Origin of the sequence: Actinomycetospora atypica (assembly GCF_042653685.1) — a bacterium.
GTDB classification, from domain to species: domain Bacteria; phylum Actinomycetota; class Actinomycetes; order Mycobacteriales; family Pseudonocardiaceae; genus Actinomycetospora; species Actinomycetospora atypica.
In genome coordinates, this window is the sequence record NZ_JBHSIV010000002.1 from 167,377 (window position 1) to 221,948 (window position 54,572).

A 54,572-nucleotide genomic window follows, 5' to 3' on the forward strand; every position below is an offset into this window, starting at 1 on the left:
GCCGGTCGGGGCTGATGTCAGCGATGGCACGTCGCTGACGTCCAGTGGCAGCGAAGTGCCATCGCTGACACCCGGTGGGTCCGCCACGACCGAGCGCGACCCGTCGGGCAGCACCACCGTCTGCGTCACCGCCTCCCGCGGCACCGCGGCCGGCCGGTAGACCCCGAAGGCGGACTCGGCGGAAGGCGGGGTCGTCGTGTGAAAGCCCGCGTAGCCGCCGAGCGCCAGCTCCATCGTCGCGTTGGAGAAGGCCCGCCCGACGAGGCGCGGGTCGGGGTCCTTCACCGTGATCCGCAGGTGGGCGGTGGCCTCGGCGTTCGACGCGGCGTCGGGGTGGTCGAAGCGCAGCAGCCGCACGTCGACCTCGGCGAACCGGTCGCGCCCGCCCAGGACCTCGAAGAGCAGCTGCTCGGCGAACGCCGCCTTGGCCTGGATGTCGAGCCCCGTGAGCACGAGCGTCATCGTGTTGCGGTAGCCGCCGGCGTCGTTGAGCGCGACCTTGAGCGTCGGCGGGGGAGGGGTGCCGCGGACCCCGGTGATCTCCACGCGGTGCTCGCCGTCCTGCGTCAGGGACAGCGTGTCGAAGTGCGTGGTGCAGTCGGGCCCCGCGTAGGCGGGCGCGGCGATCTCGTAGAGCAGCTGCGCGGTGACGGTGCCGACCGAGACGAGCCCGCCGGTGCCCGGGTGCTTCGTGATCACCGACGAGCCGCCGGCCGCGACCTCGGCGATCGGGAACCCCGGGTAGCGCCGGTCGGTGACCTCGTCGAGGAACGAGTAGTTGCCGCCCGTGGCCTGCGGTCCGCACTCGATCACGTGGCCCGCGACCACCGCGCCCGCGAGCGCGTCCCAGTCGTCGCGGGCCCACCCGTGCCACCACGCGGCCGGCCCGACCACCAGCGACGCGTCGGTCACCCGCCCCGTCACCACCACGTCGGCGCCCGCGGCCAGCGCCTCCGCGATGCCCCAGGCGCCGAGGTAGGCGTTGGCCGAAACCAGCTTGCCGGCCACGGCCGGGACGATCGCGTCGAGCGAGCCGCGCAGGTCGTCGCCCTCGACGTAGGCGATCCTCGCGCCCGTCCCGAGCTCCTCCAGCGCGGCTGCGAGCCCCGCCGGGTTCAGCCCGCCCGCGTTGGAGACGACCTTGACCCCGCGCGCGACGCAGTCGGCCAGGACGTCGCGCATCTGGGCCAGGAACGTCTTCGCGTAGCCCGCCTCGGGGTCCTTGGCCTGGGCCTTCGCGAGGATGAGCATCGTCAGCTCGGCCAGGTAGTCGCCGCACAGGACGTCGACCGGCCCGCCGTCGAGCATCTCGCGCGCCGCCCCGAGCCGGTCGCCGTAGAAGCCGGAGATGTTGCCGATCCGGATCGCTGTCACCGCGGCTTCCGCCCCGTCCCCGCCTCGCCGGCGAACGCCTGCCCGATCTCGGCCCACTCCGTCGCCGCGTTCCCGACGATGCCCAGGGCAAGGTCGTCGCGGTGGCGCCGCTGGGTGATGAGCAGCGCGAAGTCCTCGGCGCTGCCGGTGATGCGGTCGGCGGCGTCGTCGGGACCCCACGTCCACGTCGAGCCGTCGGGCGCGGTGAGCTCGACCCGGATCGGGACCTCGGGCATCGGCCGGCCGTGCGCGTAGTAGCTGAAGGGCCGCGCGCCGACCCCGATGTGCGCGACGTGGCGCAGCCGTCCCGACGGCTCGTGGACCACGCCGACGGTGTCGAGCACGTCCTGGCCGTGGGCCCAGGTCTCCATGATCCGCGCGGTCAACGAGGACGCCGCGCTCATCGCCGGGCCGAACCAGGGCACGCGGGTCGACGGGTCGAGCTCGCGGAGCGCCGCGATCAGGCGGCCCCGGGCCTCGTCGTACCAGGCGAGCATCTCCGCGCCGGACAGGTCGCGGAACTTCTCGACGAACGTGTCGGGGCTGACGCCGCCCTCCGCGTCCATCGCCGCCTTCTCCGCGAGGAACGCGTCGGGGTCGGTCGCGGAGCGCAGGGCGACGTCGTCGAAGTAGGCGAGGTGGGAGACCTGGTCGGCGATCGTCCAGCCCTCGGCGGGGGTCGGGAGCCGCCACTGCTCCTCGGTGAGCCCCGCGAGGACGTCCCGGAGCACCGCCGACTCGGCCGCCAGGTCGTCGCACAGCGCCGTCATCGACACCGGCATCGGTCTACCTCCCCGTCCAGATCGGAGAACGCCGGTCGCGGAACGCCGCCGGTCCCTCCTGCGCGTCGGCCGACCGGTACACCGGGGCCCAGATCTCCTCGGCCTTCTCGTAGGCCTCCGCCAGCGAGTGGCTCGCCGACAGGTACGCCGTCTTCTTACCGGCCGCCACCGACAGCGGGGCGTTCCCCGCGATCGTCCGGGCCAGCTCCTGCGTGCGCGCGTGCAGGTCGGCGGCGGGCACCACGTGGTTGACCAGGCCCACCTCCCGGGCCCGCGCCGCGTCGAGCGGGTCGCCGGTCAGCAGGATCTCCAGCGCCACCCGGGGCGGGACCAGCCACGACAGCGGCGCCGCCCACGGCGACCCCCGCCCCACCTTCACCTCCGACACGGCGAACCGCGCGTGCTCGGCGGCGACCACGAGGTCGCACTGCTGGGCGAGCAGGAACCCGCCGGCGTACGCGACGCCGTTGACCGCGGCGATCGTCGGCTTCCGCACGTCGATGTTGCGGCCGAACTGGGGCAGGAAGTCGGGCGGCGGGACCTCCAGCGCGGTCTCGGCCATCTCCTTGAGGTCGCCGCCCGCGCAGAACGCCTTCTCGCCCGCGCCGGTGAGGACCAGCACCGCCGCGGACTCGTCGGAGACGAAGCGCCGCGTGCCCTCCCACAGCCCGTCGCGGACGTCCTTGCTGAGCGCGTTCCGGGCCTCGGGACGGTCGATCGTCAGCCAGGCGACGCCGTCGTCGACCTCGTAGGTCACCACTGCGTCGGCCTCCGGCGCGCCAGCTCCGCTGCGCTTCGTGTCGCCCACACTCACGGGAACATCCTCCGCAGCTCCGGCCGGTTGAGCTTCCCGCTGCCGGTGCGCGGCAGGGTCTCGACGACCTCGATCCGTCGCGGCCGGTGCATGCCCTGCAGGTCGGGGTGCACGGCGCACCACTGGTCGATCTCCACCGCGCTCACCCCGGGCCGGTTCGTGACGACCACCGCGGTCACCTGCTCCACCCACCGCTCGTGGGCGGTGCCGATCACGGCGACCTCGGCGAGGTCGGGGTGCCCCGCGAGGTGCTCCTCGACCATCTGCGGGAACACGTTCTCCCCGCCCGAGACGATCATGTCGTCGATCCGATCGACGTAGTAGAGGTAGCCGTCGGCGTCGCGGGACATGAGGTCGCCGGTGCGGAACCAGCCGTCGACGAACTTGTCGGGCGCCTCCACGCCCCAGTACCCGGGCGTCACCGCGTCGCCCAGCACCCACAGCTCGCCGACCGCGGGGTCGCCGGGCTCCAGGTCCGGCGAACCGTCGACCGGCACCAGCCGTGTCCGCACCACCTGCGAGAGCGGCTTGCCCATCGAGTCGGGCCGCCGATCCTCGCCCGGCGCGTAGGTGACGACGAGGCCGCTCTGCTCGGTCTGCCCGTAGATCTCGGTGCCCCGGATGCTGGTGCCCTTCTCCAGCCGCTCGATCGCCGCGGTGGGGGTGCGGGAGCCGCCGAACATGCAGATGCGGAACGAGTCGAGCGTGACCGGCGCCTGCACCGTCCGGTTGCCGACGTCGATCATCATCGTGGAGATCAGGCCGCCGTAGGTGGGGCGCAGCTCCTGCACCAGCTCGAGCCAGCGGACCACGTCCCAGCGCGGCATGAAGGTGATCTGCCCGCCGCGCAGCAGGATCGGCAGGCCCGCGAGCTGCAGCCCGCCGACGTGGAACATCGGCATGCAGTTGAGGACGTGGTCGTCGCCGGTGATCTCGTAGAGGTCGATGACGCCCTCGACCTGCGCGACGGTGTTGCGGTGGGTCTGCCGCACGCCCTTGGGCACGCCGGTGGACCCGGAGGTGTACATGAGCAGCGCGTCGTCGCGGTCGAGGCGCGGCACCACGCCGTCGATCGGCTCGGCCCGCTCCAGCGCCGCCGCGAACGAGCCCTCGGCGCCCGTCGTGAGGACCGCCGGACCGTTGCCCTCCAGCAGGGTCTCCACACGCTCGACGTCGCCGGGCGGCAGGACGACGAGGCGGGCGCCGGAGTCGAGCAGGGCGTGGCGCAGCGGGGCGTCGGGGAACATGTAGTTCAGCGGCACCCCGACCGCGCCGGCCTGCCAGGCCCCGAACAGCGCGACGAGGTACTCGAGGCAGTTCGGGGCGAACACCGCGACCCGGTCGCCCTCGCCGACCCCGGTGGCCCGCAGGAATCCCGCGAAGCGGGCGGCCCGGTCGGCGAACTCCGCATAGCCGACCTCGTCGTCGTCGAGCCGGAGCGCGACCCGCTCGGAGTGATCGCGCGCCGCACGGCGCAGCAGGGTGGCGATGTTCATCGTCGGGATCCCTTCCGGAACGTCTCGAATCCCTCGGTGGCGGCCCTCGACCGCCGTGCCACCTCGGCGGGCGCGCTCACGAGGCGGCCTCCTCGGGCTCCTCGACGACGGCGAGGACCTGCCGCGTCTCCACCTGGTCGCCCGGGGCCACGCGCATCTCCCCGACGATGCCGTCGACGGGCGCCGCGACGGTGTGCTCCATCTTCATCGCCTCGAGCACGACGAGCGCCGCGCCCGCCGCGACCGTATCGCCGGTCGACGCGAGCACCCGGACGACCGTCCCGGGCATGGGCGCGAGCAGCGAGCCGGCGTGCGCGACGGCGTTCGGGTCGGCGAAGCGGGGGACGTCGCGGAACGCGCTGGAGCCGTCGGGGCCGTCGACGAACGTGTGCCCGTCCGCGCGGTGCACGCGGTACGTGCGCCGGACCCCGTCGACCTCCAGCGCCACCTGCTCCGGGGAGGCCGACACCGCGTCCACGGCGAGCGGCTCCCCGTCGACGGCCACGTCGAGCCGCGACCGGCGGGACGCGTAGGTCACCTCGACCGTGCGGTCGCCGACGCCGTAGGAGATGGCCTGCGGCGGCCCGCCGACGTTGCGCCAGCCCGACGGCAGCCCGCGCAGCACCGGGGCCCCGGCCCGGTGCTCGGCCTGACGGGCCAGCGCGGCCGCCGCGGCCCGCACCCGCTCGCGGTGGTCGGGCTCCGGCGTGACGAGCTCGGGGTGGCGCGGCAGGTAGCCGGTGTCGGTCCCGCCGGCGAGGAACTCCTCGTCGCGCAGGATGCCGACGAGCAGGTCGCGGTTGGTGGTGACGCCGTGGATACCGGCCTGCGCGAGGGCGCGGGCGAGCGTGCGGGCGGCCTCGGCGCGGGTGGCGCCGTGGGCGATGACCTTGGCGAGCATCGGGTCGTAGTGCGGGCTGACCACGGAGCCGTCGACCACCCCGGCGTCGACGCGCACTCCGCGCAGCCCGGGGATCGCGAACCGGTGCAGCGTCCCCGTCGCGGGCAGGTACCCGGCGGGCACGTCCTCGGCGTAGAGCCGGACCTCGATCGCGTGCCCGTCGATCCGGGCCCCGGTCACCTCCGCCGGGAGCCGGTCGCCCTCCGCGATCCGCAGCTGCAGGGCCACCAGGTCGAGCCCGGTGATCAGCTCGGTGACCGGGTGCTCGACCTGCAGGCGGGTGTTGACCTCGAGGAAGAAGAACGCCCCGGCCTGGTCCAGGACGAACTCCACGGTTCCGGCGCCGGTGTAGCCGATGGCCTTGCCGGCCGCGACGGCGGCCGCCCCGAGCTCGGCGCGCAGCGCCTCGTCGACCGCGGGGGAGGGGGCCTCCTCCACGATCTTCTGGTAGCGGCGCTGGATGGAGCACTCGCGCTCGAAGAGGTGGACGACCTCACCGCCGGCGTCCCCGACGATCTGCACCTCGACGTGGCGCGGGTCCTCCACGAACCGCTCGAGGAACACCGTGCCGTCGCCGAACGCGGAGGCGGCTTCCCGACGAGCGCCGTCGACGGCCTCGTGCAGGTCCGCGGCGGTCCGCACGATGCGCATCCCCCGCCCGCCACCGCCGAAGGCGGCCTTGACCAGCACGGGGAAGCCGATCCTCTCCGCCACGGCTTCGAGGTCGGTCGAGTCGGTGACCGTCGCGCCGGGCAGTACCGGGACCCCGGCGGACTCCATCAGCGCCTTCGCCTCGAGCTTCGACCCCATCGACGCGATCGCCTCGGGGGTCGGCCCGACGAAGGTCAGCCCGGCCGCCGCGCAGTCGCGGGCGAAGCCGGCGTTCTCGGAGAGGAACCCGTACCCGGGGTGCACCGCGTCGGCGCCCGTCGCGCGGGCGGCGGCGATGACGAGGTCGCCCCGCAGGTAGGTCTCGGTGGGGGTCGCCCCGGGCAGGCGCACGGCCTCGTCGGCGAGCGCGACGAACGGGGCGTCGGTGTCGGGGTCGGAGTACACCGCGACGGTGCCGATCCCGAGAGCGTGCGCGGTGCGCATGACCCGGGCGGCGATCTCACCGCGGTTGGCGACCAGCAGCTTCTCGATCATGCTCACATCCGGAAGACGCCGAAGCCACGACGGCCGGCGACGGTGTTGGAGTGGACGGCCGAGAGCGACATGCCGAGCACGGTGCGGGTGTCCCGGGGGTCGACGATGCCGTCGTCGTAGAGCTTCCCCGAGATGTAGAAGCTGTGGGACTCGGCCTCGATCTGCGCCTCGATGGCCCGCGTGCGGGCGGCGTCGGCCTCGTCGTCGAACGGCTTGCCCTGCGACTCCGCGGACGCCCGCCCGACGATCGACATGACGCCGGCGAGCTGGGCCGCGCCCATCACGGCGAGCTTGGCGCCGGGCCAGGCGAACATGAGGCGCGGGTCGTACGCGCGGCCCGACATGCCGTAGTTCCCCGCGCCGAACGACGACGCCATGTTGACCGTCAGGTGCGGGACCGCGCTGTTGGTCACCGCGTTGATCATCTTGGCGCCGTCCTTGATGATCCCGCCCTGCTCGTAGTCGGTGCCCACCATGTAGCCGGTGGTGTTCTGCAGGAAGATCAGCGGGGTGTCGGTCTGGTTGGCGAGCAGGATGAACTCGGTGGCCTTCTTGGCCTCCTCGCTGAACAGCACGCCGCGGTGGTTGGCGAGGACCCCCACCGGATAGCCGTGGATGCTCGCCCAGCCGGTGACCAGCGAGGTGCCGTAGAGCGGCTTGTACTCGTCGAACTCCGAGCCGTCGACGGTGCGGGCGAGGACCTCGCGGGGGTCGAACGGCACCTTCGTGTCGGGCGGGACGATGCCGAGGATCTCCTCGGGGTCGTAGAGCGGCTCCGGAGCGTGCGCGGACGGCGGCGGGCCCAGCTTGCGCCAGTGGAACCGGGAGACGATCTCGCGTCCGAGCCGGATGGCGTCCCGCTCGTCGGTGGCGAAGTAGTCGGACAGGCCCGAGACGCGCGAGTGCATCTCGGCCCCGCCCAGCGACTCGTCGTCGGCGGTCTCCCCGGTGGCCATCTTCACGAGCGGCGGACCGCCCAGGAACACCTTCGCGCCCCGGTCGACGAGCACCGCGTAGTCGCACATGCCCGGGACGTACGCCCCGCCGGCGGTGGAGTTGCCGAAGACCAGCGCGACCGTCGGGATGGCCATCGACGACAGCTCGGTGAGCTCGTGGAAGATGCGCCCGGCCGGGACGAACAGGTCGACCTGCGTCGGCAGGTCGGCGCCGCCCGACTCGACGAGGTTGATCACCGGCAGCCGGTTGAGGCGCGCGATCTCGAGGGCCCGCAGCGTCTTGCGGAGCGAGTAGGGGTTCATCGCCCCTCCGCGCACGGTCGGGTCGTGGCCGATGACCACGCACTCCACGCCGGAGACCACCCCGATCCCGGTCAGGATCGAGGCGCCGACGGTGAAGTCGGTGCCCCACGCCGCGAGGGGGGAGAGCTCGAGGAAGGGGGAGTCGGGGTCGAGGAGCAGCGCGAGCCGCTCGCGCACGGGGAGCTTGCCCCGGTCGCGGTGGCGCTGCATGTAGCGCTCGCCGCCCCCGGCGACGACGAGGTCGAGCTGCTCGTCGAGCGCGGCGACGACCTCGAGCTGGTTCTTGCGGTTGCTGATGTAGGTCTCGGACGAGGTGTCGAGCAGGGAGTTGAGGACGGCCATCGGGGTCAGCGGCCTCCGTAGTGCATCGCGTGGGTGTCGCGGACGACGTTCTTCTGGATCTTGCCGGTGGACGTGCGCGGGAACTCGTCGACGACGATCACGGCCTTCGGCACCTTGTAGCCGTCGAGGCGCTTCTTGAGCGCGGCGATCAGCCCGTCGGGGTCGACCTCGGTGCCGGGCTTCGGCACGACGACCGCGGTGATCGCCTCGCTCCACCGCGCGTGCGGCAGGCCCACCACGACGACCTCCGACACGTCGGGCTCCGCGTCGTACACCGCGCGCTCCACCTCGAGCGACGCGACGTTCTCGCCCCCGGTCTTGATCACGTCCTTGGTGCGGTCGGCGAACCACAGGACGCCGTCCTCGCCGAAGCGCCCGACGTCGCCGGAGTGGAACCAGCCGTGCGCGAACGCGGTGGCGGTCGCGGCCTCGTCGTGCAGGTACTCCTGCATCGTCGAGGGCCCGCGGTAGACGATCTCGCCCTGCTCACCAGGCCCGAGGAGCTCCCCGTCGGGGCCCATGATCCCCACCTGCACGCCCGTGAGCGGCGTCCCGACCGCCCCGACGTGGCTGAGCTGGTGCTCGGGCCGGAAGAGCGTGGTGATCGGCGACATCTCGGTCTGGCCGAACAGCAGCGCGAAGTCGCAGCGGTACCCCTCGAGGCAGGCCTTGATCTGGGCCTCGGGCATCGGCGCCATCGCGTAGACGGCGCGCCGCAGCGACGACAGGTCGCGGTCGCCGAAGCCCGGGTGCTCCAGCGCCGTCCGGTACATCACGGGCAGGCCGAACACCTGCGTGATCCGCTCGCGCTCGATGGTCGTCAGGAACCGCTCGGGGTCGAAGCCGCGGTGGACGTGGATCGTCGCGCCGACGATCACGGCGGGCGTGCAGAACGCGTTGAGCTGCGCGGTGTGGAACATCGGCATCATCGCGACGAACCGGTCGGAGGCGTTCCAGCCCGAGTCGAGCGCCGCCGACATCGACTCGAGGTGGATCGCGAGGTGGGTCCCGACGACGCCCTTGGGGAACGACGTGGTGCCCGACGTGTAGAGGTAGCTCAGCGCCGCGCGGTCGTCGATCCCCACCTCGGGGGTCGACTCGTCGTCGGTAGCCAGGTCGGTGAGGGTCATCGACGCGACGTCGGTGACCTCCGAGGTCAGCACCTCCGGGTCGTCGTGCGCGAGCCCGACGGCGAGGACGACGTCGGTGACGGCCGGCACCTGCGCGACCGCCTCGGCGATCGTCACCGCGAGCTGGGTCTCGACGACGATGCCGCGCGCCTGCGAGTGCCGGAGCACGTAGGCGACCTCGTCGGGGCGCCAGCCGAGGTTGATCGGCACGCAGACGACGCCGGTCTTCGCGCAGGCGTAATAGACGGCGAGGAACTCGGCGCTGTTGCCGGCCGCGAGGGCGAGCGCGTCGCCGACCGCGTAGCCGCGGGCGAGCAGGCCGTGCGCGAGGCGGTTCACCCACGCGTCGAACCGGGCGTAGGTCAGGCTCCGGTCGCCGTCGACGATCGCGAGCTGGTCGGGGCGGGCGGCGGCGCTGCGGGTGAGGGCGTCACCGACGTTGATCCGCTGGGCGAGATTGCGCTGGACGTCCATCTCAGTACGACCTCGGCAGCCCGAGCGAGTGCTGGGCGACGTAGTTGAGGATCATCTCCCGGTTGACGGGCGCGATCCGCAGCAGCCGGGCGAGACCCCAGTAGGGGAGCAGGCCGAACTCCTGGGCCACGCCGTTGCCGCCGTGGGTCTGCATCGCGGCGTCGCACGCGGCGATCGCGGCCTCGGCGGCGGCGTACTTGGCCATGTTCGAGGCCTCGCCCGCCGGGAGCCCCTGGTCGTGCAGCCAGGCGGCCTTCTGGGTCATCAGCGCGGCCAGCTCGGTCTCGATCTTGGCCTTCGCCAGCGGGTGCGCCACGCCCTGGTGGGTGCCGATCGGCCTGTCCCACACCTCGCGGTCGTTCGCGTAGCGGGCGGCGCGGCCGAGGGCGTAGCGGGCGATCCCCACGCAGAGGGCCGCGCCGGTGATCCGCTCGGGGTTGAGCCCGTGGAACACCTGGCGGAAGCCCTGGTTCTCGTCGCCGACCAGCGCGGACGCGGGGAGCCGGACGTCGTCGAAGCGCAGCGTGAACTGCTTCTCGGGCAGCAGGACGTCGACCGGCAGCGGGATCTTCTGCAGGCCCGGGGCGTCGGTGGGGACGATGAACAGGGAGAGCTGCGCGTGGCCGCGGTCGTCACGCCCGGTGCGCGCGACCAGCAGCAGCGCCTCGGCGTCGTCGACCCCGGAGATGTAGTACTTCTCGCCGCTGACCACCCACTCCTCGCCCTCGCGGCGGGCGGTGGTGGCGAGCTTGTGGGTGTTGGAGCCGGCGTCGGGCTCGGTGATCGCGAAGACCACCTTCTCCCGGCCGCTCGCGAGGCCCGGCAGCCAGTCCTTGCGCTGCTCCTCGGTGCCGTACTCGGCGATGACGGCCGCGGAGATGGCGTGGGTGACCAGCAGCAGGAGCATCGGGGCGCCCGCCGCCGCGGTCTCCTCGCAGACCAGCGACAGTTCGACGAGGCCGCCGCCCCCGCCGCCGTAGGCCTCCGGCACCGAGACGCCGACGTAGCCCGCGTCGCCGAGCGCGTGCCACAGCTCGGTGCACTCGGCGCCCCGGCGGGCGTGGTCGACGTAGTAGTCGCCCCCGTACGGGGCGGCGACCCGTCCGACGGCGTCCCGCAGGTCGCGATGCTCGTCGGTCTCCGCGAAGTCCACGTCGACTCCCTCTTGTGACTGGTCGTTCACTCGGGTCGTACCGTAGCGTCCGCCGTGGCGGGAGAGGAAGAGTTCGAGGAGGGCGGGACCGTGGAATCTGCGGAGGCGCAGCTCCGGACCGACGAGGGCCAGGCGACGACCCCGATCGGCGTGGTCGCGGACCCCGCGCGCCCCCGGGGTCGTCGGGACCCGGCCCGCAAGGACCGCATCCTCACCGCCGCCGCCGACCTCGTCGCGCGCCACGGCTACCACGCGGTCGGCATGGCCGACATCGGCGCGGCCGCGGGCATCGTCGGGTCGGGGATCTACCGGCATTTCGACTCGAAGGCCGCCCTGCTCTCGGCCCTGCTCGAGCAGCTCATGGACGAGATGGAGCGCTCGGCCGCCGCCGTCGTGGCCGACGCTCCCGACGACCGCACGGCCCTCGACCGCCTCGTCGCGAACCACGTGCGCTTCGCCATCGAGGACCGGCGGTTGCTGCAGGTGTACTACCGCGAGGCGCACAATCTTCCCGACGACGACCTGCGCCGGCTGCGTCGAGGGCAGCGCCACTACATCGAGGAGTGGGTCATCGTGCTGGCGCCGCTGCGCCGCGACCTCTCCGACGCGGAGCTGCGCGTGGTGGTGCACGCGGCGCTCGGGACCACCCAGGCCGTGCTCTTCCACCACAGCGGACTGCCCGCCGACCGGCTCGCCGAGATGCTCGAGGCGATGGGCCGCCAGTGCCTCGGAGTGAATCCCGAGTAACTCGACCCTTGCGCTCGGCCGGTGCTCCTGGGAATGCTGCACGTCACACTCGCGACGCGCAGGGAGGCACGCGTGGACCTCACGGCCACGACCTTCGACGTCACCACCCTGCGGGGCCGACGAGCCGTGCACCGGTGGGAACGCACCTCGGTGGGTGACGTCTTCGAGCGCCTCACCACGAGCTACCCCGACCAGACGGCGATCGTCGGGCGCCCCGGCGCCTACGCCGAGGAGCGCTTCCGGTCGCTGACCTACGACCAGGCCGACCGCCTCGCCAACCAGGTGGCCCACGGCCTGATCGAGCGCGGCCTCGAGCCCGCCGACCGGGTGCTGATGTTCTGCGAGAACTCGGTCGAGGCCTACGTCGCGAAGATCGGGATCGCGAAGGCCGGCCTCGTCGCGATGCCGCTGAACCCGAACCTCGCGCCCGACGTCGTCGAGCACCTCATCGGCCACGCCGAGCCGCGCTTCGCGATCGTCGACGCCGAGACCTGGCCGAAGGCCGCCGAGGCGTTCGGGCGCGCCGGGCTCGCGGTCGACGTGACGATCCCGATCGGCGGCGGTGCGGTCGAGGGCAGCGTCGAGTTCGGCGCCTTCGTCGCGGGCCGGCACGACGACGAACCGCAGGTGGAGATCCACGGCGACGACATCTGGGAGATGCTCTTCACCTCGGGCACCACCGCGATGCCCAAGGGCGTGATGATCTCGCACTCCGCGAGCCAGCTCGCGGCGCTCAATTTCGCGCTCTCGCTCACCCGCGGGCCGGGGCTGGAGAACGACCTGCGGGTCGGCACCTTCCTCCCGATGATCTACCACGTCGGCGAGCTGATCTTCGCGCTGTCGGCGTTCGCCGCCGGCGGCACGCTGGTGCTGGGACGACGGCCGATCCCGGCCGACGTCGCGGCCGCCGTCGCCGAGGAGCGGATCACCGCACTCTGGGCCGGATCGCCGCAGTTCGTCACCGCGCTGTCCCGCGAGTTCGACGCGCTCGACGTCTCCTGCCTCGACGTCCTCGTCTACGGCTGGGGCGCGCTGTCGCCCGAGGTGTACGACCGCCTGCTCGGCCAGGCGGGGGAGGCCCTCGTCGTGCTCGGCATCTTCGGGCAGACCGAGGCCATCGCCTGCCACCGCTTCTGGCCCCGCCGCTGGCCCGAGACCTACGCGGCCACCGCGCCCGCCGTGAACTACGTGGGCCTGCCCAGCCCGCTGCTCGCCTCCGACGTGTTCGACGACGACGGGGTCTCGCTGCGGAACCGGCCCGGCGTCCCCGGCGAGGCCGTCTACCGGACCCCGACCGTCACCGCCGGCTACTACAAGGACGAGCCCGCCACCCGCCACGCCTTCCGCACCGGCTGGTTCCACTCCGGCGACAGCGCCGCGTTCGACGACGACGGCCTGCGCGTGATGGTCGACCGCATCAAGGACATCGTGAAGTCCGGCGGCGAGAACGTCTCGAGCCTGCGGGTGGAGTCGGCCCTCTACGAGCACCCGGGCGTCACGAAGGCCGCCGTGATCGGGCTGCCGCACGAGCGCTGGGGCGAGGCCGTGGCGGCGGTCGTCGTGCCGTCCGGGCCCGACGTCACCGCCGAGGACCTCATCGCCCACTGCCGCTCCCGGCTCGCCGGCTACGAGACGCCCAAGGCGGTCGTGTTCGCCGACGCGCTGCCCGAGACCGTCGGCGGCAAGATCCTGAAGTACAAGCTGCGGGCGGCCCACGGACACCTGTTCGACGACGCGAGGGTCTAGCCGTGCGGATCGGGGTCAACGTCGGGCACTTCGCCGGGTCGCCGCCCGCCGACCTCGCGGCCCGCCTGCAGGCGATCGACGCGGCCGGGTTCTCCTCGGTGTGGTTCGCCGAGGCCTACGGCTCCGACGTGTTCACCCCGCTCGCCTTCGCCGCGGCGCTGACCTCGCGGGTGCGCCTCGGCACCGCGGTCGCCCAGGTCCCGGCGCGCACGCCCACGGCGACGGCGATGGCGGCGACCACGCTCGACCACCTCAGCGGCGGGCGGGCGGTGCTGGGCATCGGCGCGTCGGGCCCGCAGGTCTCCGAGGGCTGGCACGGCGTCCCGTACGCGAAGCCGCTCGCCCGCACGCGGGAGTACGTCTCGGTGGTGCGGCAGGCGCTGGCCCGCGCGGCCCCCGTCTCGAACGACGGCCCGTACTTCCCGCTGCCCTCGCCCGGCTCCGAGCTGGGGAAGCCGCTGCGCTCGTCGCTGCACCCCTACCGGTCCGACCTGCCGGTGTGGCTCGGCGCCGAGGGCCCGCGCAACGTCGCGCTGTCGGCCGAGATCGCCGACGGCTGGCTCGCCATGTTCTTCGCCCCGGCCTTCGACTCCTTCTACCGCGAGGCGCTCGACGAGGGCTTCGCGAAGCGCCCCGGCGGGCGGCCCGACGGGTTCGAGGTGGTGGCGACCGTGCCGGTGGTGGTCGACGACGACGTCGAGCGCGCCGCCGACCGCATCCGCCCCGAGCTCGCGCTCTACATGGGCGGGATGGGCGCCCGCGGCGCGAACTTCCACCACGACGTCTTCGTCCGCATGGGCTTCGAGTCGGTGGCGGCGCGGGTGCAGGAGCTCTACCTGTCCCGCCGCAAGGACGAGGCCGCGGCGGCGATCCCCACCGAGCTCGTCGAGCAGATCGCCCTCGTCGGGCCCGCCTCGAAGATCCGGCGCGACCTCGACGCCTGGGACGCCACGGTGGTCGACGAGATCGCGGTGCAGGGCCTGCCCGACGACCTCGACGCGGTGGCGGCGCTGCTGTGACCTCCCGGTGTCAGCGATGGCACGTCGCTGACATCGGACTTCAGGGAGCCGCCACGCTCGACCGGCTCAGACGGGCAGATGCGGCCGCGTCGGGGCGTCCGGCCCGTCGGACGCCACGTGGACGACCGTGATCAGGCCCTCGACCCCCCGGCGGAACGTGTCGCCGACGTCGGCGACCTCGTCGATCGCCCCCGAGCTCATGGCGCCGTCGCGCAGCATGAGGAAGTGCTGCGCGGCCCGGCCGGGGCGCGCTCCCGGCCCCTCGTCGCGGTAGACCTGGGTGAACAGGTCCCGGAGCACCGAGACGAACCACGCCCGGTGCGCGACGACCTCGCGGTGGACCGGATCGGCCGGGTCGGGGAACTCGGCGGCCGCGCGCAGGAAGGCGCAGCCGCGGAACTCGGGCCGGGAGAGGTCCTCGGCGATCGACGTCGCGACGGCCCGGAGCGCATCGGCCGCCGACTCCGCGCCGTCGATGCTCTCCCGGACGCGCTCGCGCACCTGGGCGTCGGCTGCGCGCAGGTAGGCGACGACGAGGTCCTCCTTCGACGGGAAGTGCCGGTAGAAGGTCGCCCTCGTCACCCGGGCCTCGGAGACGAGCCGGTCGACCCCCACCGAGCGGATGCCCTCGCCGTAGAAGAGCCCGCCGGCCCGCGCGAGCAGCCGTTCGCGGGCCTCCGAGGGGCCGCGGGTCGAGGTGGTCATGCCGGTCACGCTAGCAGAAAGAACGATCGGTCTTGACGAAGGAGCAGGAGCGGGAGCAGGCTCCGGAGCAGTAGGGAGAACGGTCTTTCTACTTCTCGTGAGGAGCTCGACCATGTCCACCGCCACGTCCCTCGACCACGCCCGGCCGGCCTCGCGGGAGCAGGTCCCGCTGCTGCTCGCCCGGATCGTCTTCGCTCTCGTGTGGGCGGCCGTCCTGCTGGCGGTCGGGCCAGGTCTCGGCCTCGCCATGGTCGTCGTCCTGGTGCTCTATCCCGTCGGCGACCTGGTGCTCGTCGGCGCGGACGCCCTGCGGTCCGGTACGGCGTCCCGGGGCGCGCGGATCGGGCTCGGGTTCAACCTGGCGGTGAGCGCGGTCGCGGCCGTCCTCCTCGCCGTGGCGGCCGCCGACGGCGTGCCCGCGGTGCTGCGGGTCTGGGGCGCGTGGGCCGTCGTCGCGGGCGCCGGGCAGCTCGTCGTCGCGCTCGCCCGGCGTCGCACCCGTCGGGGTCAGTGGCCGCTCATCGTCAGCGGCGGGTTGTCCTGCGTGGTGGGGTTCGCGTTCGTCGCCATGGCGGCGGGTCCCGCGCCCCAGCTCGCGCCCCTCGCCGGCTACGCCGCGGCGGGCGCGGTCTTCGCCCTGATCGGCTTCCTGCGTCTTCGCCGCTGAGAGTGTCGGACCCTCGGTGCATGATTCGAACATGTGTTCGAGTCTTGGAGGGTGCGATGTGCCGGATGTGCGAGGGGTGGACGAGGGCCGAGGCGCTGCGGGAGATGGAGGCCCTCGTCGAGCGCTACGGCTGGGCGATCCAGCACGTGTGGCCCGACGCGGTCCACTCGCGCTGGGCCTACACCGTCGGCCTCACCCGGTACGGGCTGCCGGAGCTCGTGGTCACGGGCATGGAGCAGGAGGCCGCACACGAGCTCCTGAACGACACGGCTCACGGCGGCGCTTGCCACGACGATCGCACGGTGCCGGGGCAGCGGTACTCCCTGGACGACGGCCGGCGCATCGAGGTGGTGGAGCTGTCGCATCCCGACGTGCACCTCGGAACGGCCGTCGCGCTCCATCCCGGCCGGGTGGTGCGAGCCCATCAGCTCGTCTGGGCCGACGACTGCGGTCGGTGGCCCTGGAGTCGCCGCTTCTGTGGTCCGCAGGGAGCTCAGCCGGTGCTCGGGCCCCGGGCGGTGAGGGGCGCGTAGAGGAAGCCGTCGCGCTCGACGGCCTCGCCCACCGCGACGTCCACTGGGTGGGCAAACCCCGGTCCGTCGGTGACGAACGTGTGGAACTCGCCGTTCTCCCCGCACGGGTCGACCCCCTCCGGCAGGTCGCGGATCAGCTGCTCGTCCCACTCCTTCCCGACGATGCCCGGCGGCGCCTGGCTCGGGTCGACACAGACGATCACCGCCCGCAGCCCGGCGTCGAGCATCTCCTGGGCGAGCCCGTCGGTGGGGCGCTGCCAGAGGGGGAAGCGGGCGTTCAGTCCGGTCCCGACGAGTGCCTGCTCGCGGTAGGCGCGGATGTCGGCGAGGAAGAGGTCGCCGTAGACGATCTCGTCGGCGTGCTCGGCCGCGAGCTCGGCGAGGGCGGCGCCGGTGCGCTGCTCGTAGACCTCGTTCGGGCACGGCCACGGGAGGTCGACCGTCCTGAGCGGCAGCCCGAGCGCCTCGGCCTGGCGGCGGAGAAGGTCGGCGGGCACGCGGCTCATCGCGACCTCGCCGTCCGAGACGGTGGTCAGCAGGCCCGCCACCTCGAGGTTCGTGCGGACCGCGTGCAGCGCGAACGCGCCGTCCTTGCCGCACGACCAGCTCATCCAGGCCCTCGTCATCGGTGCCCACGATAGGTCGCGTCTGAGTCGGCAGAGGTCCGGAGAACCGAGTCGCCAGGACCCGGTTCTGTGGCCGGGTCGGGGGCTGTCCGCGAATAGTGTGCTCTCGAAGATCTGCGGGGTGCGTGACCGAGTCGTTACCGAGCGTGCAACCCTTCCGTGACCAGAGGTCGGGGGAACCTCATCCGCTCGAGGGGGAGCAACCACGTGATCCGCTTGTCGAGAACCGCCCCGCTACTCATCGCCACCGTCGCGAGCGCTCTGCTCGTCGCCGGCCCGGCCTACGCCCAGGACCCGCCGGTCCCCGGTACGAGCGAGTGCACCACCAAGGTCGCGAGCGACCCGGCTGTCACCGCAAGTGCGGGTAAGACGGCCGACGAGATCAAGGCTGCGGAAACCGAGGCAACAGATCGCCTCTGCACAGGTACGGAGGCCCCCTCCGAGAACGAGGCGGGCACCCCGCCGAAGGTTGAGGGAGCCGACCCCGACCCGGCAGACCAGGGCGCCAACCAGAGACGGATCAACATCCCGGGCAACGGCAACGGCAACGGCAACGGCAACGGCAACGGCAACGGCAACGGTTCCTCGTCGATCCCCGGCAACGTCCCCTCGTCCGGCAACGGCGACTCGAACAGCAGCGCACCCAAGAGGCGCGCGGGTCGTCCCGCCGGCGACCGCGACTGCGCCGACTTCGGCACGCAGCAGCAGGCCCAGCGCTACTTCGAGTCGATCGGCGGGTCGGCCACCAACAACGCCGACCGCCTCGACGCCAACCACAATGGCGTCGCCTGCGAGAACCTCGACGACGACGGCGACAACCAGAACGCCTCCGTGACCACCACCGGCGACGACGAGTCGAAGGCGGACACGTCCGGCGAGCAGGTCACCGAAGTTCCCGAGGGCTCGGCCCAGACCGGGGGTAACTCGTGAACCGCGCTCGTACCGCCGCCGCCCTCCTCGTCGCGGGCCTGCTCGCACTGCTCGTCACCGCCTGCGGCTCGGGCGACACCGACGGTGCCCCGCTCGCCGCGAGCCAGCAGAGCGCCGACGGCGTCGTCCCCGGCTACTCGATGACGATCCCGAAGCTCAACGTGTCCTCGCAGCTCGTCGGGCTCGGCCTCAACGCCGACAAGTCGATCCAGGTCCCGCCGCTGGCCGACCCGATGCAGGCCGGCGTCTACACGAAGGGTCCGATGCCGGGCCAGGTCGGCCCGGCCGTCGTTCTCGCGCACGTCAACTCCGACGGCAAGCCGGGGTTCGGCGCGGGCTTCCACGACCTCGCGGCCGGCGACGAGATCAACGTTGCTACGCCGCAGGGCCAGGTCACCTACGCGGTGACCCGCACGGAGACCATCCCGAAGGCGGAGTTCCCCACGGCGTCGGTCTACTCCGACACCACGGACCCGGAGCTGCGCCTCATCACGTGCGGCGGCACGCTCGACCGCGGCGCCCACAACTACCTGGGCCAGACGATCGTCTACGCGAAGAAGGCCTGACCGGGAGCCGGAGAACCGGGTCGCGACGACCCGGTTCCCCGGCGGGCAGGTCACCCGGCCACCGACCGCTTGGCCCCCCGGGTGTCGTCGTCCGCGAGCACCTCCCAGGCGCCCGCTGCGAGCCCGTCCAGCGCCGCCGCCACGACGACGGCCGGGTCGTTCTTCGGGACGTCCGAGAACGCCATCATGTCGGTGTCGGTCGCCGCCAGGGCGAACGTCAGCACCTCGACGCCGCGCTCCACCAGCTCGGCCCGGACGCTCTCCCCGAGCATCCACGCCGCCGCCTTGGAGGCCCCGTAGCCGCCGGCCCCGACGAACGGCACCCACGACAGCGCCGAGACGACCTGCACGAACGCCCCGCTCCCGCGCTCGACCATGGCCGGGGCGAACGCGCGCACCACGGACAGCGAGCCGAAGAAGTTCGTCTCCATCTCGGCGCGGATGTCGTCGAGGTCGCCGTCGACGAGCGTCGTCATGCGGGCGATCCCGGCGTTGTTGACCACCAGGTCGACGTCGGGGGCGGCCTTCGCGGCAGCGGCCACCGACGCGGGGTCGGTGACGTCCAGCGTCAGCGGGGTCACCCCGGGCGCCTCCTCGAGCGTCTCCGGGCGGCGGGCCGCCGCGTACACGCGGGCGCCCCGCGCGACGAGCTGGCGCGTGAACTCCGCGCCCAGGCCCCGGTTCGCCCCGGTGACGAGAGCGGTGGCTCCGGCGATCTGCATGGTGGGTCCTTCCGTCGATCGGTTACCGTCGACGCTAGGACCTGACGTCCACGTCAGGTTCAAGCTCGGGTCGCGGAGGTCACAGGTGCGGATCGGCGAGGTCGCGAAGGACTCGGGGGTCAGCGTCCGGGCGCTGCGCTACTACGAGGAGCAGGGCCTGCTCACGTCGGTGCGCACCACCGGGGGGCAGCGGGTCTACTCCGCCGACGCCGTGGGGCGGGTCGACTGGATCCGGATGCTGCTGGGGGCGGGCCTGTCGACCGCCACGATCCGCGACTTCCTGCCCTGCTTCGAGTCCCACGTCGTCACCGACGACGTCCGCACGCGCCTGGCCGTCGAGCGCGACCGCCTCGATGCCCACGTCCAGGCGCTCGTCGCCACGCGCGACCGGCTCGACTCGCTCATCGTGGCGAGCGAGCGGCCCGACGAGCAGTGCGGCGAGCAGCGCGGCGAACCGCGCGCGGACGTCGCCTGAGCGCTAGGACTCGACGACGGACCGACCCCGCGGCAGACAGCACTTCTTGTACTTCACCTGCGACCCGCACCAGCACGGCTCGTTGCGCCCCGGCGGCCACTCGAGCGCCGGGCCGGGCTCGCCCGCCACGGTCTCGTCGCCCGCCAGGGTCGCCTCCAGCAGCTGCGGGGTCGCGACCTCCACGAGCAGCTGGTCGTCCTGCTGGAGCTCCCGCTCGATCGCCGCGCGGTGCTCGTCCCAGGTCATCTCCACGAGGTCCGGCGCCTTCTCCACGAGCGTCGCGAACGCGGCCTGCGGCCAGAACACCATGTCGGGCTCGGCGTCGTGGGCGGCGAGGAGCTCCTCGGCCCGGAGGTCGGCCTCGTCGGGCTGGAGCCCGAGGCCACGCCGGACCCGCACGCGCCGACTCGCGAGGCTGTCGACGATCTCCCAGGCGTCCTCGGCCTCGTCGGTGTCGGGGTCCGCGCGCTCGGCGATGTCGACGGCGGTCTCCAGGGCGGCCGTGAGCCACTCCTGCGCCAGCGTCTCGCGGCCGTTCTCGAGCAGCGGCTCGATGACGTAGCCGTCCGCGAGCGGGTCGCGCGTCAGCTGCTGCCGCAGCTTGCGCAGGGTGGTGATGCCCTCCTCGTCGTGCCCGAAGCGGAGCAGCAGGTCGGCGTACTCGCCCCGGACCAGGTACTCCTCGCGCCCGCCCCTCGCCGCGTCGACGGCCCGCCGCGACAGGTCCAGCGCCCGGGCCTCGTCCCGGAGCCGGGCGGCGGCACTCGCCGCGAGGCTCAGCGCGTAGGGGACGTCCTCGGGATCGGCGATCCGGTCCTCGTCGACGGCGGCGATCAGCTCGTCGAGGACCGGTCGCGGGTTGCGGACGCGGACGACGTCGGCGCCGTACGCGTCGAGGTCGTCGGTGGTCATGAGCGGTGCCACAGTGTTGAACCGTAGGCGCCGGGAAGACACGCCCTGCAGGGACGGTTGCCATCGTTCGTGAGCACAACGAGAGGGACGGACCTCGTCCGGCGGCGGGTCATCGACCTGTGCCGCCGCGTGACGACCGGGTGTCGGAGCTGAGAGCTCATCCCAGCCCCCTGATTCGTCGTGAACCCGAAAGCAGGATCGTGTCCCTCGTCGTCCGCACCGCACGCGCGTGGCAGAAGCCGCGCGTGTTCGCCGTCCTCACCCTCTCCGGGCTGCTGCTCGGCGCCCTCCTCGGCCTGACCGCGCGCCTCACCGGCAGCGACTGGCTCGCCACCACCCTCGACACCATCGGCACCCTGTTCACCGGGGCGCTGCAGTTCACCGTCGCGCCGCTGGTGTTCCTCGCGATCGTCGTCGGGATCGTCAGCCTGCGTGACCTCGGTGGCGGCCGCACCGCCGCCCGTCTCGGCGGTCGGACCGTCGCCTGGTTCGCCGGCACCTCCCTGGTCGCCGTGCTGATCGGCATCGCGATCGGCCTGATCTTCCGGCCCGGTCAGGGCGTGCAGATCGCCGCCGACCCGAGCGACCTCGCGAAGGTCGGCGAGAAGACCACCGGCTCCTGGACCGCGTTCCTCACCGACCTCATCCCCGACAACCCCGTCGCCGCCTTCGCCGACAACAACGTGCTGCAGGTGGTGCTCGCCGCCCTGGTCGTCGGCGCCGCCGCGTACGCGCTGGGGGAGAAGGCCGAGCCGGTCGTCGCGCTCTCGCGGTCGGCGTTCGAGATCGTCCTGACGATCATCCGCTGGATCATCGTGCTCGCGCCGATCGGCGTGCTCGGCCTCATCGGCAACGCCTTCGCCACCTACGGCAGCGGCGTGATCGGCTCGCTCGCCGGGCTGATCGGCACCGTGTACCTCGGCTGCGCGATCGTGCTGTTCGTCGTCTACCCGGTGCTGCTGCGGTACGTCGCGAACATCGGTCCCCGACGATTCTTCGGCGTCACCTGGCCCACGCTGCAGTTCGCGTTCGTGTCGCGCTCCTCGGGCGCATCGCTGCCGTTCTCGCGCCAGGCCGCGGTCGACCTGGGTGTGCCGCCGGCCTACGCCGGCTTCGCCGTCCCGCTGGCCTCGACCACGAAGATGGACGGCTGCGCCGCGGTCTACCCGGCCCTCGCGACGATCTTCATCGCGAACATCTCCGGGGTGCAGCTCGCGGTGTGGCAGTACGTCGTGATCGTCGCTGTCTCGGTGTTCGGCGCGCTCGCCACCGCTGGGACCACCGGCTGGTTCACGATGTTGACGCTGACCCTCGCGGCCGTCGGCATGCCGCCCGCGGTCATCGCGGCCGGTATCGCCGTGATCATCGGCATCGACCCGATCATGGACATGATGCGCACCGCGACCAACGTCGCCGGGCAGATCACCGTCCCGACCCTCGTGGCCGCGCAGGAGGACCTCCTCGAGCGCGAGCCTGTCGAGGAGAAGCGCGAGCTGACCTCGGCGTAGAACGCCAGCGCCGGAACCGAGTCACAGCGACTCGGTTCCGGAAGGCCCGTAACCAGCTCCGCGGGGACCGTGTCCATCGGACACGGTCCCCGCACTGCTTCCCGACGATGCCCGTCAGAAGCCGGTCCGCAGCGGGTTGACCGCGTCGCCCTCGACGATCCGGTGGCGCAGCTCGCCCAGCTCCTCGACGGCCAGGACCACCTCGTCACCGGGCTGCAACCAGCCCCGGAAGTGCTCCGGGTCCATCGCGTAGTGCTCGAACAGGCACCCGGTGGGCACGGTGCCCGAGCCGATGACGTCGCCCGGGCGCAGCTGCGCACCCCGCGAGGCGTAGGCGACGATGTCAGCGAAGCTCCAGTCGATGCTGCTCCACCGGCCCCCGCCCACGTGCTCGCCGTTGACGGACACGGTCATGGCGAGGTCGAAGGCCTCCCCGCTCCGCCGGTGGGCGATCTCGTCGGGCGTGACGAGCATCGGGCCCAGGGAGTTGGCGCCGTCCTTGCCCTTCGCGGGTCCGAGCTGCAGGGCCCGCTCCTCGATCTGCAGGTCGCGGGCGCTCCAGTCGCAGTAGACGAGGTAGCCGGCGATGTGGTCCTCGGCCTTCTCCCGTGGGATGGAGGTGCCGGGCGTGCCGATGACGGCCGCGACCTCGAGCTCGAAGTCGAACCACCGGCTCCCGGGCGGCACCGGGATGTCGTCGCGAGGACCCGTGACGGCGCCGGCGTTGGAAAAGTAGAAGCCCGGCACCTCGAGATGGCGCTGACTCAGCGGCATGTCGACCCCGCCCTGGCAGTTCCGCAGGTGCTGCAGGAACCCGATGCAGTCGCGCAGCGTCCGGGGCTGGATCGGCGCCCGGAGCACGAGATCGTCCAGCGGCAGGGCCGGCGACGTCCGGGCCCGCCCTGCGGCGGAGACGAGCCCGCCGTCCAGCAGGTCGAGCAGCGTCGTCCCGACATCGAGCGGGTGGACGCCCTCCTCGGTGACCAGCCCGACGCGGTCACCGGCGGGGTCGGCGAAGGTGATCCAGCGCATCAGCGGACTCCGGCGGTCGGGGTGAAGCCCTCGAGGGCGGCGATGCGGCCGAGCACGTCGAGGCGGTCGGGCCGGGGGACCGAGGGGTCGAGCTCCTGGTAGACGTTGAGCACGTTCTGGGCCAGCCGGCCGTGCTCGGGGAGCTCCGCGAACCGGCCGAGGTCGATCGAGGCGACGGCCTGCTCGACGTCGAGGCCGTCCTCGTAGCGCTTGACCGCCTCGTCCTGCACGAACTGCAGGTACTCGCGGACCGGCCCCACGCCGCTCTTGTCGGTCACGGGGCCGTGGCCCGGGACGATCGTCGTGACGTCCATGTCGAGGATCCGGTCGCACGCTGCGATCCACCGCGACGTCGGCCCGGCCCACACCACGGGCGTGCCGCCGATGAAGAGGATGTCGCCGGCGAAGAGCAGCCGGGCGTCGGGGACGTGGACGAGCGTGTCGCCCGGGGTGTGCGCGGGGCCGACCTGGATCAGCCGCACCTCCCGCCCCCCGACGTCGAGGGTCTCCTCGCCCTCGAAGGTCCGGTCGGGCCCCGTCGCGACGATCCCGTCGAAGTCGAACGGCCCGAAGATGTGGCGGGTGAACGCGCCGACCTCGTTCTCCAGGCGCTTCACCCCGGCCAGGGCGTCGACCTGGTCCTGCGTCATGAGGTCCGCGGCCGCTTGCGACGCGACGATCTCGACGTCGCGCTCGGCGAGGAGCTGGTTGCCGAAGACGTGGTCGCCGTCGGAGTGGGTGTTCACCAGGGTGCCGAGCGGGTGGGCGTCGGTGACCGGCCGGATGCCGTCGAGCATCTCGCGGGTGAGGGCGAGGTCGAACAGCGTGTCGACCATGAGCGAGGTGCCCGAGCCGGTGATCAGGCCGGAGTTGCTCCAGCCCCAGCTGCCGTCGGGGAGCAGCCAGGCGTGGCAGCCGTCGCTGAGGTCGTGCAGGCCGCGCCGGTAGTCGAGGCTCATGCGGTCACCATCCGGATGGGCAGCGACGTGAAGTTGCGGATCTCCCGGTTCGGGTTCCGTACGGGGGTCCCGACGAGCTCGAAGGCGCGGACCCGGGAGGCGAGCGAGGTGAGGAACTCGGCGGCCTCCAACCGGGCCACCGGGGCACCGATGCACAGGTGGATGGACGCCCCGAAGGCGACGTGCTGGCGGGCGTCGGGCCGAGTGACGTCGAAGGTGTCGGCGTCGGCGAACCGCGCGGAGTCCCGGTTGGCGGCCGGGAGGACGGCGCAGACGTCGGCGTCGGCGGGGATCGTCACGCCGCCGACCTCGACCTCCTCGGTGGTACGGCGGAAGAACTGCCGGAAGGGCGAGTCCCAGCGCAGCACCTCCTCGACGGCGTTCGGGATCAGCGACGGGTCGGCGCGCACGGCGTCCCAGGCCTCGGGGAAGAGCGCGAAGGCGTGCACGGCGTTGGCGAGGAGGCTGTTGGTCGAGTCGATGCCGGCGAGCCAGATCGACGCGAGGGTCATGAGGCGCTCGTCGCCGAGCTGCCCGGTGTCTCCGCCCTGCTCCATGATCAGCCGTCCGAGGCAGTGGGCGGGCATCCCGGCGAGCCCGGTCTCCGCGAGCCAGCCGACGGCCTCGAGCACCCGCTCCATGTGCACGGGGTCGGCGTCGGGGCCGACCATGTGCATCACCGAGTCGGCCCAGGACGTGATCGTCTCGGTGTCGGGCGGCGTGATCCCGGTGAGCCGGCGGATCGCGAGGTCGGGCAGCGGCTGCGTCAGCGCGGTCACCACGTCGACCTCGCCGGCCGCGACCGCCGCCTCGACGAGGCGCTCGGTGGGCTCCCGGACGTCGGGCCGCATCTCCTCGATCCGGTTGCGCTGGAACTGCTGCTGGACCGATCGGCGGATGCGGGTGTGCACCGGGGGGTCGTTGTCGATGAACGGCGCGCGGAAGCCGGAGTCGGCGACCCGCACGTAGCTGGAGCCGAGGCCCGAGGCGAACACCTTGTAGTTGCGCAGCACCGCCGAGACCGACTCGTACCGCGCGGCGACCCACAGGTCCCGCTCCGGCAGGTGCACCACCGGGCCCGCGGCGCGGAGGCGTTCGTAGACCGGGTAGGGGTCGTCGAGGTGCTCGAGGAGGAACGGGTCGAGGGGGAGGTCCACGGACGGGCCGGCGGTCATCGGCAGCACTCTTTCTGCATCTCGGTGCATGTTGTGTCCGGCGACACTGTTGCACCGAGATGCAACAATGTCCAGGAACCCAGGGGAGGGCGCATGGTCGGGACGCTCGACGGGCGGACGCGGCGGGGGCTCGCGACGCGGGAGCGGCTCTACGAGGCGGCCGTCGCGCTGATCACCGAGCGCGGGTACGAGGTGACGACGTACGACGACGTCGCCGCCCGCGCCGGCACGTCGCGGCGTAGCTGCTTCAACCACTTCCCGACGAAGAGCGACATCTCCCTCGAGTGGGCCGCGCGGCGGCGCGCCCAGGCCGCCGAGGCCGCCCGCGCGACGACCCCGCAGGGGCCCGTCGACGTGCTCGACCGGCTCCGCGCCTACTTCCACGAGCTCGCGCTGATCACCGAGGACCGCCCCGCGGAGACGCGCGAGATGCTCCTCGGCTTCCTCTACGCCGGCGGACCGGTGTTCCACCGGACGCCCATGGGCCAGGAGCTGCACGCGTGGCTGGCCGACGAGTCCCCCGGGACCGTCCCGGGGCTCGACGTCGCCGGGGACCTCCTCTACGACGTCTACATGGGTGCGCTCTGGCGCTGGATCGGCCGCGACTCCCCGGCGCCCGGCGCCTTCCTCGCCGAGCTCGACGCCGCCGTCGAGATCGTCATCCGCGGGCTCGCGGCCTCGTTCCCGTCGCCGCCCTGATTGCCGCGGCGCCCGACGAGGAACTCGTCCGGCATGACGGTGCAGCTACTCCGCGAGCAGCAGACGATGCTCTGGACCCTCGCCATGCACGCCCGCGACGCCGCGTCCGCGCAGCCGATCCTCGGTGACCGCTTCGCCGCCGACCTGCTCGCCCGCGTCGACGACCAGCCCTCGCTCGGTGTCCTCGCCCTCGACGGCAACACCCCGCTCATCTGCACCCGCGCGAGGCTGATCGATGACGCCGCCCGCGCCTTCCTCGCCCGGCACGACGAGGCCGTCGTCCTTCACCTCGGGTGCGGCCTCGACAGCCGGGTCCTGCGCCTCGACCCGGGGCCCGGCGTGCAGTGGTTCGACGTCGACCAGGAACCGGTGATCGAACTGCGCCGGCAGTTCTACGACGACCGCGAGAACGTCACGACGATCGCCGCGTCCGTCACGGAGCCCGGCTGGTCCGCCGGCATTCCCGACGACCGCCCGCGGCTCGTCCTCGCCGAGGGCCTGCTGATGTACCTCGACCCCGAGGGCGTCCGGACGGCCGTCCGCGGCGCGCTCGAGCCCGGCGGCACCCTCGTCGCCGACACGACCGCGCCGTGGGTCACGTCGATCGCCGCGTGGCAGCCCGCGATGCGCAGCGCCGGCACCGGCTTCCGGTCCTCGACCGCCGACCTGGACGTCGCGGCATCGTCGGGAACCCTGGCCGACCGGGTGTCCCTCGTGGACGCCACCGCGACCCGCACCCGAGGGCTCACCTCGACGGGGATTCGGCTCTTCGGACTAGTCCCGGGGGCACGCGATGCAATGGTCCTGAGCACCTACGAGACGTAGCTCCGAAACGGTGACGACCCCCTCGTCGGGGCCGTTCCGGAACTGCGGTTGGACGCCATACCCGCGGGTAGCCTCGATTCTACGACGTTGTGTAGGAGGGGGTGTCCGTCGTGGCCGATGTATCGCGTCTGCCGGCCGCACTCGTGGCCCACTGGGACTGGCAGCGGCACGCCGCCTGTCGGGACCTCGATCTCGCGATGTTCTTCCACCCCGACGGGGAACGTGACCCGTCGCGGAGCCAGCGCGTGACCCGCGCGAAGGCGATCTGTGCCGAATGCCCCGTCGCCGCGGCGTGCCTGAAGTGGGCCCGCCAGGTCGAGGAGCCGTACGGCATCTGGGGCGGGGAAGGAGAAGACGAGCGTCGAGCGTTCCTACGACGTAGACGTTCGGCCCACCCGGTCCCGGCCGCCTGAGCAGTGATTCCTGACGACCCTCGGAGGTCAACGATGTCCGACGACACCACCACCATGACGACCACGACCGACGTCCGCGTCCCGCAGCTGACCGGGGTGCCCGCGAACGAGGCCCACGACCGCGCGCTCGACGCCGGCATCCTCGCGGTCGCCGAGAACGCCTTCCACACCGCCGCGGGCCGCGCCCACGTCGGTCGGCAGGAGCCCGAGGCCGGCACGCCGGTCGAGAAGGGCTCGATCGTTCGCATCTGGATCAGCTCCGAGTAGGAGCTTCGGCCTCGTCGTGGACGGGGCACACCGATTTACGCCGGACGGATCACGGGATCCGTCCGGCTTCGTCGTCTCCGGGGTCGGTCCGGACCGGCTGTCGCAGGATCGTGCGGCACCGCGCGGGCTCCACCCGGCGGAAGTCGCTGAGGTAGATCTCGTGGTGCTTCCCGGTCAGGGTCAGCCCGTGCCCGGGGATGTACTCGTCGTGCATCCGGCGGAGCAGCTCGGCCTCGTCGTCGAAGGAGCCGACGTGCAGGGCCTGGACGCACCGGCCCTCCGACAGGTTCTCCAGTCGGACGTCCCCGAGCCGGGCGGGCGCCTTCTTCGCCGCGACCCGCTCGAGCGCGGCAGCGACGTGCTCGCCGGTGATCCACTCGGGGGTCATGACTGCGAGGGTCCACTGCCACCGGGACTTGTCGCGGGCGCTCGTGAAGGTCGCCATGTCGTCCGACCACCACAGGCCCTCGAGCGGCATGACCACGTAGTCCCGCTGCAGCTCGACCTTGCTGAGGAACTTCACCGCGTAGGCGAGGGGGTACAGCGTCGTGATGGCCTCGGCGAAGGCCTCCGTGTTCGGGTCGCCGGCGCCGTCGATCATGAGGTACTGCAGGTCGGGGACGGTCAGCAGTCGCGGCCGGTCGCGCGTCGCCCGGTAGCAGTCGAGCTCCTTCTTAAGGTCGGCCTTCGCCGTCATGAGCGACTAGTACCAGCGAGGACGGGTCGGTCACCAGCTCATCGGCAGCGCGAGCGGGCCGTGGTCGACGAGCCCGCGCTGCCACGGGATGTCGGCGATAGACACGTCGAGCCGCAGCCCCGGGAGACGGCGGGCGAGGATCGGCAGGGTCACGACCAGCTCGGCGCGCGCCAGGGCGGCGCCGAGACAGAAGTGCGGGCCGTGGCCGAAGCCGAGGTGCGGCTCCCGGCGCCCCGGGCGGAGGTCGTGCGGCTCGGCGAAGCGGGCCGGGTCGTGGTTCGCCGCCTCGAGAGACACCAGCACCATCTCCTCGACCGCGATGTGTGCGCCGCCGAGTTCGAGGTCCCCGTGGGCGAAGCGCGGGAACGGGTCGGTGCCGGCGCGGCGGATGACCTCCTCGACCAGCCCGGCGACGTCACCGAGGTCGCCGAAGCGGTCCTCGTCCAACAGCCGGACGACCGCCTGCACCAGCGCGTTCCGCACCGTCAGGGTGCCGGCGGCCAAGACGACCTGGACGAGGGCGACCAGCTCGTCGTCGTCCAGCCGCCCGTCGTCGGTGTCGCGGACCGCGACGAGGTCGCTGAGCAGGTCGTCGGCCGGCGCCGCCCGCTTCGTGGCCACGAGGTCGGCGACGAATCCGCCGAGCGCGGTCCACGCCGTCATGGCGAGCTCCGGGTCCCCGCTCATCGGGTCGGCGGCGAGCGCGCCGTCGACGAGCTTCCGGAACTCGTCGTGCCGGGCCGGGTCGATCCCGACCAGCTCCCCGACGACCATCACCGGCAGCGGCGCGGCCAGGGCGTCGACCAGATCCACCGGCGGGCCGGCCGCGACCACCCGCTCCACATACTCCTCGGCGAGCGCCGCGATCCCGGGCTTCAGCGCCTCGATTCGCGCCGGGCGGAACGCGCCGGCCACCAGGCGACGCAGTCGGGCGTGGGCCGGGCCGTCCTGGAACAGCGAGGCCCGCACGTCGACCTCCGCACCGGGCGGGGTGAGCCCGAGGCGGTCGTCGGACAGGGCGGCGACCGCGAGGTCGGCCGACGTGACCAGCCACGCCGGCCCGAAGGCGGTGGCCACTTGCGCGACCGGCTCGCTCCGGCGGAGCTCGTCGAACGCGGGCGGGGGAGTGATCGGGTCGGGCCTCGGCAGCGGGTGTTCGAGCATGACGACCTCCTACGCGTTACGACTGCAACGTATCGAGGTGTCGGGTTGCGTTGCAACTGCACCGTGAAAAGCTGCACCGGTGCCGAAGAAGGTCGACCACCATGCGCGCCGCACGCTGCTGGCCGACGCGCTGATGCGGGTCGCCGCGCAGCGGGGGCTCGAGGACGTGAGCCTGCGCCACGTCGCGGCCGAGGCGGGCGTGACCTCCGGGATGGTGCAGCACTACTTCCGCACGAAGGACGAGATGATGGTCTTCGCGCTGGGGGCGGTCCGGGACCGGGTCGAGCAGCGCCTCGCGGCGGATCCGGTTCCCGACGATGCCGGTCCCCGGCACCAGGTCGAGGTGCTCCTCGTGCAGCTGCTGCCGCTCGACGAGGAGCGCGAGCTCGAGGCCCACGTCAGCCTCGCGTTCCAGGCCTACGCCGCGGTGAAGCCGGAGATCGCCGAGGAGCTCCGGGCCGACACCTCTCGCATGCGCGAGGGGCTCGCCGGGCTGGTCGCCGCCGCCGGCGCGGTCGTCGACCCGGCGCTCGCGGCGGTGGCGCTGCTGTCGCTGGTCGAAGGTCTGACCCTGCACACCCTCGGCCGGCACCTGACCGCTGACGAGGCCCTCGCCGCGTTGCGGGCGCACCTCGACCTCGTGCTGGGCCGGAATATAAGTCGATGCTGATACTGTTCCCCGGCCGAGGAGAACCCGGAGCGCTCCGTCGTGAAGTACACCGTCTCGATCGAGATCGCCCTGCCGCTGGAGCGGGTGGCGCAGCTGCTCGCCGACCCCGCGCACCTGCCGATGTGGCTGCGGGGCCTCGTGCTGCACGAGCCGATCAGTGGGCTACACGGGCAGGTCGGGACCGAATCGCGCGTGGTCCTGCAGACGGGGCAGCAGACGATGGAGGGCACCGAGACCATCACGCGCCGGGAACCGGCGGACCTGCATGGCATCCCGAGTGACGGCGTCGTTCGCTTCGAGCGCGAGATCGTCGCCGAGGGCATGTGGAGCGCCGCGCGTGAACGGCTGACCGGAGCCGGACCGGCGACGACGCGCTGGGCGAGCGAGAACGAGTACCGGTTCAGCGGGCCGATGCGACTGGTGGCGCCCCTCATGCGCGGTGCCTTCCGCAAGCAGTCGCTGCGGCACATGCAGGACTTCAAGGCGTTCGCCGAGCACGGGACGGACGTCCGCGGGGCGAGTGGCTGACCGTCGTGATCTGCTGGCGGGACGGGTCCTGGCGCCGGACGACGGTGGTCGAGCAGGCTCGCGTCCATGAGCGACGCCCGCCGCCTGATCCCCGCCGCCATGGACCGCTTCGGTGCACGGGTCCACGCGGTTCCCGACGACCGCTGGGACGCCCCGACCCCGTGCTCGGAGTGGAGCGTGCGGGACCTCGTCGCGCACATGTGCTTCGAGCACCGGTGGGCCCCGCACGTGCTGGCGGGGGAGCCGATGGACGCGGTGGGCAACGTCTACGACGGCGACCTGCTCGAGGGCGACCCGATGCGCGGGTGGGACCGGGCGGCCGTCGCGTCGCGGGAGGCGTGGACCTCCACGACGGCGCATGCCGACCCGGTGCACGTGTCGTTCGGGTGGCTGCCGGTGGGGGAGTACGCCGTCCAGATGCTGGTCGACCTGACGGTGCACGAGTGGGACCTGGCGCGCGGGGCGGGACTCGACGAGCACCTGGACCCGGAGTCCGTGCAGGAGACGCTCGCCTACCTGCGCGGCGACCCGGTGATGCTCCACGGGCCGGGGCTCTTCGCCGATGCGGTCGAGATCGGGAGCGCGGACCCGGTGGACCAGATGCTGGCTCTGACGGGGCGGACGCGCTCCTGAAGGGCGTCGGCGAACCCGGGCGGGAGGCAGCGGCCCAAGGTGGGGGTAGTGCGGCGTCCGGCCGCTCGTCGGCTGCTGCGTCCCGGCCCAGGCCCGCCGGCGTTGATCGTCGGGACAGGGCCTGATCGGTCGTTGGCGTGGGTGTGGAGGACTCCTTTCCGGCGGGGACAGGGCGGCAGCTCAGCGCGGAGGGGAGCGGGTCCGGGCGTCGGTTCGTCGTCGGACGTCCCGAGCCGCCGGCGTCGGGATCACTCCGACGGCACCCCCGGATTCGGCTCGAGGTCGCCGAGGCTCGCGTCGGGACGCGGCCGTCGTCCCGGGCGGCGTCGTCGCCGGGATGGTCGCCGGTTCCTCCGCGGGGAACTCGACGAGCACTATCGCGACGAACTCGGCGTCGAACACCGCCTGGTCCGCGGGTGACTCGGTCACGGCCGCAAGCGGCTCCGGGGACGGAGTCCCGCTCGTCCGGTCGAGCGGGTCGGCCACCGTGTCGACGAGGTCGAAGGCCATCAGAGCACCTCCTCCGGTCGGGCTCCAGCAAGCTCGTCGTCGGATATCTGTAGTTGTAGCTAGAGATTTTCGGTCGGTCAACCCCCTGTTCCGGGTGTCCATCGGCCTACGCGAGCCGACCCCTCGTCGTCGGGAAGGGCCTTCCCGACGAGGCCCGGCTACCGCGCGAGGGCGGCGCAGACGCCGTCCTCCTCGACGGCCCGCAGGGCGTTGAACACCTGCGCCTCCTGGCCCGTGCTCTTCTGCGTGCGCTGCAGGTTGATCGACACCGTGACCGAGCGCCGGCCGTCGCGGCTGGCCGCAATGAACTGGGTGTATCCGAAGGTGTTGCCGGTGTGGCCGAAGACGGTGCCGCACCGGGTGTCGTAGCGGAACAGCGCGAGGCCGGCGGAGTTGCGGCCGGGGCCGGGCGGCTCGGAGCTGCCGCCCTCCACGAACCGGGCCTGCTCGGCGGCGATCCGCCGGTTGAACAGCTCGCCGCCGACGTAGCCGCGGATGAAGCGGTTGAGGTCGGCCGGGGTGGAGACGATGCCGCCGGACGCCCAGGACCATCCGCCCGCCACGATCTCGCTGACGTCCTCGGGCGGGCCGCCGGCCTCGTCGAGGTCGTAGCCGTGGAAGAACGGTCGGGGTCGCACCTCCGGTCCGACCGGAAGGCTGGTGTCGCGCAGGCCGAGCGGGCGCTCGACGAGGCGGTCGAGGGCGCGGTCGTAGGGCCTGCCCGTGACCGTCTCGACGATCAGACCCACGATGATGTTGTCGGAGTTCGAGTACTTGTACGTGCCCTGGCCCTTGAGGGGCTCGTCCTTGACGAAGTCGAGCAGCTGCCGCGGCGGCGGCGCCTTCAGCAGGGAGGCGATGATCGCCTGCTGGGCGGCCGGGTTGTCGACGAAGTCGGGGACGCCGCTGGTGTGGTTGAGCAGCTGGCGCAGGGTGACGCCGTGCCAGGCGCGGGGGAGGTCGGGCCGGCGGAGGCCGATGGTGTCGTCGAGCCCCAGCTTGCGCTGGTCGACCAGGGCGAGCGCTGCACCACCGCTGAACGCCTTCGCGGTGCTGGCGATGTGCATCCCGTCGGTCGCCCGCGGCGGCCGGTTTCGCCCCACCTCGGCTAGTCCGGCCGTGTGTACCTGGAGGTCGCGGTCGCGCTGGACGACCGCGATCGCGCCGGGCGGGCCACCGGGCATGGCGACGAGGCGCTGAAGTGCCTGGTCGAGGGCGGTGTCCTCGGGGACCGGCCGAGGGGGCTTGGCGACGGCCTGGCCGGCGCCCGCCAGCATCAGAGCCACGGCGACCAGCGTCGGCACCCACACTCGCTTCACACGTCGTGACACTGGCCCCGTCGACGACGTGCTGCAATCACCCGTTGAGCGCAGTCAGGACACGACTTGTCACCTCCGGTCGCGCGACCCATGTCCCTTGACGCGGATCAGCTTCGCGGCATGCTCGACCAGATCGACTCCGGCGCCATGGCGGCCGATGAGGAGACGCGCCTGCGCATCGAGGGCGGGGTGGTCGCACTCGACGCCGTGGTCGGCATGCTCGAAGGTCTTCAGTCCGACGTGCAGGAGCCGGCCGCTGAGGACTACTTCAGCGAGACCGAGACCGAGGGCGAGGGCGAGGACGTGCCGGACGGAGCGGCCTAGTGTCCCTTTGAGATTTCACGACGCTACCGCCCGGCACTCCAGGTCAGTCTCTCGCTATGGGTCCACGGAAGCGCGTCCTCCGAGACAGCACCACTCCGTGGCGCTTCAACGATTTGGACTTCGACTGCCACCACGAACCCCCTGGGAGTCTCTCCGGGGGGCACCTCGACGACTTCCTTGAATTTCTCTTCTCTGCCAGAGCCCAGCCCATCGAGCCAGGGGCTGTATCTCGGCCCGAGCTTGATGGGGGTAGTCCCTGCGTCGGTGTCCAAGATCGCGACGAAGTCGAAGCGCCAGCGCACCTCGATCGGTCCGCCTACCCGGACGACATTGACCTTCCAGAAGAAGGCATTCTTGTGGCCGTCAGCCCAGGCGTCTAGCCGCAGAAGTATCTTCGGGGCAGCTTGGATGCGGTATGCACTTGCGGCGATCTCTGCTTGTCGCTCGGTCGACCGCGCGCCGCGGCGAGCAACCACAGCCGCGTAGACAGAGACCCCGAGGGCCAGTGCGGCGACCACGAACGCACTTACTGAGCCGAAGGCGCTGATCTCGTCCGGCGACACGATGCGAACCTTAGTTCGGAGAGGTGCTGAGGCTAGGGAGCCTCGGCCGCACGCGGGTCGGATGTACGGCCGAGGCGCGACGCGAGGAGTCATCCGGCTGGCGGGCCGTCATCCTTGCGAAGACCGGGACTGACGCCACCGGTGAAGAGATCATGGCCGACTTGTCCGCCGAGATCGAGCGTCGACACCCCCTACTTCAGTCAGCCCGTCTGCTCCTCGTGCGTGTGCCAACCTCCAAGTCGCGTCCTCCACACGACCCTCACGGAGACTTGCTGGCCCTCACCATCTCTGCGGAACTTCTGGCCCATCGCCTCGCTGGCAGCGTGCATCTCCTGGATCGTCGGGTCGCTGCTCGGCGGGAGTGCGACGGGGGGCGGAAGGTCGACAAGGTCCGGACCGTGCTTCTGGCGGTGAGGCAGTGCCACGTGCACTACTTCGTCGGGCGGGAGGGACTTCCGCTCTTCGACGATGTGATCGTGTCCGTCCCACAGCTCGACACGGACCCTGTGGGCCGTGTCTTGCCCGGGCGTCAGGACTCCGAAGATGCCTCGGCCCAGCTCGGGGAAGGGGTGGACCTCCCGTCGAAGTCGACCCGCTCGCGAGCGCGCAAGAAGTTGAAGACTGTGAAGGTCAAGACGATCAAGCTGACGAGGAGACTGCACGAGCCGATCACGAGCGAAGCCACGAGCACCGGCTCAGTCTGAGGTCTCCGACCTTCTACCTAGCGTAACGACACCCGGATAAGGCGGCCGAGTAACACGACAGGTGCGGTCGGAGACGTACCGTCCGTGAAGCTCCCCTCACGTCGCGTCGTCGCGGGTCTCCTGGCTCCTCTCGCCACCGTCCTGGTCCTGTCTGGCTGCTCGTCCTCGTCTGACGCTCCGCCGAAGACCGCGCAGCAGGTAGTCACCGACCTCGCCGCGAAGATCAGCACCGCGAAGCCAGGCCAGGTCATCACCGCGCAGAACGACCCGAACAAGCTCCTCGGCCGTCCGAGCCAGTACACCTCGGCTGCTGTCTTCACTGACTCTCGCGTGCCGGAGGAGAACCAGAACCCGGACCAACTCTCGGCGGACAACGGCGGCAAGGTCGAGGTCTTCGCGTCCGAGGACGAGGCGAAGGCGCGACACGACTACATCCAGGCGCTCGCGAAGCAGACGCCGATCGCGGCCGAGTACGACTACCTGTCCGGCACCGTACTTGTGCGCGTCACGAAGAACCTCGACCCGGACGCCGCGAAGCAGTATCAGGACGCTCTAGCCGGGCGCTGACTACTACTCGTCCTTCCCTCGTAGGGCGAGCCACGCTAGGCGGACTCGGGTGGTGAGGGTGCTTTGATCGGCCGCGTCCTCACTTATGAGAGTCGGAACTGGTTGCTGCATGATCGAGTAGTCGTACTCGGGCTTGCCGTCAGAGAAGGTCATAGCCTCAACTAACGAGAAGGTGTACTGCCACCTCGCAAGCCCGTGAACGTCGCGGAAGCGCAGGCGTCCGTAAGCGACACGTTTTCCCTCGCCCTCTGCTTCGACTGACGCTTTAGTGCGGCCCTGCCCGGCCACCAGCTTCCTGCGGTGGGACATGATCTCGGCGCCGGGAGCAAGCGTGTAGGGCCAAGAAGCGGGTCTATAGGGTCCCGAATACTTGGCGCTCGTTTCGATCTGAAGCTCGTGTGCTTCGTTCTTGTCGTCAGTGTTCTTGACCTGCAAGGTGTAGCGGGTCCTACCGCCGTCAACTGCAGCCGCAACGCTCACTACAAGTGTCGGCCGCCTGGTCTGCGCGAGTTCCGCGAGCTCCCGCCTGCGTACGTCCAGTGCGATCCCGGTTGCCCGTGATGCCGCTCGCGCTGCCATGTAGCTGAACCCCGCGGCGAGAGCCGCGATCAGCGTGCTCGCGATCTGCGCCCACTGAACTGCGTCCGACAGTGGTCCGCCAGGCGCGATTGCCTGGGCCAGGACGTCGGGCACTGGCGTCACGACCACCCGCGCGCGACGTCCACGAGGCTGAGCCCTCGACCCTGACAGCGGAACACGAGCCACGTCCTGAGCAGGCGCATGACCAAGCAGCGTGCCCGACACGCCGCTCACTGTCACGGCGGCAACCCATCAGTACCGTTCGGCGCCGTGGATCAACTCAGCGCGTACAGCTCGCTGGTCGCCGCAGCAGTCGCCCTCGTGGCCTGCGTAGTGTCCATCTACGCCGCCATCGTCGCCCGTGGGAACGCGAAATCTGCTGAGTCCAGCGCAGAGTCAGCGAAGAGTCAGGCGCATACCGCGGACCGCACCTACCGACTACAAGCCAGACCGAGCTTCCGAACTACGCTATCGGTACAGCACAGCCCTGGTGGCCTATTCTGGGGGATCGATGCTGTCCGACAGGGTGTTCCAGAAAAGGTCCTGTGGCGCTTCAAGTTTGAAGCCTCGCTGTTTTCCACTGAACCGGACGGCCACTACATGAGAATCGAGGGCACTGACGGCTGGTTGCATGGCATGTCCATCGGGGTGCCCGAGCGGGTCGAGTCGAGGTTCGATCATCTGATGCGTTCGGAACAGCCGCGGGAACTAACAGTCAAGTACACGTTATCGGTGGTCGAAGCGTCTGACCCTAGCGCTGTTGCCGAGTCAGCGCCGATCTGGACACATCAAGAAACTCTACGTTGGTCCCCGCAGCCAATGTCGTCGATCGAAAAGCCAGGTCGTAGTTGAGCCGGTGAAACTGAACTGTTGCGCGGGTAAGTCCGAGGGCGAAGCTATAGTAAGGCCCTTGATATACAGCATATGACCGTTTGTTGTATGATTCAGAGATGGCTCGTAGGAATCGACGTACCGCCCTGAGCGGCACAGCGGTCGGCTACCTGCGCGTGTCCACGGCCGAGCAGGCCGACAGCGGCGCCGGACTCGACGCACAGCGCATGACCATCGAGCACGAGTGCGCCCGGCGCGGATGGACACTCGTCGAGGTCTTCGAGGACCGGGGCGTGAGTGGCAAGAGCCTCGACGGTCGCCCGGCGCTCACCGAGGCGCTCGGAGCCGTGGACGACCGCACCGCGGCCGCCCTAGTCGTCGCGAAGCTCGACCGACTCTCACGCTCGGTCCACGACGCGGCCGGACTACTCGACCGCGCGCAGAAGAGCGGATGGACCCTCGTCGCATCAGACCTCGGCGTCGACACCTCCACCTCGGCCGGAGAGGCGATGGCCAACGTCATGGCCACCTTCGGCCAACTAGAGCGCCGCATGATCAGCCAGCGCGCGAAGGATGCGCTCGCCGCCCGCAAGGCCGCAGGCGTGAAGCTCGGCCGTCTTCGCACGCTTCCTGACGAATTTGTCGAGCGCGTAGTCGAGATGCGCGAGGCCGGCTCCTCGTTCGCGAAGATCGCCGATGCATTGACCGCCGAGGACGTTGCGACCGCGCAGGGCGGTCAGCGGTGGTACCCGTCGACGGTGCGTGCCGTCCTGCTTAGTCAGCGGTGACTGCGGTCGGCTCCTCCAAACCAAGCAGCCCCAGGCACCGATGGCCGACAGGCGTCAGGTTCCAGCGAGCCGCCTCGATCGTGGCCCATGTGCTGCGGTCGTGGAAGTCAGTCACGAGCCCGTGGCGAACCAGAACAGCGAGAATCGCCTCGAACACCCGAACCCCTGACAGGTCCCGAATCTCGCCTAGCTGCCAGTCCTCGCTCGACCGCCGTCGTTCGCCAGGAGGTCCGGCCTCGATCGGACGCGTGGTCGCCATGACGCGGAGCACTTCGACGTGCGAGCCCTCTAGATCCTTCAACGCGAGTGCCAGCACGGTCGCTTCGTTGACGTCACCCCCGTCCGTCACGCCGTCCGCGAGGACCTGTGCGAGCGCTCGGATCTTGTTGGGCATGCTTGTTTGAGCGCTGGCTTCGAGGACCTTCGCGGTTAACTCCAGGCGCTCGTCTGTTGAGGACGCTCGATCATTAAGGACGTCGAGTCCTCCGACGATCTCAGCGGCTTGTTCGTACGCCCACGCGGCCGAACCCACGCGTTGTGCGGCCCACCTTTGCTGGAGTCCGATGACGAAGTTCGTGGCTAGCGTCGCTCCACCCGCAGCGACGGCGACCATAGGTGACCCGCCAGCCGCGGTGCCCGCGCCGACAGACATGGCCGCGGCAACCAGGGCGTTGCGTGCGTCGAGGCCCGGCGTCGGCAGCTTGTTGTCGTCGTTCTTGGGCACGGTCACCAGCCCCATCGGGAGGCGTACGGATTCTGGTCGCTTGCCGGGCAGGGCTCAGCTACGCGTTGTGGACCTCGTTGGCCGTAGCGGCTGTGCTCGGGGAAGACGAACGGGCTGCGAGGCCCCTCAGCATCCGAGTGATCGCCACGGCCTCGATCCCGCATCTGGAACCATTCACCGCGCCTAGGGCGGGCTTGCTCCATCTCTGGACCCCCTCGTTGTTCGCAGCTGATGGACTCGATCGCGCGAGCGGCGCCCCCGTCCTACACGAGCCCACCGACAGGCTCACTCGCCCGACGAGCCATCGTCGCCCTTGTCTGGCTCCATCTTCTGCATGCGCCGCAGGAGCGTCGTAGTCAAGCCGATTGCTCGCGCGGCGTTGAGGGGCGAGTAGACCGTGAGGTCGGCGCAGTGGACCGTGCCGTGTCGGTTGTAGCGCGTCTCGCCAGAGCCGTACTCGTACGTGTGCCAGGTCCTCGGGATTCCGGCCATGACTGTTGCGTCGAACCACTGCTAGAGCTGAGCGTCCGGCCCCTTCTCCTTCGCGAGCGCCTTGACGAAGTTCATCTTCTCGGCGAAGTGCTTGTGGATCGCCGTGTCGAGCACGGAGGTCGCGAGAGCCTGACCGCTTTCCGGATGCCCCGACCGGTAGGCAGCCACCGCGCGCTTCAAGAGTGCCGGGAGGTCCACGAGCCAGTCGGCCTCGCAGTCAGCCAGCACCTCGGCGCACTCGTCGACCACGCGGTCCCTGTGCCGGTCGACGACCGCCGTACGCGCCTGCTCGTCATCGGCGTCCAACAGCTCCCGCAGCACCTCAGCGCTCGGCGCCCACACGACGCCGATCCGCTGCTCCTCCGCGATGTCGGTCAGCCGGAAGAGCTCCGAGAGCTCGAAGTCGATGAGGTTCGGCGGGAGAAGGCTCTCGCGCCACTTCCTGAAGCTGTCCGCGAGCCAGGAGAAGTCGAAGGTGGGAGGCGCGAACGACGTGCGCAGATTCGCGAGTACCTCGTCGAGCTGAGTAGTGATCGGCGGGAGGAGGCTGATCTGCGGCTTGAAGGTCAACGCGGTGATGGGCCCGATCGGCAAGTCGAACTTGAGCGGCGGGACGATCTGAATCGGCATCGCGAAGCGCATCGGCGGGATCTGCGGAGGACGCAGGATCTCGCCGAGCATGTCCTGGATCCTCTTGGCCTGCTGGTGTGCCAGGGGTTCAAGGGCCTCCTGAGCGCCGCGCACCACGCGCTGGATCTCTTCCTCCACCGCAGGCGAGAGGTCAACCGGCTCCTCGCCCTCATAGTCGTGAGCCGGGTCGTGTTTGTCCCTGTCCTGCTGGTCGTCGTCCTCGTGATGGTCCGTCATGTCTCGGAGTCTGCCTGGCACCCCCGACTGTCAGGTTCGGAACGCACGAACGGCCGGGGCCGGGGGAAGTCGGGTCCGGCCGTCCTGGTCCTGCGACTACTTGTAGGGGAACTGGCCTCTGTGCCGGCCTTCCCAAGGACTCGGGGCGGCCGCGAGGGGCTGCGCCTGCGTCGCAGAGACTTCATCGCCGCTGTCCGTTCTGCTCGACGCTTCTGCTCCGTGGCGCGCTGGTTCAGCGTCCTGGCGATGATGACGACGAGGGCAGCCCCAATGAAGTTCGTCCCAGACGTGAGCAGCCACAACGTGTACTCCTGTCGCGTCCACTTGTCCGGTGTGAAGAGGGCTATACGGGCTATTCCCAGCAAGAACGCGGCCTCGATGGCCACCATCAGCAGAGCGGCCGCGAAGAGCGCTCTCGGTGCTCGGGTTGGATCACGCCTGCTTCGCCGGAGCGTCGACAAGGTGTAGCCGCCGAAGACCACCAACTGGAACAGAAGCGCCCCCGTGCTGACGGAGTCAGCCGTGGGCGTGAACGCAATTAGGTAGATGAACAGGGCGGCTATGCCAGCAGCGATGAAGCCCGCGATGAGGTTCGCCACGACGTTGACCGAGACGTCGCGCCAGAAGGCGGAGCCTTCCACGAGTGAGTCGGGGCGGCCCGAACGGCGCGCTTCTACTTCTCGATCTCCCCGGCGCAGTCGGCCTGTTGCGCGCAAAGGTCCTCCTGGTGAAGTGCCTCGATGGTCCGTCCCAGAGCCGCCACCTGAACGTGACCGTCGAGCCCATCCTTTTGCCTGCAGCCTCAGAGACGCCCTCGCCGCGCTCTAGGCCCCGTCGACCGTCGCGGCGTCCTCCTCGCGCACCGGGCACGCGAGTGGTTCCCGAAGACTGTCGGACCCCCGTGTTTCCCTCATCGGGCCCGCGTCCGTCCGGCGCGCCGCCACGAGAGGATCCACCAACACCATGTCCAACAGCACCAACGAAGTCGGCAAGAAGTTCCTTCACTGGCTGGCGGGGCCTGGCGACGACCAGTCGAAACCAGAGATCTTCCTAGAGAGCAACCCTGAGATCGACGGTCAGCCGATCACCGAACCTGAGCTCAAGAAGGTCGTGGCACGAGCCGCGGACCTGAAGTTGATCAGAGGTCTTCCGACAAACGAGCGAGACGTTCTCCTCCGTGTGCGACTCACGCCTTCAGGACACGACTGTGTGGAGGAGTACGGCGGCGACATGCGCAGGTGGCTTGAAGCGCAGAGGGGAGGCGGCGCAGTGACCCACAACCACGGCAGCAGCTACAACTTCGAGGGCGTCAGCGAAAGCTCGATCGTCGCGGGATCGAAGAACGTCGAGCAGCACCAGACCCAGACGCAAACGACGGTCACGGTGAAGGACGCGGACCTCCTTCACCGCATCGGCCTCGCGTCGCATGAGCTGGCGAACCTCGCCCCGGGCGTCGAGGGTGCGCAGGAGCTTCGCGAGGCGGCCATGGAGGTCCAGAGCACCGCGAAGGACCCCGAGAAGACGGAGGACGCAGGAAAGGCCGGCAAGCGTCTGAAGGGTGCCCTGACGACGGTCGGCACCATCGCCAGCGTGAGCACGATCGCCAAGTTCCTGATGGACAACCTCGACCTCGCGGTGGTGTTCCAGTGACGGCACCCGGGCGGGTCGGAGAGGTCGTCCTCGCGCTTCTCCAGGTCATGTACGACACGCCGCACGGCGGACCTGCTGGGAAGGGCGCGGACATCCCGGGGCAGGACTGGACGGTCGACGGAGAGCCGGTCACGATCGATGAGCGCGTAGCGGCCGTGCAGTCCGCGAAGTCCGAGGGCTACATCGAAACGGTCGAGGTCGCCAAGTACGACACGCCGGTCGAGCTCACTCCACGGGGCCGCTCTGTCGTCGAGGAGTGGGGCGCTAAGACGTCCTGAGCTTCGTTGACCGAGGGGAAGTCAGCGGGGCTGAGTTCGTAGGCCTTCAAGTGCGAAGGCGGCCAGACGTAGATGGCCCTCGTACGGCGTGGTCTTGCTCGCCAGCTCCAGTGACGCTCGGACTGCCTCCTCGACGTGAGGGGGCAGCTCCGGCACCGGCAAGTCGTCCTCGTCGTCATGGAGGTAGTCGCAGGTCACGGGATTAGTCTCGCCTGCGAGTAGCGGTGCAGGGCTCGATCGAGACCTTTACCGGCAAATGGGTGATGGCTGGGATCGTCTTGTAACGGCGTGCGACTACTAGGCGAACTCATCGCCGCTAGATCCCCTTCTCATCGCGGAGCCACCGATGACCCAGCAGATGCCGCCTCCTTCAGTTGGGCCGATGCAGCCCCCGTCGGGATGGTTCCCACCCCAGGCGCCACCGCCACCGCCACCGCCACGGAACGCCTTCGGTATCGCCGCGCTCTGCCTGGCGCTGGTTGGCCTGGTCTTCGGTCTGGTGCCGTTCACGGGGTTCTTGGCCGTCATCCTCGGTCTGCTGGCGCTCGTCTTCGGCATGCTCGGGTTCGGCCGGGTGCAACAGCGTCTCGCCACGAACAAGAAGATGACGATCGCAGGAGCTGGCCTCGGCGTCGTCGCGCTGGCGCTGGGCATCTGGGGCATCGTGATCGTCTTCCAGGCGACCAACACGCTCACGAACGACCTGAACAACATCTCCGCTGGGACCCCGAGCTACGGCTACTCGCAGCAGGCCCCGACTTACGCAGCTCCGTCGTACTCCGCGCCCACGGCCGAGGCGCCGAAGCCGACCAGCTACACGTACGAGGTCACCGGCAACTACCCGGCCTTGTTCTTCAACTACACGGACTCCAACGGCGACAGCTACGCGACCTACCAGCACGAGAGCGGCCTGGGCGACCACAGCAAGAAACTGCCGTGGAAGAAGACCGTCACCCCGGAGCCCAATGGCGGCGTGAACTCGCTCGGGGCCTCGACGTCCAGCAGCAAGGGCAACGCCTGGATCACCTGCACGGTGAAGGACGACAAGGGCAACGTGATCAGTACCGAGACCAAGCGCGGCGCTTACGCGCAGTGCTACGCGTCGAGCCTCGGCAACCGCTGACAGTCGACATGAAAACGGCCGGGCCCGGGGGAAGTCGGGTCCGGCCGTCCTGGTCCTGCGACTACTTGTAGGGGAACGGGCCTCTGTGTCGGCCTCGCACGGCGCGTAGCGCGAGCACTCCGAGCACGATCGCAACCGTGCTCAGAGCGTTCGCGACTAGCGCGAGTACGACGGCGTATGCCGCCGGAGTCACGCCGAGGCCTGCTCCGACGTCTCAGCGGCAGCCTCAGCGGCCTTCTCTGCGTCCTTCTCAGCGCGCACGGCCGCGTAGAGCACATCGACCGTCACACCGAGGTGGCTGGAGTGTGCAGTGATCCGTCGGACCGCTTCGTTCCAGTCGAGATCCGGCAGCGGATCCATGTCGAAGCAGTCGAGACACACGGTCATGCACAGCACCCCGAACGCTTCGGAGTCGACCGCGATCAGTGCTCGGTCTTCCGTGCCTCCGCACGCTTCGCACACGGCCGCGAGCGGACAGCGGCTCACGTCGCTCAGATTCACGTCCGTGACGTCTTCCGGCCGCTCGTAGTCCGAGAGATTGACGATGCGCTCAGCGCCGTCGTCAGCCGTGCTCTCGGTCGTGCTCTCGCTCGGTGTGTCCGTCGTCGGCTCAGAGGCCGGCTCCGTCGCTTCGTCCTTCGGTGCTGTCTGCGACGGCTTCCTACGCGGTGCACGTGCCATGTCGGTGGCTCCATTTAGTCCGGAGTGATCCGCGTCCTAGTAGCATCCGAGACTCATCCCTCTGACGATCAGTCAGCGGCTCGAACGTGGCCTTCGTGCTGGGGGCGGTGCTGCTGCTGGTGCGGCTCGTCCGGCTCGGGCCCCGCACGGGAGCGGTGCTGGCGGTCCTCGCGTTGATCGGGTTCGTGGTGCTCGCGCGGCCGTCGCCGAGCGTGCTGCGCGCCGGGGCGATGGGGCTGCGCGGCCCGCCAGCACGTCGAGAGGGACCACGAGCTCGAGCTCGGTCACACCGCATGGCGACGTGGCAGGTGCTGCCCTGCGCCCTCCGGCTCTGGAGCCCGGTGCTCTCCTGCTGAGCTACACGCCGAGTGCGCCTCGAGGACGGCGCGTGGGAGCCAGCACATGGGAGCGGGCCGCTCGCAGGCGCGGCCGACGGCGCCTGCTCCTCGACGCGCTCAGCCGCGCCGGAGCCGTCTCCGGAACCGCCCTTGATCGCCTCCAGGTCAGTTGCTCCGTGGCGCCACTTCCCCCAGATAGCGCTCCCTCAAGGCCGCGACCCACGGCGCGCTCGTGATCCTCATGAGGCCGTCGACCGCGTCCTCCAGGGTGAGGACGTCGAAGGTGTCGTGTCGGCTCAGGAGCTCGCGGTATCGCGCGACAGCGTCCGCGCAGTGCCGGTTCTCGGCGGGGTGGACGACGACGAACAGGCCCTCCTGCCAGTGGTCGGCATCCACCGAGAGCATCTGGAGAGCGAGGAGGTGGTCGAACCACAGCTGCTGGAGGGGCGGGGTCTCGAGTTCGGGCAGCGCCGCTTCCGAGGTCAGACGGTGCGAGAGGGAGAGTGTCCGGTAGCGCTCGTCGTTGCGGGCGGCGCCGCCGCGCAGGTCCTCGTGGTACTTGACCTCGATCGCGACGAAGCCGCGCCCTCGCGGTCCCCGGTAGGTGACGAAGACGTCGAAGGCACTCTTGGTGCCCGTGTACCTCAGGTCGCCGCGACCGGGAGACCACTCGAAGGCGATCGACTCCACCGCCTCGATCCGGCGAGGCCACCAGGTGCGGCACACCTCCGTCGCCAGTTCGAGGTCGGCGGCGAGCTCGCCGAAGAGGTTGAAGCACAGGGGCTGGCTGGAGAGCAGGTCGACCCAGAGCCGTGGTTCGGCGAACAGCGCGCCGCGCTGTCGGTCGGCCAGGGCACGCCGCACGACCTCGCGGATCGTCGGGGTGAGGTAGTTGGCCATCCGGGGAGGGCGACCGTCGGCCTCGGTCAATCGGGAGCCGAGCGGCGCGCCCCGGTGCAGCCCGACGGCCAGGCCCTGCCGCTCCCGCCACAGCGCCTGGCGGAGCCGGGCCCGTCGTTGCCAGGCGTTGTCGCCGACGACGAGGGCGTGGTGCCGCTCCAGGACGGCGCGGTCGGTCGGCGCCGTCTCCGCCATCAGTTCCGCCAGCCCAAGGACCGCAGCAACTCGTCGACGCGACCGTGAGCCATGCCGACGTCCTCCATCCGCTCGGCGAGGGCGAGAAGCTCGCCCGCCACTTGCAGGTCGAAGTTCGACTTCAGCGAGTCGTAGGCGGGATCGAGCAGGAAGGACTCGTCGTCGATTGAGAGCTGCGCGACCCGATCCAGGAAGATCTCGAGCTTGCGGGCGGCGGTCGCCGTGTCCGGCCCACCCATGGACAGGTAGTCCAGCTCGCCCTCCCACAGCGACTGCTTGACCTGGTCACCCCGCAGCTCCAGCGCCGTTCCCATCGACCGAGGTCGTCCCGCCGACTCCAGCGCCTGCTTCGTGGCGTGTGCCATGCGGAAGAGGTTCTCGTCGGTGAAGGAGAAGCCGGCGAAGAGCACGTGCTTGGTCATCAACATGCCCTGCACGACTCCGGCCAGCGCGCCGCTCCGCTCCCCGAACCGCAGGTAGTCCTCGCGGGTCAGGACGATGCCGTCGTCGTGGTCGAGGTCCCCGTGGACCTTGAGCAGCCACTCCTGCTTCGGGGTCTCGAACGGCAGCACCGCCACCGGCCGGCCCTGATCCTGACGAGTGGTCTCGAAGAGCCGGTCGTAGTTGGTCGTCACGGTCTGATCGACCGGCAGGGCCGCGAGCAGCGCGTGCGCCAGCCCGTAGCGGTGCTGGGTGAGGATCGCGCGCAGCGCCTCCGGGAGCTTCGAGGTCCCCCCGAGCCTCCGGACGGCGAGCGTGGCCGCGTCCCGCGCGTCGAGCTTGGCGATGGCCTCCGTTTCTTTCGCGCCTACCCCGGCCTGCGACAGCAGACTCTCGAGGAGAGGGCCCCACAGCGGCAGACCGGCGCTGGCACTTACCCCTGCGCCGAGGAAGAGGGCGAGTTCCCGACGGCGCGCGCGGTTGGCCAACGAGTTCGCCGTCGCTTCCTGCGTCTCCTCGGGCAGCATCTGGTTGCGGAGCCGCCGGACGTGTTGGACAGCGGCGTGGTCCCGGGCAGTCCACAACACGAGCGCGGTGTCCTGACCATCTGCCGCGCGCTCGTCCAACAGGTCGAGCACCCCGGTGATCACATCACCGTGGTTGTCTTTCATCCAGCCCTGCCCGACCCCGACCAGCGGCATGGCCGTCAGGCGCCGTTCCCTACGATGCCGTGGCGCGTCCCCGAGGGCGGCAGTCGCCTCCAGGACGTTGCAGAGCGCGTCGGTGTACCACCCGACGGGCTCGGTCCCGGTGCCGCCGGTATCGACGAGCCAGACCCGCGGCCCGTCATCGGGAACCCGGGTGAAGCGTGCGAACCGTCGCTTCTCCCACACGTCCCGCTCGACGTCCAGGTCGTCCCGTTGCGGTCGGCGGCCACCCAGGACCTCGAGCCAGTGGTCACTGATGTTCAGGAACCGGTCGGTGGGCACGACGATGTCGTCGCACGCGAGGTGGGTCAGGTCCGCCCGGATCGCGAACACGTGGCCATCGCTCATGCGAAGCCGACCTCCACCAAGGTCACGCCGTTTTCCGAGATGTGGTGCCGCTGGCCCGAGCCGCCCACGACTCGCGACCAGTTGCTCACTTCCAGCACGGACCTGCCGCCTGGGTCCAGCCAGTGGTAGCTGAAGCCGCCGTACATGCCGGAGATCGGGCACCAGAACTTCGCCTCCGGGTACTCCTCGAGCGGCCCGAGCTCCGGCATGCGGTGGCTCTTGTCGAGCTGGCGGGCCCGCACGGTGATCAGCGCCGCCAGGTAGGTCTCCATGTCGGCGAGCCTGGTGTCGCCGAGGTGCGGGGACGGCCAGGCCACGCCGTCGGCCACCCGATCGTGGCCCTTCCGGCGGGCGATGGACTCGGCCGTTTCGCCCGCCGAGGTACGCAGCGTGCGCCAGGCTCCACGTTCGAGGAGAGCGCTCACGACGTCGAGGTCGGCACCGTGCCAGGCAGCCTGGTGCAGGGGCGCGAATCCGGACGTGCCGCCGACACGGATGCTGTTGACGGTGATCATCTCGGAGAACGGATGGTCCTCGTCGAGGATCGCCAGGACTTCGGTCCATCGTCCGGCCCGCGCCGCATCAGCGAGCTGGTCGCGGGTGGCGAAGAGTTCGGCGTTGAGGTCGCCTCGGTCGAGGATGCTGTCCCAGCGGAACTCGTCGAGATCATCGTCAGGCACGCATGGCTGGTCGTCCGAAGGTCGACGACCGTTACGAAAAGGTCACGGCCGGTCGATTGCTGGTCACTACCGCGCGAGCGCGACGCAGACGCGTCCTCCTCGAGGTCCGGCAGCGCGTCGAACACCTGGGCCTCCCGGCCGGTGCTGTTTGTGTGCGCTGGAGGTTGGTCGACACCGTGACCGAGCGGGCAGGCTGGTGTCGCCCAGGTCGACCGGCGTCCGACGAGGCGGTCCAGGACGCGGGTGAGTGCGGGGTAGGGCCTGCCCGTGACGGTCGCAACCACGACCTGAGGCCGTTGGACTTGAGGCTCAGGTCCCTCGACTGGTAGCGGAGCGCCGACGAGGGACCTCACGCATCGCCGAGTGGGGTTGTCCATCCTCGTCTGGTCGCCAACGCGCCGAACTCGAGGGAGGCAAGCAGGTCGTCACGCTCGAGGTCGGGGTAGTCCTCGAGAATCTCCTCGAAGGTCATGTCGGCGGCAAGAAGCTCAAGCACCGTCGTCACCGGGATGCGGAGCCCGCGAACTGTCGGCTGGCCGCGGCAGACGGCGGGGTTGGTGACGATGCGGTCGAGCCGGGACACGGGATGACCGTACTGCTCGTACACGTCGCCGTGATCGCTCGCGACTGCCCTCGGCAGCCTGCTCGCATGACTAGTGCCGCCACCCAATCGTCGCTAGCCAGCCCGAATCGGTCTACCGGGCCGTTCGCCGCGACGCGCGCCAAGGCCGGCATGAAGCCGTTCGACCTCGGGGCGCGAAGGGGCGGATGCGCCGATGCCCGATGTCCTGCGGCAGCTGGCCTTGGCTGACGCGGCCGCTCAACCACGTCGAGTCGCCAGCCAGTCAGATGATGACCTCTCCGCCTTCCGAGGTCAGCTGCAGTCGGCCGTCGACGGTCCGGAAGGTCACGCCCAGCACCTCGGAGTGCGCGGGCTCGACCACCTGCCCGGCGCGGTATAGCGTTGACGCCCGCGTCGCGGGGTCGAGGATGAGCACCTCCCGCACCCCTATTTCGTCGTACCAGGGCAGCTTCGCGAGGGTCTCGTCCTGCGGAGACAGGATCTCGACGACGAGCTCCGCGCCCTCGGCGCCGCGGGTGGACCCGTCCTCGGGCCGCCGGTAGAGCTGCTCGGGCACCCTGTAGTCGTCGCTACTGCGGAACAGGCCGGTCTCGATACGTGGCACGAGCCCGCGGCCCTTGGCCAGCTGACCGAGCAGGATGACGAGCTCCGTCGACAACCCCTGACGTGCATCAGCGGGTGGGGGCACCATGTGCAGGACTCCGTCCCAGAGCTCGTCGCGTCGGTCGAGCCCACGCGAGCGGCGCTCTGCCAGCAGCGATTCCGGGACTTCGGCTCTCATGGTCGAAGGGTCCCGCGTAACGCCGTCGGTCGCCCTGCGAAAGACACCACTGAAGACGCGGGTGGGCCGCGTCGTCGGGGGATGGGCGGGGACGGGCGATGGCGATCGCGATCATTGAGGCAAGGCGCAAGGCGTCGGAGAACCGCGACCGCCTCCGGCAGCTCGAGCAGCAGCGCGCCGCCCTCGTGGACCGGTGCACGGACGAGGAATTGCGGCAGGACGTTCTGCGGGCGCGAATCCACCGCGACGTTCTCGCGCCGTTCGCGACGGCGTTCTCGCTGGTGAAGAACGTGCACCTCGCCGACTTCGACGATTTCGAGATGCCCGGTGTCAGGGCTATGCCTGTGATCGAGCTGATCTCGAACCTCGAGGCGACCCTCAGGGCCGGGCGGACGTTGCTCGGCGGGGCCGGGGGCGGAGCCACGGCCGGCGCCGGATTGGGGGCAGCGACCTACGCTGCGGTTGGGGCGTTCGGGGTGGCGTCGACCGGCACCCCGATCGCGGCCCTCGCCGGTGCGGCCGCCGGCAACGCGACCCTGGCCTTCCTCGGCGGCGGGTCCTTGGCCGCGGGCGGCGGAGGAATGGCCGCGGGCGCGACTGTCATCGGTGGGGTCGTGGTCGTCCCTGCGCTCGTCGTCGGGCTTGGACTTGGCACCGTGTTGGGTCGCCGTGACTTGAAGAATGACGGCCGGAATAAGGCCGAGCTGGACCGCGCGGCCGCGCGGCTCGTCCAGGAGGAGATGCGCGTCGACGCGGTGCTGCTCCGCGCGGAGCACCTCAGGGAGGTCCTGCACCGCCTCCTCGACGCGGGCCTCGGAGCGCTCGGCGCGTTCACGGCGACCATCGAGGACCTCGACGACGTCCGTCTCTGGAGCAGCGCCGATCGCGCCCGCGTCGCGGCGATGGTCAGCGTCGTCGCCGTGATCACCCGACTTATGCGCGCTCCGTTAGTCGATGGCTCGGGCGCCGTCGCGGATCTCGACGGCGGGGCGCTCGCCGACGCCCACCGCTGGCTCCGGGTCTATCACGATGGCGGTTTTCGGTGAGCGACGATCCCTCGCGGGCGCCACGGACCGTCGCTATCGGGCTCGAGCCCGCCATCGGCGAGGCCATCCGCATCGCGACCCAGCGACTCGTGGAACAGACCGCCCGTTCTGCCCAGACCTGCCTCGATGTCGAGCAGTTGGTGGCCTGCCACGGGAAACAAAGCCACGAGCAGCTCGCCGGGTTCCTCTTCGAGCTGATGAGCGCGGACGCGTTCAACCGGCAGGCGATCGCGCTCGGTGAGCGCGCCCGAGCATCCGTCACCGCGTTTCTCGGCTCCCCCCACGCTGCGGCCGACATTCGGATCGTCGGAGCCTCAGGCGCGGTCCGCGAGGTGCAGGCCAAGCTCTACCAGAACGCCGCCCGGGCGGCGGCGCGTATGGCCGCACCGACCTATCGGGGCCTGGACCGCCTCGTTCCTTACAACCAGTACCAGTGCGCTGAGGCGTTCTACGACGACCGGCTCGCACGAGGCCTGAACCCGCTCCGGGTGTCTGAGCACGCCGATGCGCGGGCGCACCTGACCGACCGACTTCGCATGGACGGCGTGGAGAGCGCCCCGATCCCGTACGGGGAGGTTCACCGCGCCGCGCAGGACCCGCGGCGGTGGGCCAACCGCGCCCTTGCCGTGAATGCGGGCCGACAGATTGCTGCCGCGACCCTCACCGGAGCGGCGATCGGCGCCGTGTTCTCGGGCGTGGTCGAGGCGGTGCAGCACATCGGGCCGGTCCAGACAGGCGAGATGTCGGTGGCCGACGCGGCGCGCGCGGTGGTGGGATCGGCGCTGGCGGCGGGTGTCCGGAGCGGCGCAGTCGCCGGAGTCGGGGCTTCGCTCCAGTTCGCCGTCACCCGCGGTGGTGTCGCTGCCTCCGTCGTCGGGAGGGTCCCCGCCGGTGCTGTCGCTGGTGCGGTGGTCGGCATTGCCGAGTCGGCGTTAGCGTTCGCGCGGGGCGACATCGGTGTCTCGGAGTTCGCACTCCGGGCGTGCGAGTCGACGTTCGCAAGCGGCGCCAGCTGGGCGGGTGGCGCGTTCGGGCAGGCGGTGATCCCGATCCCTCTGGTGGGCGCTCTTGTAGGTGGGCTCGTTGGCCAGTGGTGCTCCACGATTGTCACTGACGCCATCCGAGGCTCGGTGGCGCGGGAAGACCTCGATCCGGAGCGCACGCCGGGCCCGCTCGTTGACCCGTCAGCTGTGGTGGACCCTCCGCCTGGAGAGGTCCTCGTCGGCAAGGTCACCCGGGAGGACTTGGACACTGGCGCAGAGTCATGGCCGTTCGACGACGCCAACGAGTTCGAGGCCTGGCTCGCCGATCCCGACGCGGTGCTGCTCCTCGACGCCAACGTGTTCGCCGGGTCGTCCACCGCTCGGCCATAGCGCTCGGCGTCATCCGGAGTGGGCCGGGCTTGAGCAGGAGGCCGACCTCCCGGCGAGGAGGCATCCAATGGCGGGTCGGCCCGATCATCGTCGGACGCGCTCGCAGGGCATGTCGGTCCCCCGGCCCCCGGCCTACTCCACCGCACGGCCGACGCCGGGTAAGCCAGCGTAGGAGGGCTCAGGGCGGTCTAAACCCTGGTCCTTAAATCAGGACCGCAGCCAGCCCTTCGACCGCAAGAGGGTGGCGACGTCGCGTGAGCCGTGCCGTCGGTTGTCACCCGCCGGTATCGGCGTCACAGACCCGCCCAAGGCCCAGTGCTGGACGTCCCGCCGCACTACGGCGGGAGTCGCCGAACACGCCGCACTCCTGGGGCGAGATTCAGGTCAAGGAGTTGTGCCGTTCCGCCCCACAGCGCTTTCGCCTAGATCTAGCCTCGCTGCGACTAGCTGTACTGGACGCTGAGGGGGAGCGGTGACGGGACCGGGCGCCGGGTACGACGCGACGCTGGCAGCGCTGCAGACCTGTGCCGAGCAGATGGGCCGTGTGCAGGGCGCTGTTGAAGGCATTCTCCGCGGCCTTCACGGCTGGGACAAGCGGCGCCAGTAGCGCCGCGGGCGAGGGGCCGCTCGCTGGGACGCTAGACACGTTGGCAAAAGAAGCCACGGATCGGGCGAAGGAGATGGGGGCGGAGACCGACCAGCTCGCGAAGGCTCTGCGCGAGTCCGCGGAGAGCTACCAACTCAGTGACGCCCGGGCCAGTGCTCAGGTCGGAGCAGTGTCGTTCGGCGGGGTGACGGGGTGACGGCGCCAATCCCAGGCGACCCCGGCGCAATCCGGGCAGGTGCCCAACAGATTCGTCAAAGTGCCACAGAAGCCAACGAGGCCGGCCGGATGCTCGGCAGCGCAGAGCAGACCGCAGCGGGCGGCTGGGCCGGCGCGGCGCACGACGCCTTCGATGGTGCTGCCAGCCGGACAAGCACTCGGGTGGCGTCACTGGCGCGCCTCGCTGGCGCGGCGGCACCTCTGGACACCTACGCTTCGGAGCTGGAATCGATCCAGCGTGAGTTCGCTGCGGCGTCCGCCCGCTTCGAAGCAGCGTTCGCGACGGTGACCGGTCCAGGCCGCCGAGCGCTCAGACCGATGCAGCTCGAACGAACATGGAGGCTGAAGGCGCAGCGATCGAGGCGCTGCGCCGTCGCGCAATCGAGGCGAACGAGCGTGCCGCGGCAGCGGTCGGGCAGGTGGCGCAAAGCGCGACCGACGAGTTCTCCGGCGCTCAGCAGCAGGTCAGGCGCGAACCAGCTGGTCCCCGCGCTCACGATTGCTGCCGGAAGCGATTCCTCTAGCTTGCAATTGGGATTTCGGCACTACCAATCTCCCGGCTCACTTAGCCAAGAAACGCGGACCGCTTAGCCACTCACCCAAGGCCCGACCCTGCAGTCGTTCCGTCCTTGTCCCTCGTCGAACAAAGATGACCTCGCTCGCCGACTGGGTGTCAAGGTAAACGGGAAGTGCACATCGCGGAATATTGACTACCGCTACATCTTTCCCGTCCTGTTCCACCCAATCAAGATTAATGCCAATGTATTCCCAGTTCGGGCTCATGAACTTGCCAACATAATCTGCGAGCCTTTGCGTGAACCCGTCTCGGCTCTGAAGCTTACCTAAACAACGGAAATCTTCCGCTAAGCCGAGAACCTCACCATCGTCTGCCTGGCCGATTACGAGCTGGCCACCATCAGTGTTTGCGAGCGCCGCGATGGACTTCCCGACGCTCTCCTGGAGAACCTTACGGTTCACGTCTGCTCTTTGTGAATCGACAGGAGTCAGGAACGATGACTTTCGTTCGTGCTGCTGGCTCTCATCTTCCTGCAAGACATTGACCGGGTCTAGTGCGCTCCCTGAGCCGGGACCCGGTTTCAGCCATTTTGCTGTCTCCCGGCTTCTGTCTAAGACTGCATCTAGGATATTACTGATCCAGCGGGCATTATCGGGGTTTCTGTCGACGAGAAAGTCGGCAGAGACTGATGCTGCAATGAGAACAACGTGACCACCACCGTAGGTCTTTATGGAAGCCCATGGCGAAGGGAAGTTGCGATCGACGAACTGGTCAGAGATCATGACGGCAGTACTTGAGTGGCCGCTGCCTAGAATTTCTTCTCTCGGGGCGATAGCAATGCTGCCGAGAGTAAGGATTGAATCGATACCAGTCCAGATTGTCTCGAATCTGTCTCCAATGCGCATCAGCTCAGGGCGAAATCGCTGACTACCCTTAGAATCTTCGGCACCGATATCGTATAGATAGCGAACGCCTTCCTCGCGCGAAGGGAAATAGGCGCCGAGGAATTCCTGGGCCTCGTCGACCGCCGACCCATGGTCTTCGAGGTAGTAGCGACCCGCGTCCGCGACGATGAGTTGGCCGCCTTGGAATACAAAATTCTTAACCGAATCAAATGGGACTCGTATGGGGTGCCCGTCGCTGTGGTTCCACCCCCCTTCCATATACACTACGTCGAAACTCGTCATATCTCGCACCGGCACAACGTATTCCGATAGGTGACCTGCGAGCAAAGGAGAGTCGTCTTCAACGACAGCTCCGCACAGACGTAATTTATGGTCGGCCGAAAGTTGACGAACCAAGGACCGACCAGCGAGCTCAAACCCGTCGTACTTCAAGAGCTGGGCAATATAAAGGATACGCACGAAACCGATCCTATCGGACTGGCCGACGTTCGGATCATGCAGGCCGGCCTGGGCTATATACTCGTTCGGAGGCTCACCACTTGCCCCACCGATAACGGTAGCAAGATACTTAGGCACAAGCCGCACCCACGAATTTTCGCTCGCACCATCAAGGAAGTCCACGCGCGGGGATATGCGCCCAAGTCCGAGTTGAAGACGACACGGTTAGGTTCTCAGATCGAGTCACCGGCTTGGCATGGTGAAGAACCCTAGATGCGGCTCAGCGAGTGATCCGACAACTACGCCGCGGTCCAAAAATCTGTTGAACTCTTCACACGACGTCTCAGGGAGCAAGGCACAACCATGGCAAGCCGCCATATTACAAGATTCCGGCCCTTGCCCCGCCTCGCCAAGTTCCATGCAGACAGGATCTGCTGAACACCAAGCCGCCTTACTGAGGGCGGTCTCCAAGACGCGGCCAAAGTTCTCCGGACGCCCCATCCTCACCAGGCCGCCCATAGTTCCCTCAGAGTCCCCGGCCGCCGTGTAGATGAGCACTCCAGCCATCTCGCGACCCGCGTCTGATGACACGTACAGTCGCTCCCTCAAGGACGCCGAACTGTATCCGCAGGAGTAGACAAACTCATTTATGAGCAGATGGGCGAGAGTATGCAGTAGAACAAATCGGGGAATAACAGACCGGGGCTTCAGCCCTCGTCGCTCCCGCGCAGTCTCGAAGGTGCTGGCCATAACTGACACGCGTTTCTGCACGTCTGGTCCGGTCTCCCACGAGTGCAGCGCATTTGGTTCGAGCTCTAAGAAAATTCCTTCACCGCGAACGACGTACGCAGGTAGCCAGTCATCGTCCGGCGATACTGGCCGAGCGCGCATCAGCGCCTTGCCGTCAGACAATTTCAGCGCCCCGTCACGAACTCGAGTGAACCCTCGCATAACTCTCGTCTCGCGCAGTACGTCTACCGCTCGTGCACTGGCGAACCACCGCGTGGCCCCCTCTGGTAGACCCACGTCTCGAACTGTCAAGTCCGAATGCTTCATCTCGGATCGAAGCATGACGTGCTCGGGGCGCCGCAAGTCCTCTGTTGAAGTCACCGCATCGTCGTCCGTGACTTCCGCATCAGACTCATCGGCGGGGCCCGCGATCTCGTCGAGGCCAGCTTGCAACTCGGTATCTGTAAACGGCGCAAATAAGTTGGGAGGCTTGATCTTTGTGCGGATCATGGTCGGCGTCAGCCGGCCAACAAGACCCTTCATGACATCGAGCTTCCCGTAGATATCGGGTCGACGCATAAGATCAAGAACTTCGCCGCTCGCCAAACCTTTCTGCGGCGGTAGGTAAATCGACGATTCGACTTGCGGAAAGTAGACATTACCTGCTCCGCGCAATGCG

Annotated in this window: 58 protein-coding genes, 1 tRNA gene and 1 pseudogene (2 of these 60 only partly in view); 27 read left to right on the forward strand and 33 right to left on the reverse strand. The window is 70.1% G+C overall.

Annotated elements, in window-relative coordinates:
- The 8 genes from ACFPBZ_RS02550 to ACFPBZ_RS02585 all read right to left on the reverse strand — a co-directional run.
- Positions 1 to 1,374 carry the 5' portion of an acyclic terpene utilization AtuA family protein gene (locus ACFPBZ_RS02550; RefSeq protein WP_378034428.1) on the reverse strand. The gene continues 351 nt to the left of window position 1, outside the view, so 1,374 of the gene's 1,725 nt are visible here — the first part of the coding sequence; its start codon is at positions 1,372 to 1,374; its stop codon lies beyond the left edge, outside the window.
- Positions 1,371 to 2,156, reverse strand: coding sequence for a TIGR03084 family metal-binding protein (locus tag ACFPBZ_RS02555; protein WP_378034429.1), 786 nt, complete (start codon positions 2,154 to 2,156; stop codon positions 1,371 to 1,373). The genes ACFPBZ_RS02550 and ACFPBZ_RS02555 overlap by 4 nt, the downstream gene beginning before the upstream one ends.
- A gap of 4 nt (positions 2,157 to 2,160) precedes the next feature.
- Positions 2,161 to 2,970 carry an enoyl-CoA hydratase/isomerase family protein gene (locus ACFPBZ_RS02560; protein ID WP_378034430.1) on the reverse strand — a complete coding sequence of 270 codons (810 nt, stop codon included), beginning with the start codon at positions 2,968 to 2,970 and terminating at the stop codon, positions 2,161 to 2,163.
- Complete coding sequence (locus ACFPBZ_RS02565) at positions 2,967 to 4,466, reverse strand: class I adenylate-forming enzyme family protein (RefSeq protein ID WP_378034431.1); 1,500 nt, start codon at positions 4,464 to 4,466, stop codon at positions 2,967 to 2,969. The genes ACFPBZ_RS02560 and ACFPBZ_RS02565 overlap by 4 nt, the downstream gene beginning before the upstream one ends.
- A 76-nt stretch (positions 4,467 to 4,542) precedes the next feature.
- The gene (locus ACFPBZ_RS02570) at positions 4,543 to 6,513 is read right to left on the reverse strand and encodes an ATP-binding protein (RefSeq protein WP_378034432.1); all 1,971 of its coding nucleotides are present in this window, start codon (positions 6,511 to 6,513) and stop codon (positions 4,543 to 4,545) included.
- A 2-nt stretch (positions 6,514 to 6,515) separates the two neighbouring features.
- Positions 6,516 to 8,114 carry an acyl-CoA carboxylase subunit beta gene (locus ACFPBZ_RS02575; protein ID WP_378034433.1) on the reverse strand — a complete coding sequence of 533 codons (1,599 nt, stop codon included), beginning with the start codon at positions 8,112 to 8,114 and terminating at the stop codon, positions 6,516 to 6,518.
- Between the two features lie 5 nt (positions 8,115 to 8,119).
- Positions 8,120 to 9,718, reverse strand: coding sequence for an AMP-binding protein (locus ACFPBZ_RS02580; RefSeq protein ID WP_378034434.1), 1,599 nt, complete (start codon positions 9,716 to 9,718; stop codon positions 8,120 to 8,122).
- 1 nt (position 9,719) lies between these two features.
- Positions 9,720 to 10,871, reverse strand: coding sequence for an acyl-CoA dehydrogenase family protein (locus ACFPBZ_RS02585; RefSeq protein WP_378034435.1), 1,152 nt, complete (start codon positions 10,869 to 10,871; stop codon positions 9,720 to 9,722).
- 90 nt (positions 10,872 to 10,961) lie between these two features.
- Between ACFPBZ_RS02585 and ACFPBZ_RS02590 the strand changes: the two genes are divergently transcribed.
- The 3 genes from ACFPBZ_RS02590 (at position 10,962) to ACFPBZ_RS02600 (ending at position 14,383) form a co-directional block, all read left to right on the forward strand.
- The gene (locus tag ACFPBZ_RS02590) at positions 10,962 to 11,618 is read left to right on the forward strand and encodes a TetR/AcrR family transcriptional regulator (RefSeq protein WP_378034436.1); all 657 of its coding nucleotides are present in this window, start codon (positions 10,962 to 10,964) and stop codon (positions 11,616 to 11,618) included.
- Positions 11,619 to 11,690: 72 nt separating this feature from the next.
- Complete coding sequence (locus ACFPBZ_RS02595) at positions 11,691 to 13,364, forward strand: AMP-binding protein (protein WP_378034437.1); 1,674 nt, start codon at positions 11,691 to 11,693, stop codon at positions 13,362 to 13,364.
- A gap of 2 nt (positions 13,365 to 13,366) precedes the next feature.
- Positions 13,367 to 14,383 (forward strand): LLM class F420-dependent oxidoreductase, encoded by a 1,017-nt coding sequence (locus ACFPBZ_RS02600; RefSeq protein ID WP_378034438.1) that lies wholly within the window; start codon positions 13,367 to 13,369, stop codon positions 14,381 to 14,383.
- 66 nt (positions 14,384 to 14,449) lie between these two features.
- On the opposite strand, the gene ACFPBZ_RS02605 is transcribed toward ACFPBZ_RS02600, so the two are convergent.
- Positions 14,450 to 15,088 (reverse strand): TetR/AcrR family transcriptional regulator, encoded by a 639-nt coding sequence (locus tag ACFPBZ_RS02605; protein ID WP_378034439.1) that lies wholly within the window; start codon positions 15,086 to 15,088, stop codon positions 14,450 to 14,452.
- A gap of 112 nt (positions 15,089 to 15,200) precedes the next feature.
- Between ACFPBZ_RS02605 and ACFPBZ_RS02610 the strand changes: the two genes are divergently transcribed.
- Together ACFPBZ_RS02610 and ACFPBZ_RS02615 are read left to right on the forward strand one after the other, a co-directional pair.
- Entirely contained in the window at positions 15,201 to 15,755 is a 555-nt protein-coding gene (locus ACFPBZ_RS02610; protein ID WP_378034440.1) for a DUF308 domain-containing protein, read from the forward strand.
- 65 nt (positions 15,756 to 15,820) lie between these two features.
- On the forward strand, positions 15,821 to 16,288 hold the full coding sequence (locus ACFPBZ_RS02615) for a DUF4262 domain-containing protein (RefSeq protein WP_378034441.1): 468 nt from the start codon (positions 15,821 to 15,823) through the stop codon (positions 16,286 to 16,288).
- On the opposite strand, the gene ACFPBZ_RS02620 is transcribed toward ACFPBZ_RS02615, so the two are convergent.
- Positions 16,249 to 16,914, reverse strand: coding sequence for a Dph6-related ATP pyrophosphatase (locus tag ACFPBZ_RS02620; RefSeq protein WP_378034442.1), 666 nt, complete (start codon positions 16,912 to 16,914; stop codon positions 16,249 to 16,251). The genes ACFPBZ_RS02615 and ACFPBZ_RS02620 overlap by 40 nt on opposite strands.
- Positions 16,915 to 17,130: 216 nt before the next feature.
- Between ACFPBZ_RS02620 and ACFPBZ_RS02625 the strand changes: the two genes are divergently transcribed.
- Both ACFPBZ_RS02625 and ACFPBZ_RS02630 read left to right on the forward strand, forming a co-directional pair.
- Positions 17,131 to 17,844 carry a hypothetical protein gene (locus ACFPBZ_RS02625; RefSeq protein WP_378034443.1) on the forward strand — a complete coding sequence of 238 codons (714 nt, stop codon included), beginning with the start codon at positions 17,131 to 17,133 and terminating at the stop codon, positions 17,842 to 17,844.
- On the forward strand, positions 17,841 to 18,410 hold the full coding sequence (locus ACFPBZ_RS02630) for a sortase domain-containing protein (protein ID WP_378034444.1): 570 nt from the start codon (positions 17,841 to 17,843) through the stop codon (positions 18,408 to 18,410). The genes ACFPBZ_RS02625 and ACFPBZ_RS02630 overlap by 4 nt, the downstream gene beginning before the upstream one ends.
- Before the next feature lie 50 nt (positions 18,411 to 18,460).
- On the opposite strand, the gene ACFPBZ_RS02635 is transcribed toward ACFPBZ_RS02630, so the two are convergent.
- The gene (locus ACFPBZ_RS02635; protein WP_378034445.1) at positions 18,461 to 19,132 is read right to left on the reverse strand and encodes an SDR family oxidoreductase; all 672 of its coding nucleotides are present in this window, start codon (positions 19,130 to 19,132) and stop codon (positions 18,461 to 18,463) included.
- Between the two features lie 85 nt (positions 19,133 to 19,217).
- Between ACFPBZ_RS02635 and ACFPBZ_RS02640 the strand changes: the two genes are divergently transcribed.
- Positions 19,218 to 19,607, forward strand: coding sequence for a MerR family transcriptional regulator (locus ACFPBZ_RS02640; RefSeq protein ID WP_378034446.1), 390 nt, complete (start codon positions 19,218 to 19,220; stop codon positions 19,605 to 19,607).
- A gap of 3 nt (positions 19,608 to 19,610) precedes the next feature.
- Here the strand turns inward: ACFPBZ_RS02640 and ACFPBZ_RS02645 are convergent, their stop codons facing one another.
- Positions 19,611 to 20,519 carry a YecA family protein gene (locus tag ACFPBZ_RS02645; protein ID WP_378034447.1) on the reverse strand — a complete coding sequence of 303 codons (909 nt, stop codon included), beginning with the start codon at positions 20,517 to 20,519 and terminating at the stop codon, positions 19,611 to 19,613.
- Positions 20,520 to 20,719: 200 nt separating this feature from the next.
- Here ACFPBZ_RS02645 and ACFPBZ_RS02650 point away from each other — a divergent pair, with 200 nt between their 5' ends.
- Entirely contained in the window at positions 20,720 to 22,027 is a 1,308-nt protein-coding gene (locus tag ACFPBZ_RS02650) for a dicarboxylate/amino acid:cation symporter (protein WP_378034448.1), read from the forward strand.
- 114 nt (positions 22,028 to 22,141) lie between these two features.
- On the opposite strand, the gene ACFPBZ_RS02655 is transcribed toward ACFPBZ_RS02650, so the two are convergent.
- From ACFPBZ_RS02655 to ACFPBZ_RS02665, 3 genes are read right to left on the reverse strand one after another with little or no spacing between them, the layout of a single operon-like run.
- A complete protein-coding gene (locus tag ACFPBZ_RS02655; RefSeq protein WP_378034449.1) occupies positions 22,142 to 23,059 on the reverse strand; it encodes a fumarylacetoacetate hydrolase family protein in 918 nt (305 codons plus the stop codon).
- A complete protein-coding gene (locus ACFPBZ_RS02660) occupies positions 23,059 to 24,018 on the reverse strand; it encodes an MBL fold metallo-hydrolase (protein WP_378034450.1) in 960 nt (319 codons plus the stop codon). The genes ACFPBZ_RS02655 and ACFPBZ_RS02660 overlap by 1 nt, the downstream gene beginning before the upstream one ends.
- Positions 24,015 to 25,193, reverse strand: coding sequence for a cytochrome P450 (locus ACFPBZ_RS02665; protein ID WP_378034451.1), 1,179 nt, complete (start codon positions 25,191 to 25,193; stop codon positions 24,015 to 24,017). The genes ACFPBZ_RS02660 and ACFPBZ_RS02665 overlap by 4 nt, the downstream gene beginning before the upstream one ends.
- A 93-nt stretch (positions 25,194 to 25,286) precedes the next feature.
- Here ACFPBZ_RS02665 and ACFPBZ_RS02670 point away from each other — a divergent pair, with 93 nt between their 5' ends.
- From ACFPBZ_RS02670 to ACFPBZ_RS02685, 4 genes are all read left to right on the forward strand, one after another.
- Entirely contained in the window at positions 25,287 to 25,892 is a 606-nt protein-coding gene (locus tag ACFPBZ_RS02670; RefSeq protein WP_378034452.1) for a TetR/AcrR family transcriptional regulator, read from the forward strand.
- A 33-nt stretch (positions 25,893 to 25,925) separates the two neighbouring features.
- Positions 25,926 to 26,717, forward strand: a complete 792-nt coding sequence (locus ACFPBZ_RS02675) for a class I SAM-dependent methyltransferase (protein WP_378034453.1) — start codon at positions 25,926 to 25,928, stop codon at positions 26,715 to 26,717.
- A gap of 110 nt (positions 26,718 to 26,827) precedes the next feature.
- Entirely contained in the window at positions 26,828 to 27,130 is a 303-nt protein-coding gene (locus tag ACFPBZ_RS02680; RefSeq protein ID WP_378034454.1) for a WhiB family transcriptional regulator, read from the forward strand.
- 33 nt (positions 27,131 to 27,163) lie between these two features.
- The gene (locus ACFPBZ_RS02685; RefSeq protein ID WP_378034455.1) at positions 27,164 to 27,397 is read left to right on the forward strand and encodes a PASTA domain-containing protein; all 234 of its coding nucleotides are present in this window, start codon (positions 27,164 to 27,166) and stop codon (positions 27,395 to 27,397) included.
- A gap of 49 nt (positions 27,398 to 27,446) precedes the next feature.
- Here ACFPBZ_RS02685 and ACFPBZ_RS02690 read toward each other — a convergent pair whose 3' ends face one another.
- Both ACFPBZ_RS02690 and ACFPBZ_RS02695 read right to left on the reverse strand, forming a co-directional pair.
- The gene (locus ACFPBZ_RS02690; protein ID WP_378034456.1) at positions 27,447 to 28,094 is read right to left on the reverse strand and encodes a GyrI-like domain-containing protein; all 648 of its coding nucleotides are present in this window, start codon (positions 28,092 to 28,094) and stop codon (positions 27,447 to 27,449) included.
- 30 nt (positions 28,095 to 28,124) lie between these two features.
- Complete coding sequence (locus tag ACFPBZ_RS02695; protein ID WP_378034457.1) at positions 28,125 to 29,258, reverse strand: cytochrome P450; 1,134 nt, start codon at positions 29,256 to 29,258, stop codon at positions 28,125 to 28,127.
- A 79-nt stretch (positions 29,259 to 29,337) separates the two neighbouring features.
- Here ACFPBZ_RS02695 and ACFPBZ_RS02700 point away from each other — a divergent pair, with 79 nt between their 5' ends.
- From ACFPBZ_RS02700 to ACFPBZ_RS02710, 3 genes are all read left to right on the forward strand, one after another.
- A complete protein-coding gene (locus ACFPBZ_RS02700) occupies positions 29,338 to 29,928 on the forward strand; it encodes a TetR/AcrR family transcriptional regulator (RefSeq protein ID WP_378034458.1) in 591 nt (196 codons plus the stop codon).
- A 39-nt stretch (positions 29,929 to 29,967) separates the two neighbouring features.
- The gene (locus ACFPBZ_RS02705) at positions 29,968 to 30,456 is read left to right on the forward strand and encodes an SRPBCC family protein (protein ID WP_378034459.1); all 489 of its coding nucleotides are present in this window, start codon (positions 29,968 to 29,970) and stop codon (positions 30,454 to 30,456) included.
- A 66-nt stretch (positions 30,457 to 30,522) separates the two neighbouring features.
- Entirely contained in the window at positions 30,523 to 31,089 is a 567-nt protein-coding gene (locus ACFPBZ_RS02710; RefSeq protein WP_378034460.1) for a TIGR03086 family metal-binding protein, read from the forward strand.
- A 668-nt stretch (positions 31,090 to 31,757) separates the two neighbouring features.
- Here the strand turns inward: ACFPBZ_RS02710 and ACFPBZ_RS02715 are convergent.
- Positions 31,758 to 32,876: a serine hydrolase domain-containing protein gene (locus ACFPBZ_RS02715; protein WP_378034554.1), complete on the reverse strand. Its 1,119-nt coding sequence runs from the start codon at positions 32,874 to 32,876 to the stop codon at positions 31,758 to 31,760.
- A 162-nt stretch (positions 32,877 to 33,038) separates the two neighbouring features.
- On the opposite strand from ACFPBZ_RS02715, the gene ACFPBZ_RS02720 reads away from it, so the two are divergent.
- Entirely contained in the window at positions 33,039 to 33,242 is a 204-nt protein-coding gene (locus ACFPBZ_RS02720; protein ID WP_378034461.1) for a hypothetical protein, read from the forward strand.
- A gap of 23 nt (positions 33,243 to 33,265) precedes the next feature.
- On the opposite strand, the gene ACFPBZ_RS02725 is transcribed toward ACFPBZ_RS02720, so the two are convergent.
- Positions 33,266 to 33,805, reverse strand: coding sequence for a hypothetical protein (locus tag ACFPBZ_RS02725; RefSeq protein ID WP_378034462.1), 540 nt, complete (start codon positions 33,803 to 33,805; stop codon positions 33,266 to 33,268).
- A gap of 398 nt (positions 33,806 to 34,203) precedes the next feature.
- On the opposite strand from ACFPBZ_RS02725, the gene ACFPBZ_RS02730 reads away from it, so the two are divergent.
- Both ACFPBZ_RS02730 and ACFPBZ_RS02735 read left to right on the forward strand, forming a co-directional pair.
- Positions 34,204 to 34,509: a hypothetical protein gene (locus ACFPBZ_RS02730; protein ID WP_378034463.1), complete on the forward strand. Its 306-nt coding sequence runs from the start codon at positions 34,204 to 34,206 to the stop codon at positions 34,507 to 34,509.
- An 84-nt stretch (positions 34,510 to 34,593) separates the two neighbouring features.
- A complete protein-coding gene (locus ACFPBZ_RS02735; RefSeq protein WP_378034464.1) occupies positions 34,594 to 35,076 on the forward strand; it encodes a hypothetical protein in 483 nt (160 codons plus the stop codon).
- Between the two features lie 3 nt (positions 35,077 to 35,079).
- On the opposite strand, the gene ACFPBZ_RS02740 is transcribed toward ACFPBZ_RS02735, so the two are convergent.
- A complete protein-coding gene (locus tag ACFPBZ_RS02740; RefSeq protein ID WP_378034465.1) occupies positions 35,080 to 35,769 on the reverse strand; it encodes a hypothetical protein in 690 nt (229 codons plus the stop codon).
- An 87-nt stretch (positions 35,770 to 35,856) separates the two neighbouring features.
- Between ACFPBZ_RS02740 and ACFPBZ_RS02745 the strand changes: the two genes are divergently transcribed.
- Positions 35,857 to 36,507 carry a hypothetical protein gene (locus ACFPBZ_RS02745; RefSeq protein WP_378034466.1) on the forward strand — a complete coding sequence of 217 codons (651 nt, stop codon included), beginning with the start codon at positions 35,857 to 35,859 and terminating at the stop codon, positions 36,505 to 36,507.
- 98 nt (positions 36,508 to 36,605) lie between these two features.
- Positions 36,606 to 37,274 (forward strand): recombinase family protein, encoded by a 669-nt coding sequence (locus tag ACFPBZ_RS02750; RefSeq protein WP_378034467.1) that lies wholly within the window; start codon positions 36,606 to 36,608, stop codon positions 37,272 to 37,274.
- On the opposite strand, the gene ACFPBZ_RS02755 is transcribed toward ACFPBZ_RS02750, so the two are convergent.
- The 3 genes from ACFPBZ_RS02755 to ACFPBZ_RS02765 form a co-directional block, all read right to left on the reverse strand.
- Positions 37,261 to 38,004 carry a hypothetical protein gene (locus tag ACFPBZ_RS02755; RefSeq protein ID WP_378034468.1) on the reverse strand — a complete coding sequence of 248 codons (744 nt, stop codon included), beginning with the start codon at positions 38,002 to 38,004 and terminating at the stop codon, positions 37,261 to 37,263. The two genes, ACFPBZ_RS02750 and ACFPBZ_RS02755, sit on opposite strands and share 14 nt — an antisense overlap.
- Positions 38,005 to 38,511: 507 nt before the next feature.
- On the reverse strand, positions 38,512 to 39,357 hold the full coding sequence (locus ACFPBZ_RS02760) for a hypothetical protein (protein ID WP_378034469.1): 846 nt from the start codon (positions 39,355 to 39,357) through the stop codon (positions 38,512 to 38,514).
- Positions 39,354 to 39,998 carry a hypothetical protein gene (locus ACFPBZ_RS02765; RefSeq protein ID WP_378034470.1) on the reverse strand — a complete coding sequence of 215 codons (645 nt, stop codon included), beginning with the start codon at positions 39,996 to 39,998 and terminating at the stop codon, positions 39,354 to 39,356. The genes ACFPBZ_RS02760 and ACFPBZ_RS02765 overlap by 4 nt, the downstream gene beginning before the upstream one ends.
- Positions 39,999 to 40,320: 322 nt before the next feature.
- Between ACFPBZ_RS02765 and ACFPBZ_RS02770 the strand changes: the two genes are divergently transcribed.
- The 3 genes from ACFPBZ_RS02770 to ACFPBZ_RS02780 all read left to right on the forward strand — a co-directional run bounded on the left by ACFPBZ_RS02770 (position 40,321) and on the right by ACFPBZ_RS02780 (position 42,408).
- Entirely contained in the window at positions 40,321 to 41,007 is a 687-nt protein-coding gene (locus ACFPBZ_RS02770; protein WP_378034471.1) for a hypothetical protein, read from the forward strand.
- Positions 41,004 to 41,285, forward strand: coding sequence for a hypothetical protein (locus tag ACFPBZ_RS02775; RefSeq protein ID WP_378034472.1), 282 nt, complete (start codon positions 41,004 to 41,006; stop codon positions 41,283 to 41,285). The genes ACFPBZ_RS02770 and ACFPBZ_RS02775 overlap by 4 nt, the downstream gene beginning before the upstream one ends.
- Positions 41,286 to 41,631: 346 nt before the next feature.
- Positions 41,632 to 42,408: a DUF4190 domain-containing protein gene (locus ACFPBZ_RS02780; protein WP_378034473.1), complete on the forward strand. Its 777-nt coding sequence runs from the start codon at positions 41,632 to 41,634 to the stop codon at positions 42,406 to 42,408.
- A gap of 189 nt (positions 42,409 to 42,597) precedes the next feature.
- Here ACFPBZ_RS02780 and ACFPBZ_RS02785 read toward each other — a convergent pair whose 3' ends face one another.
- Positions 42,598 to 43,089: a hypothetical protein gene (locus tag ACFPBZ_RS02785; RefSeq protein WP_378034474.1), complete on the reverse strand. Its 492-nt coding sequence runs from the start codon at positions 43,087 to 43,089 to the stop codon at positions 42,598 to 42,600.
- Between the two features lie 80 nt (positions 43,090 to 43,169).
- Between ACFPBZ_RS02785 and ACFPBZ_RS02790 the strand changes: the two are divergent.
- A pseudogene (locus ACFPBZ_RS02790) lies at positions 43,170 to 43,313 on the forward strand (ComEC/Rec2 family competence protein); the annotation flags it as partial.
- A 72-nt stretch (positions 43,314 to 43,385) separates the two neighbouring features.
- Here ACFPBZ_RS02790 and ACFPBZ_RS02795 read toward each other — a convergent pair.
- From ACFPBZ_RS02795 to ACFPBZ_RS02820, 6 genes are all read right to left on the reverse strand, one after another.
- A tRNA-Trp gene (locus ACFPBZ_RS02795) sits at positions 43,386 to 43,456 on the reverse strand.
- Positions 43,457 to 43,592: 136 nt separating this feature from the next.
- A complete protein-coding gene (locus tag ACFPBZ_RS02800; protein ID WP_378034475.1) occupies positions 43,593 to 44,522 on the reverse strand; it encodes a Tn7 transposase TnsA N-terminal domain-containing protein in 930 nt (309 codons plus the stop codon).
- Positions 44,522 to 46,018 (reverse strand): SIR2 family protein, encoded by a 1,497-nt coding sequence (locus tag ACFPBZ_RS02805; RefSeq protein WP_378034476.1) that lies wholly within the window; start codon positions 46,016 to 46,018, stop codon positions 44,522 to 44,524. The genes ACFPBZ_RS02800 and ACFPBZ_RS02805 overlap by 1 nt, the downstream gene beginning before the upstream one ends.
- Entirely contained in the window at positions 46,015 to 46,698 is a 684-nt protein-coding gene (locus tag ACFPBZ_RS02810; protein WP_378034477.1) for a hypothetical protein, read from the reverse strand. Before ACFPBZ_RS02810 ends, ACFPBZ_RS02805 begins: the two co-directional genes overlap by 4 nt.
- 349 nt (positions 46,699 to 47,047) lie before the next feature.
- Entirely contained in the window at positions 47,048 to 47,281 is a 234-nt protein-coding gene (locus ACFPBZ_RS02815; RefSeq protein ID WP_378034478.1) for a DUF433 domain-containing protein, read from the reverse strand.
- A 262-nt stretch (positions 47,282 to 47,543) separates the two neighbouring features.
- Entirely contained in the window at positions 47,544 to 48,062 is a 519-nt protein-coding gene (locus ACFPBZ_RS02820; protein ID WP_378034479.1) for a Uma2 family endonuclease, read from the reverse strand.
- 98 nt (positions 48,063 to 48,160) lie between these two features.
- Here ACFPBZ_RS02820 and ACFPBZ_RS02825 point away from each other — a divergent pair, with 98 nt between their 5' ends.
- Positions 48,161 to 49,108, forward strand: a complete 948-nt coding sequence (locus tag ACFPBZ_RS02825; protein WP_378034480.1) for a hypothetical protein — start codon at positions 48,161 to 48,163, stop codon at positions 49,106 to 49,108.
- Complete coding sequence (locus ACFPBZ_RS02830; protein ID WP_378034481.1) at positions 49,105 to 50,481, forward strand: hypothetical protein; 1,377 nt, start codon at positions 49,105 to 49,107, stop codon at positions 50,479 to 50,481. The genes ACFPBZ_RS02825 and ACFPBZ_RS02830 overlap by 4 nt, the downstream gene beginning before the upstream one ends.
- Before the next feature lie 1,032 nt (positions 50,482 to 51,513).
- Here the strand turns inward: ACFPBZ_RS02830 and ACFPBZ_RS02835 are convergent.
- From ACFPBZ_RS02835 to drmB, 3 genes are all read right to left on the reverse strand, one after another.
- Positions 51,514 to 51,801, reverse strand: coding sequence for a hypothetical protein (locus tag ACFPBZ_RS02835; protein WP_378034482.1), 288 nt, complete (start codon positions 51,799 to 51,801; stop codon positions 51,514 to 51,516).
- A 64-nt stretch (positions 51,802 to 51,865) separates the two neighbouring features.
- Entirely contained in the window at positions 51,866 to 53,347 is a 1,482-nt protein-coding gene (locus ACFPBZ_RS02840) for an AlbA family DNA-binding domain-containing protein (RefSeq protein ID WP_378034483.1), read from the reverse strand.
- A 60-nt stretch (positions 53,348 to 53,407) separates the two neighbouring features.
- Positions 53,408 to 54,572, reverse strand: the 3' portion of a protein-coding gene (gene drmB, locus ACFPBZ_RS02845; RefSeq protein ID WP_378034484.1) for a DrmB family protein. 728 nt of this gene lie beyond the right edge of the window; 1,165 of the gene's 1,893 nt are visible here — the last part of the coding sequence; the start codon falls outside the window, past its right edge — the gene reads right to left on this strand; it ends in the stop codon at positions 53,408 to 53,410.

Bases quoted from the DNA above. Each gene is read 5' to 3' on its own strand.
- ACFPBZ_RS02675 (WP_378034453.1), top strand. From the start codon at position 25,926: ATGACGGTGCAGCTACTCCGCGAGCAGCAGACGATGCTCTGGACCCTC.
- ACFPBZ_RS02780 (WP_378034473.1), top strand. From the start codon at position 41,632: ATGACCCAGCAGATGCCGCCTCCTTCAGTTGGGCCGATGCAGCCCCCG.
- ACFPBZ_RS02615 (WP_378034441.1), top strand. From the start codon at position 15,821: ATGTGCGAGGGGTGGACGAGGGCCGAGGCGCTGCGGGAGATGGAGGCC.
- ACFPBZ_RS02645 (WP_378034447.1), bottom strand. From the start codon at position 20,519: ATGACCACCGACGACCTCGACGCGTACGGCGCCGACGTCGTCCGCGTC.
- ACFPBZ_RS02820 (WP_378034479.1), bottom strand. From the start codon at position 48,062: ATGAGAGCCGAAGTCCCGGAATCGCTGCTGGCAGAGCGCCGCTCGCGT.
- ACFPBZ_RS02745 (WP_378034466.1), top strand. From the start codon at position 35,857: ATGACCAAGCAGCGTGCCCGACACGCCGCTCACTGTCACGGCGGCAAC.
- ACFPBZ_RS02660 (WP_378034450.1), bottom strand. From the start codon at position 24,018: ATGAGCCTCGACTACCGGCGCGGCCTGCACGACCTCAGCGACGGCTGC.
- ACFPBZ_RS02690 (WP_378034456.1), bottom strand. From the start codon at position 28,094: ATGACGGCGAAGGCCGACCTTAAGAAGGAGCTCGACTGCTACCGGGCG.
- ACFPBZ_RS02715 (WP_378034554.1), bottom strand. From the start codon at position 32,876: ATGCTGGCGGGCGCCGGCCAGGCCGTCGCCAAGCCCCCTCGGCCGGTC.
- ACFPBZ_RS02685 (WP_378034455.1), top strand. From the start codon at position 27,164: ATGTCCGACGACACCACCACCATGACGACCACGACCGACGTCCGCGTC.
- ACFPBZ_RS02770 (WP_378034471.1), top strand. From the start codon at position 40,321: ATGTCCAACAGCACCAACGAAGTCGGCAAGAAGTTCCTTCACTGGCTG.
- ACFPBZ_RS02635 (WP_378034445.1), bottom strand. From the start codon at position 19,132: ATGCAGATCGCCGGAGCCACCGCTCTCGTCACCGGGGCGAACCGGGGC.
- ACFPBZ_RS02620 (WP_378034442.1), bottom strand. From the start codon at position 16,914: ATGACGAGGGCCTGGATGAGCTGGTCGTGCGGCAAGGACGGCGCGTTC.
- ACFPBZ_RS02720 (WP_378034461.1), top strand. From the start codon at position 33,039: ATGCTCGACCAGATCGACTCCGGCGCCATGGCGGCCGATGAGGAGACG.
- ACFPBZ_RS02580 (WP_378034434.1), bottom strand. From the start codon at position 9,718: ATGGACGTCCAGCGCAATCTCGCCCAGCGGATCAACGTCGGTGACGCC.
- ACFPBZ_RS02785 (WP_378034474.1), bottom strand. From the start codon at position 43,089: ATGGCACGTGCACCGCGTAGGAAGCCGTCGCAGACAGCACCGAAGGAC.
- ACFPBZ_RS02665 (WP_378034451.1), bottom strand. From the start codon at position 25,193: ATGACCGCCGGCCCGTCCGTGGACCTCCCCCTCGACCCGTTCCTCCTC.
- ACFPBZ_RS02760 (WP_378034469.1), bottom strand. From the start codon at position 39,357: ATGACGGACCATCACGAGGACGACGACCAGCAGGACAGGGACAAACAC.
- ACFPBZ_RS02565 (WP_378034431.1), bottom strand. From the start codon at position 4,466: ATGAACATCGCCACCCTGCTGCGCCGTGCGGCGCGCGATCACTCCGAG.
- ACFPBZ_RS02825 (WP_378034480.1), top strand. From the start codon at position 48,161: ATGGCGATCGCGATCATTGAGGCAAGGCGCAAGGCGTCGGAGAACCGC.
- ACFPBZ_RS02670 (WP_378034452.1), top strand. From the start codon at position 25,287: ATGGTCGGGACGCTCGACGGGCGGACGCGGCGGGGGCTCGCGACGCGG.
- ACFPBZ_RS02610 (WP_378034440.1), top strand. From the start codon at position 15,201: ATGTCCACCGCCACGTCCCTCGACCACGCCCGGCCGGCCTCGCGGGAG.
- ACFPBZ_RS02655 (WP_378034449.1), bottom strand. From the start codon at position 23,059: ATGCGCTGGATCACCTTCGCCGACCCCGCCGGTGACCGCGTCGGGCTG.
- ACFPBZ_RS02575 (WP_378034433.1), bottom strand. From the start codon at position 8,114: ATGGCCGTCCTCAACTCCCTGCTCGACACCTCGTCCGAGACCTACATC.
- ACFPBZ_RS02805 (WP_378034476.1), bottom strand. From the start codon at position 46,018: ATGAGCGATGGCCACGTGTTCGCGATCCGGGCGGACCTGACCCACCTC.
- ACFPBZ_RS02710 (WP_378034460.1), top strand. From the start codon at position 30,523: ATGAGCGACGCCCGCCGCCTGATCCCCGCCGCCATGGACCGCTTCGGT.
- ACFPBZ_RS02555 (WP_378034429.1), bottom strand. From the start codon at position 2,156: ATGCCGGTGTCGATGACGGCGCTGTGCGACGACCTGGCGGCCGAGTCG.
- ACFPBZ_RS02695 (WP_378034457.1), bottom strand. From the start codon at position 29,258: ATGCTCGAACACCCGCTGCCGAGGCCCGACCCGATCACTCCCCCGCCC.
- ACFPBZ_RS02750 (WP_378034467.1), top strand. From the start codon at position 36,606: ATGGCTCGTAGGAATCGACGTACCGCCCTGAGCGGCACAGCGGTCGGC.
- ACFPBZ_RS02800 (WP_378034475.1), bottom strand. From the start codon at position 44,522: ATGGCGGAGACGGCGCCGACCGACCGCGCCGTCCTGGAGCGGCACCAC.
- ACFPBZ_RS02605 (WP_378034439.1), bottom strand. From the start codon at position 15,088: ATGACCACCTCGACCCGCGGCCCCTCGGAGGCCCGCGAACGGCTGCTC.
- ACFPBZ_RS02570 (WP_378034432.1), bottom strand. From the start codon at position 6,513: ATGATCGAGAAGCTGCTGGTCGCCAACCGCGGTGAGATCGCCGCCCGG.